Origin of the sequence: [Actinomadura] parvosata subsp. kistnae (genome assembly GCF_900323885.1) — a bacterium.
Taxonomy (GTDB): Bacteria; Actinomycetota; Actinomycetes; order Streptosporangiales; family Streptosporangiaceae; genus Nonomuraea; species Nonomuraea composti.
Genome location: NZ_OOHJ01000008.1, coordinates 227166 through 284229, shown reverse-complemented (window position 1 = coordinate 284229; position 57064 = coordinate 227166). Strand labels below are relative to the sequence as shown.

The 57064-nt window shown below is 72.3% G+C and carries 49 protein-coding genes and 4 pseudogenes (2 of these 53 only partly in view); 26 read left to right on the top strand and 27 right to left on the bottom strand.

All coding sequences use genetic code 11. The features are described from left to right. Positions 1-186, bottom strand: the 5' portion of a protein-coding gene (locus KIS93_RS09530; RefSeq protein WP_080040680.1) for a sensor histidine kinase. 1164 nt of this gene lie to the left of the window's left edge; only the first 186 of its 1350 coding nucleotides appear in the window; it begins with the start codon at positions 184-186; the stop codon falls past the left edge of the window. 63 nt (positions 187-249) lie between these two features. After that, entirely contained in the window at positions 250-1743 is a 1494-nt protein-coding gene (locus KIS93_RS09525) for a glycoside hydrolase family 13 protein (protein WP_080040679.1), read from the bottom strand. Positions 1744-2040: 297 nt separating this feature from the next. Here KIS93_RS09525 and KIS93_RS09520 point away from each other — a divergent pair, with 297 nt between their 5' ends. From KIS93_RS09520 to KIS93_RS09495, 6 genes are read left to right on the top strand one after another with little or no spacing between them, the layout of a single operon-like run. Beyond that, positions 2041-3324, top strand: a complete 1284-nt coding sequence (locus KIS93_RS09520) for a sugar ABC transporter substrate-binding protein (RefSeq protein ID WP_080040678.1) — start codon at positions 2041-2043, stop codon at positions 3322-3324. A 4-nt stretch (positions 3325-3328) separates the two neighbouring features. Next, the gene (locus KIS93_RS09515; RefSeq protein ID WP_080040677.1) at positions 3329-4897 is read left to right on the top strand and encodes an ABC transporter permease subunit; all 1569 of its coding nucleotides are present in this window, start codon (positions 3329-3331) and stop codon (positions 4895-4897) included. Between the two features lie 2 nt (positions 4898-4899). After that, entirely contained in the window at positions 4900-5733 is an 834-nt protein-coding gene (locus KIS93_RS09510) for a sugar ABC transporter permease (protein WP_080046975.1), read from the top strand. A gap of 5 nt (positions 5734-5738) precedes the next feature. Continuing rightward, positions 5739-7517, top strand: a complete 1779-nt coding sequence (locus KIS93_RS09505) for a glycoside hydrolase family 13 protein (RefSeq protein WP_230466370.1) — start codon at positions 5739-5741, stop codon at positions 7515-7517. Positions 7518-7575: 58 nt separating this feature from the next. Next, positions 7576-8832: a right-handed parallel beta-helix repeat-containing protein gene (locus tag KIS93_RS09500; protein ID WP_230466369.1), complete on the top strand. Its 1257-nt coding sequence runs from the start codon at positions 7576-7578 to the stop codon at positions 8830-8832. A 21-nt stretch (positions 8833-8853) separates the two neighbouring features. After that, positions 8854-9156 carry a hypothetical protein gene (locus KIS93_RS09495; protein WP_155128069.1) on the top strand — a complete coding sequence of 101 codons (303 nt, stop codon included), beginning with the start codon at positions 8854-8856 and terminating at the stop codon, positions 9154-9156. Here KIS93_RS09495 and KIS93_RS09490 read toward each other — a convergent pair. Continuing rightward, on the bottom strand, positions 9113-9718 hold the full coding sequence (locus KIS93_RS09490) for a TetR/AcrR family transcriptional regulator (protein ID WP_186404053.1): 606 nt from the start codon (positions 9716-9718) through the stop codon (positions 9113-9115). The genes KIS93_RS09495 and KIS93_RS09490 overlap by 44 nt on opposite strands. A gap of 53 nt (positions 9719-9771) precedes the next feature. Here KIS93_RS09490 and KIS93_RS09485 point away from each other — a divergent pair, with 53 nt between their 5' ends. From KIS93_RS09485 to KIS93_RS09470, 4 genes are all read left to right on the top strand, one after another. After that, positions 9772-12891, top strand: a complete 3120-nt coding sequence (locus KIS93_RS09485; protein ID WP_080040673.1) for a bifunctional cytochrome P450/NADPH--P450 reductase — start codon at positions 9772-9774, stop codon at positions 12889-12891. A gap of 126 nt (positions 12892-13017) precedes the next feature. Then, positions 13018-13623 carry an ACT domain-containing protein gene (locus tag KIS93_RS09480; protein WP_080040672.1) on the top strand — a complete coding sequence of 202 codons (606 nt, stop codon included), beginning with the start codon at positions 13018-13020 and terminating at the stop codon, positions 13621-13623. A gap of 71 nt (positions 13624-13694) precedes the next feature. Continuing rightward, positions 13695-14207: a MaoC family dehydratase gene (locus KIS93_RS09475; protein ID WP_080040671.1), complete on the top strand. Its 513-nt coding sequence runs from the start codon at positions 13695-13697 to the stop codon at positions 14205-14207. Between the two features lie 16 nt (positions 14208-14223). After that, a complete protein-coding gene (locus KIS93_RS09470) occupies positions 14224-15387 on the top strand; it encodes an acyl-CoA dehydrogenase family protein (RefSeq protein ID WP_080040670.1) in 1164 nt (387 codons plus the stop codon). A 9-nt stretch (positions 15388-15396) separates the two neighbouring features. Here KIS93_RS09470 and KIS93_RS09465 read toward each other — a convergent pair whose 3' ends face one another. Then, positions 15397-15741 carry an ArsR/SmtB family transcription factor gene (locus tag KIS93_RS09465; protein WP_080040669.1) on the bottom strand — a complete coding sequence of 115 codons (345 nt, stop codon included), beginning with the start codon at positions 15739-15741 and terminating at the stop codon, positions 15397-15399. Positions 15742-15790: 49 nt separating this feature from the next. Between KIS93_RS09465 and KIS93_RS09460 the strand changes: the two genes are divergently transcribed. The 5 genes and pseudogenes from KIS93_RS09460 (at position 15791) to KIS93_RS09440 (ending at position 20929) form a co-directional block, all read left to right on the top strand. Continuing rightward, complete coding sequence (locus KIS93_RS09460) at positions 15791-16882, top strand: cation diffusion facilitator family transporter (protein ID WP_080040668.1); 1092 nt, start codon at positions 15791-15793, stop codon at positions 16880-16882. A gap of 49 nt (positions 16883-16931) precedes the next feature. Then, positions 16932-18341, top strand: a complete 1410-nt coding sequence (locus KIS93_RS09455; protein ID WP_230466368.1) for an acyltransferase family protein — start codon at positions 16932-16934, stop codon at positions 18339-18341. A gap of 426 nt (positions 18342-18767) precedes the next feature. Beyond that, positions 18768-19742 (top strand): type 1 glutamine amidotransferase family protein, encoded by a 975-nt coding sequence (locus KIS93_RS09450; RefSeq protein WP_186404052.1) that lies wholly within the window; start codon positions 18768-18770, stop codon positions 19740-19742. Continuing rightward, complete coding sequence (locus tag KIS93_RS09445) at positions 19640-19960, top strand: cysteine--tRNA ligase (RefSeq protein ID WP_186404051.1); 321 nt, start codon at positions 19640-19642, stop codon at positions 19958-19960. The genes KIS93_RS09450 and KIS93_RS09445 overlap by 103 nt, the downstream gene beginning before the upstream one ends. Positions 19961-20174: 214 nt before the next feature. After that, positions 20175-20929, top strand: a pseudogene (locus KIS93_RS09440) (MBL fold metallo-hydrolase). Between the two features lie 22 nt (positions 20930-20951). On the opposite strand, the gene KIS93_RS09435 reads toward KIS93_RS09440, so the two are convergent. Continuing rightward, positions 20952-21575, bottom strand: coding sequence for an FMN-dependent NADH-azoreductase (locus tag KIS93_RS09435; protein ID WP_080040664.1), 624 nt, complete (start codon positions 21573-21575; stop codon positions 20952-20954). A gap of 136 nt (positions 21576-21711) precedes the next feature. Next, complete coding sequence (locus KIS93_RS09430) at positions 21712-22998, bottom strand: ABC transporter ATP-binding protein (protein ID WP_080040663.1); 1287 nt, start codon at positions 22996-22998, stop codon at positions 21712-21714. Positions 22999-23221: 223 nt separating this feature from the next. Between KIS93_RS09430 and KIS93_RS09425 the strand changes: the two are divergent. From KIS93_RS09425 to KIS93_RS09415, 3 genes and pseudogenes are all read left to right on the top strand, one after another. Continuing rightward, positions 23222-24699 (top strand): annotated as a pseudogene (locus KIS93_RS09425) (glycoside hydrolase family 13 protein). Between the two features lie 5 nt (positions 24700-24704). After that, positions 24705-25730, top strand: coding sequence for a LacI family DNA-binding transcriptional regulator (locus KIS93_RS09420; protein ID WP_080040661.1), 1026 nt, complete (start codon positions 24705-24707; stop codon positions 25728-25730). 67 nt (positions 25731-25797) lie between these two features. Then, positions 25798-26682, top strand: a complete 885-nt coding sequence (locus KIS93_RS09415; RefSeq protein WP_080046973.1) for a carbohydrate kinase family protein — start codon at positions 25798-25800, stop codon at positions 26680-26682. 95 nt (positions 26683-26777) lie between these two features. On the opposite strand, the gene KIS93_RS09410 is transcribed toward KIS93_RS09415, so the two are convergent. Beyond that, the gene (locus tag KIS93_RS09410; protein ID WP_168005920.1) at positions 26778-27989 is read right to left on the bottom strand and encodes an MFS transporter; all 1212 of its coding nucleotides are present in this window, start codon (positions 27987-27989) and stop codon (positions 26778-26780) included. 133 nt (positions 27990-28122) lie between these two features. On the opposite strand from KIS93_RS09410, the gene KIS93_RS09405 reads away from it, so the two are divergent. After that, a complete protein-coding gene (locus tag KIS93_RS09405; protein ID WP_222107366.1) occupies positions 28123-28764 on the top strand; it encodes a bifunctional 4-hydroxy-2-oxoglutarate aldolase/2-dehydro-3-deoxy-phosphogluconate aldolase in 642 nt (213 codons plus the stop codon). An 82-nt stretch (positions 28765-28846) separates the two neighbouring features. Further along, positions 28847-29566, top strand: coding sequence for a FadR/GntR family transcriptional regulator (locus KIS93_RS09400; protein WP_222107365.1), 720 nt, complete (start codon positions 28847-28849; stop codon positions 29564-29566). Between the two features lie 83 nt (positions 29567-29649). Here the strand turns inward: KIS93_RS09400 and KIS93_RS67375 are convergent, their stop codons facing one another. Then, the gene (locus KIS93_RS67375) at positions 29650-29952 is read right to left on the bottom strand and encodes an alpha/beta fold hydrolase (RefSeq protein ID WP_186404050.1); all 303 of its coding nucleotides are present in this window, start codon (positions 29950-29952) and stop codon (positions 29650-29652) included. 2 nt (positions 29953-29954) lie between these two features. Next, positions 29955-30545, bottom strand: a complete 591-nt coding sequence (locus KIS93_RS67370) for an alpha/beta fold hydrolase (protein ID WP_186404049.1) — start codon at positions 30543-30545, stop codon at positions 29955-29957. A gap of 186 nt (positions 30546-30731) precedes the next feature. On the opposite strand from KIS93_RS67370, the gene KIS93_RS09385 reads away from it, so the two are divergent. Then, positions 30732-31604 (top strand): D-isomer specific 2-hydroxyacid dehydrogenase family protein, encoded by an 873-nt coding sequence (locus tag KIS93_RS09385; RefSeq protein WP_186404048.1) that lies wholly within the window; start codon positions 30732-30734, stop codon positions 31602-31604. Between the two features lie 10 nt (positions 31605-31614). Here KIS93_RS09385 and KIS93_RS09380 read toward each other — a convergent pair whose 3' ends face one another. The 8 genes and pseudogenes from KIS93_RS09380 to KIS93_RS09345 form a co-directional block, all read right to left on the bottom strand. After that, positions 31615-32073 (bottom strand): DUF4352 domain-containing protein, encoded by a 459-nt coding sequence (locus KIS93_RS09380; protein ID WP_186404047.1) that lies wholly within the window; start codon positions 32071-32073, stop codon positions 31615-31617. Beyond that, positions 32055-33683 carry a serine/threonine-protein kinase gene (locus KIS93_RS09375; RefSeq protein ID WP_186404046.1) on the bottom strand — a complete coding sequence of 543 codons (1629 nt, stop codon included), beginning with the start codon at positions 33681-33683 and terminating at the stop codon, positions 32055-32057. Before KIS93_RS09375 ends, KIS93_RS09380 begins: the two co-directional genes overlap by 19 nt. Before the next feature lie 160 nt (positions 33684-33843). After that, entirely contained in the window at positions 33844-34986 is a 1143-nt protein-coding gene (locus KIS93_RS09370; protein WP_080040656.1) for a cytochrome P450, read from the bottom strand. Between the two features lie 223 nt (positions 34987-35209). Continuing rightward, on the bottom strand, positions 35210-36076 hold the full coding sequence (locus KIS93_RS09365; RefSeq protein WP_186404045.1) for an IclR family transcriptional regulator: 867 nt from the start codon (positions 36074-36076) through the stop codon (positions 35210-35212). 52 nt (positions 36077-36128) lie between these two features. Next, positions 36129-36899: an XdhC family protein gene (locus KIS93_RS09360; protein WP_222107364.1), complete on the bottom strand. Its 771-nt coding sequence runs from the start codon at positions 36897-36899 to the stop codon at positions 36129-36131. Continuing rightward, on the bottom strand, positions 36896-39229 hold the full coding sequence (locus KIS93_RS09355; RefSeq protein ID WP_230466366.1) for an aerobic carbon-monoxide dehydrogenase large subunit: 2334 nt from the start codon (positions 39227-39229) through the stop codon (positions 36896-36898). Before KIS93_RS09355 ends, KIS93_RS09360 begins: the two co-directional genes overlap by 4 nt. An 11-nt stretch (positions 39230-39240) precedes the next feature. Beyond that, a pseudogene (locus KIS93_RS09350) lies at positions 39241-39644 on the bottom strand ((2Fe-2S)-binding protein). A gap of 59 nt (positions 39645-39703) precedes the next feature. Beyond that, positions 39704-40567, bottom strand: a complete 864-nt coding sequence (locus KIS93_RS09345) for an FAD binding domain-containing protein (RefSeq protein WP_080040652.1) — start codon at positions 40565-40567, stop codon at positions 39704-39706. An 87-nt stretch (positions 40568-40654) separates the two neighbouring features. Here KIS93_RS09345 and KIS93_RS09340 point away from each other — a divergent pair, with 87 nt between their 5' ends. After that, a complete protein-coding gene (locus KIS93_RS09340; RefSeq protein WP_080040651.1) occupies positions 40655-41563 on the top strand; it encodes a LysR family transcriptional regulator in 909 nt (302 codons plus the stop codon). 4 nt (positions 41564-41567) lie between these two features. Here the strand turns inward: KIS93_RS09340 and KIS93_RS09335 are convergent, their stop codons facing one another. The 6 genes from KIS93_RS09335 to zwf all read right to left on the bottom strand — a co-directional run bounded on the left by KIS93_RS09335 (position 41568) and on the right by zwf (position 49922). Beyond that, positions 41568-42878: an MFS transporter gene (locus KIS93_RS09335; protein WP_080040650.1), complete on the bottom strand. Its 1311-nt coding sequence runs from the start codon at positions 42876-42878 to the stop codon at positions 41568-41570. A 104-nt stretch (positions 42879-42982) separates the two neighbouring features. Continuing rightward, entirely contained in the window at positions 42983-44581 is a 1599-nt protein-coding gene (locus tag KIS93_RS09330) for an ATP-binding protein (protein WP_222107363.1), read from the bottom strand. Between the two features lie 118 nt (positions 44582-44699). Further along, positions 44700-45311 carry a bifunctional 4-hydroxy-2-oxoglutarate aldolase/2-dehydro-3-deoxy-phosphogluconate aldolase gene (gene eda / locus KIS93_RS09325; protein WP_080040649.1) on the bottom strand — a complete coding sequence of 204 codons (612 nt, stop codon included), beginning with the start codon at positions 45309-45311 and terminating at the stop codon, positions 44700-44702. Positions 45312-45390: 79 nt separating this feature from the next. Continuing rightward, a complete protein-coding gene (gene glk / locus KIS93_RS09320; RefSeq protein WP_080046968.1) occupies positions 45391-46356 on the bottom strand; it encodes a glucokinase in 966 nt (321 codons plus the stop codon). 162 nt (positions 46357-46518) lie between these two features. Beyond that, positions 46519-48450 (bottom strand): phosphogluconate dehydratase, encoded by a 1932-nt coding sequence (gene edd, locus KIS93_RS09315; RefSeq protein ID WP_222107362.1) that lies wholly within the window; start codon positions 48448-48450, stop codon positions 46519-46521. Beyond that, the gene (gene zwf / locus KIS93_RS09310) at positions 48447-49922 is read right to left on the bottom strand and encodes a glucose-6-phosphate dehydrogenase (RefSeq protein WP_155128063.1); all 1476 of its coding nucleotides are present in this window, start codon (positions 49920-49922) and stop codon (positions 48447-48449) included. Before zwf ends, edd begins: the two co-directional genes overlap by 4 nt. A gap of 142 nt (positions 49923-50064) precedes the next feature. Here zwf and KIS93_RS09305 point away from each other — a divergent pair, with 142 nt between their 5' ends. After that, entirely contained in the window at positions 50065-51279 is a 1215-nt protein-coding gene (locus tag KIS93_RS09305; RefSeq protein ID WP_080040647.1) for an ROK family transcriptional regulator, read from the top strand. Positions 51280-51405: 126 nt separating this feature from the next. On the opposite strand, the gene KIS93_RS09300 is transcribed toward KIS93_RS09305, so the two are convergent. Beyond that, positions 51406-52980 (bottom strand): ABC-F family ATP-binding cassette domain-containing protein, encoded by a 1575-nt coding sequence (locus tag KIS93_RS09300; protein ID WP_080046966.1) that lies wholly within the window; start codon positions 52978-52980, stop codon positions 51406-51408. A 104-nt stretch (positions 52981-53084) separates the two neighbouring features. Here KIS93_RS09300 and KIS93_RS68915 point away from each other — a divergent pair. Both KIS93_RS68915 and KIS93_RS64860 read left to right on the top strand, forming a co-directional pair. Then, positions 53085-53267 (top strand): annotated as a pseudogene (locus KIS93_RS68915) (TetR/AcrR family transcriptional regulator); the annotation flags it as partial. 645 nt (positions 53268-53912) lie between these two features. After that, a complete protein-coding gene (locus KIS93_RS64860) occupies positions 53913-54320 on the top strand; it encodes a TetR/AcrR family transcriptional regulator C-terminal domain-containing protein (protein ID WP_230466523.1) in 408 nt (135 codons plus the stop codon). Positions 54321-54472: 152 nt separating this feature from the next. Here the strand turns inward: KIS93_RS64860 and KIS93_RS09285 are convergent, their stop codons facing one another. Next, positions 54473-55027: a hypothetical protein gene (locus tag KIS93_RS09285; RefSeq protein ID WP_155128060.1), complete on the bottom strand. Its 555-nt coding sequence runs from the start codon at positions 55025-55027 to the stop codon at positions 54473-54475. Positions 55028-55334: 307 nt separating this feature from the next. Further along, a complete protein-coding gene (locus tag KIS93_RS09280; protein WP_230466365.1) occupies positions 55335-56060 on the bottom strand; it encodes a DUF2470 domain-containing protein in 726 nt (241 codons plus the stop codon). Positions 56061-56137: 77 nt separating this feature from the next. On the opposite strand from KIS93_RS09280, the gene rpsD reads away from it, so the two are divergent. Further along, positions 56138-56752, top strand: coding sequence for a 30S ribosomal protein S4 (rpsD, locus tag KIS93_RS09275; RefSeq protein WP_080046963.1), 615 nt, complete (start codon positions 56138-56140; stop codon positions 56750-56752). A 29-nt stretch (positions 56753-56781) separates the two neighbouring features. On the opposite strand, the gene KIS93_RS09270 is transcribed toward rpsD, so the two are convergent. After that, a protein-coding gene (locus tag KIS93_RS09270) for an ion transporter (protein ID WP_080040645.1) crosses the window boundary here: on the bottom strand, positions 56782-57064 show its final stretch. It continues 584 nt past the right edge of the window; 283 of the gene's 867 nt are visible here — the last part of the coding sequence; its start codon lies beyond the right edge, outside the window — the gene reads right to left on this strand; its stop codon occupies positions 56782-56784.

The window sequence follows — 57064 nt, the reverse complement described above, 5'->3', positions numbered from 1 at the left end:
GCCGCCGCGCATCTCGTAGGCGATCCGCTCGGCGGTGTCCCGGGTGTCGCTGAAGACGCTCGCGGTGACCACGGACCTGGTGACGAGGACGCCGGCGATGCCCACGGGGATGAGCACGAGGGCGGCTACGGCCGTCGCGATGAAGGTGACGCGTCCGCGCAGGGACCTGGCCCACCAGGGTGCCATCTCATGAGGCTACCGACAGTGATCACCGACGATTGCCGCGTAGCGGGAAAGGTTTGCCCAACCTCAGCGCTGGAGCCACACCGTGGTGTCTGGCGGGATCGTGCCGTCGGCCGGCAGCGGGCCGCTGGACAGCAGCACCTCGCCGCCCAGGTCGAGCCGCACCGGCTCCTCGCCCGTGTTGAGCACCACGACGAGCCCGGGGTCGCGCTCGATGACCAGCACGTCCTTGGGGGAGTCGAGCCACGCCAGCGTGCCGCCGCCGAGCGCGGGGTGCTGCTTGCGCAGCTTGAGCGCGGCCCGGTAGAGGTTCAGCGTCGAGCCGGGGTCGTCCTCCTGCGCCTCGGCCGACAGCGCCGCCCACTCGGCCGGGATCGGCAGCCACGGGTCGCGCCAGCCGAGGTCGCCGGACGACGTCCAGGGCAGCGGCACCCGGCAGCCGTCGCGGCTCTCGCCGCGCCGCCGGAACGCCGGGTCCTGGCGCAGCTCGTCGGGCAGGTCGAGCACCTCGGGCAGGCCGAGCTCCTCGCCGTTGTAGAGGTAGGCCGAGCCGGGCAGCGCCAGCATGAGCAGGGTGGCCGCGCGGGCGCGGGCCAGGCTGCCGTGGCGGGTGACGTGGCGCGGCTTGTCGTGGTTGGACAGCACCCACGTGGTGGGCGCGCCGACCAGGTCCGCCTCGCGCAGCGACTTCTCGATGACGGTACGGAACGACTTGGCGTGGAAGTCGGCCATCATGAACTCGAAGTTGAACGCCTGGTGCAGCTCGTCCGGCCCCACGTAACGGGCCAGCCGCTCGGGCGACGACACCCACGCCTCGGCCACGGCCATGCGCCCGCCCGGGTAGGAGTCGAGGATCGGCCGCCACTCGCGGTAGATGTCGTGCACGCCGTCCTGGTCGAAGTACGGCACCTGCTCGTCGCCGAGCATCTCGGCCTGCGGGCCGTCCTTCTGGCCCACGTCCGGCAGCCCCGCGGCCTTGATCATGCCGTGCGCCACGTCCACGCGGAAGCCGTCCACGCCCCGGTCGAGCCAGAAGCGCAGGATGTCGCGGAACTCGGCGCGCACCTCGGGGTTGTCCCAGTTGAGGTCCGGCTGCTCGGGGGCGAACAGGTGCAGGTACCACTGCCCGTCCTCGACCTGGGTCCAGGCGGGCCCGCCGAAGATGGACTCCCAGTCGTTGGGCCGGTCGCGGAAGATGTAGCGGTCGCGCAGCCCGGCCCGGAACCAGGGGTGCTGGTCGGAGGAGTGGTTGGGCACCAGGTCCACGATGACCCTGATGCCCAGCGCGTGCGCGTCGGTGATGAGCGCGTCGAAGTCGGCGAGCGTGCCGAACATGGGGTCCACGTCCCGGTAGTCGGCCACGTCGTAGCCGCCGTCGGCCATGGGGGAGGTGTAGAAGGGGCTCAGCCAGATGGCGTCCACGCCGAGCCTGGACAGGTATCCCAGGCGCTGGCGCACGCCTTCCAGGTCGCCCATGCCGTCGCCGTTGGCGTCGGCGAAGCTTCGCGGGTAGACCTGGTACACGACGGCGTCACGCCACCAGTCGTCGTTGCCGAGCATGGCTGTCCTTCCCCCGGATGACCCGAGATGTCGGGTGATGTTCTGGTCAACGATGTCGCGATCACCAGCGAGCGGTCAAGTGCAAGTTGCGGAAACTTGCGGACCGCCCCCGTCAGCATACGGACCCGCAGTTGCGAGGTCAGACGGGCTGCGGCGGATGTGGATCAGGTAACGCTCTTTCGCAAGTTCTTCCAATTCTTGCAAAGAGCCGCTAACGTCCCGGAAACGTTCGAGCTTTCTCCCCTGGCGGCGGCGCGTGCGGCGCCGCCGTTCCTCCGTGACCTCAGGAGGTCATCCATGCGCATGCGGGCTCTGGGTGTGGCAACACTCGCGACCCTGGCGTTCGCCGCGACAGCGTGCGGTAGCTCCCCGTCGGCCGCCCCGGCGGCCGGGCCGCAGAGCGGGCAGCCGAGCGCGTCCGCCTCGGCACCGGCGGCGGGCGGCGGCACGCTCGTGATCTGGGCCGACCCGCTGCGGGTCAAGCCGCTGCAGCCCTTCGCCCAGCAGTTCGGCACCGAGAACGGCGTGACCGTCGAGGTGAAGGAGATCAGCAAGGACAACCAGATGACCTTCCTGACCGCCTCCCAGCAGGGCAGCGGCCCGGACATCATGATCGGCGCGCACGACTGGATCGGCAACCTGGTGCAGAACGGCGCCATCGACCCGGTCACGCTCACCGAGGAGCAGAAGGCGTCGTTCTCCGACAAGGCGATCCAGGCCGTGACGTTCAACGGCCAGATCTACGGAGCCCCGTACGCGCTGGAGAACATCGCCCTGATCCGCAACACCGACCTCGCCCCCGACGCGCCCGCCACGATCGAGGACATGATCGCCAAGGGCAAGGAGCTCAAGGCGGCCGGCAAGGTCAAGGAGGTGCTCTGCCTGCCCGTCGGCCAGAAGGGCGACGCCTTCCACGTCTACCCGATCTTCGCCTCCGGCGGCGGCGCGCTGTTCGGCACCACCGCCACCGGCGACCCCGACCCCAAGCAGGTGCTGCTCGGCTCGGCGGACTCCGTCAAGGCGTTCGGCAAGCTCAAGGAGCTCGGCGAGAAGGGCGACGGCGCGCTGCGCACCTCGCTGACCAACGAGAACTACATCGTCAACTTCGCCGGCGGCAAGTGCGCCTACCTCGTCTCCGGCCCGTGGGCCATCAGCGAGGTCAAGAAGGGCGGCGTCAAGTACGACATCAGCCCCGTCCCCGCCTTCAAGGACGGCAAGCCCGCCACCCCGTTCGTCGGCGTGCAGAGCTTCTTCGTCGCCTCCAAGGGCAAGAACAAGGCGCTGGCCCAGGAGTTCGTCGCCAACTACGTGACGAACAAGGACGTCGCCAAGGCGCTCTACGACGCCGACCCGCGGCCCCCGGCGCTGACCGCCGCGCTGGAGGAGGTCAAGGCGGGCGACCCCGACGCCGCCAAGTTCCTCGACGCCGGCAAGGACGGCCTGCCGATGCCCGCCATCCCCGAGATGGCCGCCATCTGGGAGCCGTTCGGCATCGCCGAGAACGCCGTCGTCAAGGGCGGCGACGCGGCCAAGGCCGCCGCGGCGGCGCAGAAGGCCATCGACGGCTCGCTCAAGAACTGACGACATGGCTCTCGACGTGCGCCAGGCCGCTCCCGCCCACGCGCGGCAGCGGCCCCGCCGGGAGATCACCACGGCGTTCGTGGTGAGCAGGATCGCGGTGCTCGCCGTGGCGGCCGCGATCCTGCTCTACGCCGCGCCGCCGCTGGCCGCCACCGGGTCGTGGGTCGCGCTCGGGCTGCTGTGCGCGGTGAGCGCGGGCATCGCCTATCTCTACCTGACCCGGCGCTTCATCCCGGCGAAGTACCTCATCCCCGGCACCGTCTTCCTCGTCGCCTTCCAGGTGTTCCCGGTCGTCTACACGCTGACCACCGCGTTCACCAACTTCGGCGACGGGCACCGGGGCGACAAGGCCGCCGCGATCACTGCCATCGAGACCGGCTCCGTCCGGCAGGCGCCCGGCTCGCCCGAGTACACGCTGTCGGCCGCGCTGCGCGGCGACGAGCTGGTGTTCCTGCTGGTGGACCCGGCGACCAAGCGGGTCTCCCTGGGCGCCGCCGACGGGCTGACGCCGCTGGCCGGCGCGCAGGTCGGCGTCACCGGCAAGGTGCTGTCCGCGCCCGGCCTGACCGTGCTCAAGGCGCCCGAGGCCGCCGCGCGCGGCCCGGAGATCACGGCGCTGGCCGTGCCGACCGCCGACGGCGTGATCAAGGCCAACGGGCTCAGCCGCGCCGTCGAGGGCAAGGCCGGGCTGCGTTACGACGCCGCCTGCGACTGCGTCCGCGGCGACGGCGGCACCTGGACGGCCGACGAGAGCCAGGGCTACTTCGTCAACGCCAAGGGCGAGCACCTGGCGCAGGGCTGGCAGGTCAACGTCGGCCTGGACAACTTCGCCCGGGTGCTGACGAACCCCACCATCTCCGGATACTTCGCCGGAGTGCTCGGCTGGAACCTCGTCTTCGCCCTGGCCTCCGTGCTCGGCTGCTTCGCCCTCGGCATGGGCGTCGCGCTCGCGCTGCACCACCCACGCATGCGCGGCACCAAGGTCTACCGGATCGTGCTGATCCTGCCGTACGCGATGCCCGCCTTCGCCATGCTGCTGGTCTGGCGCGACCTGTTCAACCGCGACTTCGGCCTGATCAACCAGCTGCTCGGCGCCGAGATCGACTGGCTCGGCCAGACCGGCACCGCCCGGCTCGGCGTGATCCTCGTCAACATCTGGCTCGGCTTCCCGTACATGTTCCTCGTCACCACCGGCGCGCTGCAGGCGATCCCGCGCGAGCTGACCGAGGCCGCCTCGATCGACGGGGCCACGCCGTTCAAGGCGTTCCGCCGGGTGACGCTGCCGCTGCTGCTCGTCGCGCTCACGCCGCTGCTGATCTCGGCGTTCGCCTTCAACTTCAACAACTACAACGCGATCGCGCTGACCACCGACGGCGGCCCGTTCCCCGCCGACAGCCCGCAGGTGGGCGGCACCGACCTGCTCATCACCTACACCTTCAGGCTGGCCTTCGGCGCGGGCGGCGCGCAGTTCGGCTTCGCCGCGGCGATCTCGGTGTTCATCTTCGCCATCGTGGCCGTCATCTCGGCCGTGGCGTTCCGCCGCACCCGCAAGCAGGAGGAGGTCTACGCGTGAAGATGACGCTGCGGCACGTCTTCGTGCTGCTCGTGTGCGCGTTCGCGGTGTTCCCGATCCTGTTCGTGGTCTCCGCCGCGATCAACCCGATGGGCACGCTGGCCTCCACGGACCTGCTGCCCGCGGGCGCGAGCCTGCACAACTTCGCCAACCTGCTGACCTCCGACACCTACCCGTTCGGCCGGTGGTTCTTCAACTCGGTGTTCATCGCGCTGGCGTCGTCGTTCGCGAGCCTGCTGCTGTCGATGTTCGCCGCGTACGCCTTCAGCCGCATGCGCTTCGCCGGCCGCCGCGTCGGCATGATGGCGCTGCTGCTCATCCAGATGTTCCCGCAGTTCCTGGCCATCGTGACGATCTTCATGATCTTCACGGAGGTGACCGAGCTGTACCCGGCGTTCGGCTTCAACACCGTGTGGGGCCTGCTGCTGCTCTACCTCGGCGGCGCGCTCGGCGTGAACACCTGGCTGATGAAGGGCTTCCTCGACACCGTGCCGAAGGAGCTGGACGAGGCCGCCACCGTGGACGGCGCCACGCACGCCCAGATCTTCTGGCGGGTCATCATGCCGCTGGTCACGCCGATCCTCGCGGTCACCGCGCTGCTGGCGTTCATCGGCACCATGAGCGAGTTCCTCATGGCCAACGTGTTCCTGCGCGACCCGGAGAGCAAGACCCTCGCCGTCGGCATGTTCGGCATGATCGCCGGCGACCACCGCAACGCGAACTTCGGCATGTTCGCCGCCGGCACGCTCATTACCGCCGTTCCCACGGTCGGTGTGTTCCTCTGGTTGCAGAAGTACATCGTCTCCGGCCTGACCGCCGGAGCAGTCAAGGGATAAACACAGTGCTGCGATTTCTGGGGGAGCCGCACCACGACGGCTCGGCTCTGTACGTCTCCGACCAGCGGCCGGAACTCGGCTCGCGGGTCACGCTCTGGCTGCGCGCGCCGCTGGCCGCCGGCGTCACGGCCGTGCACGTGCGCGCCGTGCACGACGGCGAGCCGCGTTACTTCGAGGCCGCGGTGGACCGGGGCAGGCGGGCGAGCGGGTACGGGGAGAGCGACGTCTGGTGGCGGGCCGAGATCACCGCGGTCAACCCCGTCACCCCGTACCGCTTCCTGCTGCACACCACCGGCGGCCAGCGCTGGCTGAGCGCGGCCGGGCTCGCCGCGCACGACCTCACCGACGCCGGCGACTTCCGCCTCGTCTGCCACCAGGCGCCGCCGGAGTGGTTGTCGGACGCGATCGTCTACCAGATCTTCCCCGACCGCTTCGACCGCTCCCGCCCCATGCGGGACGTGCCCGACTGGGCGCTGCCCCGCGACTGGGACCGCGACCCGGTCATCCCGAGCGGCCCCGGCACCTCCCAGCAGTTCTACGGCGGCGACCTCGACGGCGTCACCCGGCGCATCGACCACATCCAGAGTCTCGGCGCCGACACCGTCTACCTGACGCCGATCTTCCCGGCCCGCTCCAACCACCGCTACAACGCCTCCACGTTCGAGCACGTGGACCCGCTGCTCGGCGGCGACGAGGCGCTGCACCGGCTGTCCGGCGCGCTGCACGCGCGCGGCATGCGGCTGCTCGGCGACATCACCACCAACCACACCGGCGACACGCACGAGTGGTTCACCGCGGCCGTCTCCGACGTGAACGCGCCGGAGCGCGAGATGTTCTACTTCGACCCGGTGACGGGCGACTACGAGTCGTGGTGGGGGTTCAAGACGCTGCCCAAGCTCAACTGGGGCAGCGAGCGGGTCCGCGCCGGCATGACGGCGGTGCTGAAGAAGTGGCTCGGCCCGTTCGACGGCTGGCGCGTGGACGTGGCCAACATGACCGGCAGGCGCGCCGCCGACGACTACGCGCACGAGGTCGCCGCCCTGCTGCGCGCCGAGCTCGGCCCGGACGCCGCCTTCATCGCCGAGCACAACCACGACGCCACCGGCGACCTCGACCGCGACGGCTGGCAGGGCACCATGAACTACGGCGGCTTCACCCGCCCCGTCTGGACGTGGCTGCGCGGCCCCGAGTGCGACCTGGAGACCTTCCTCGGCGTGCCGGGCGGCGTGCCGCTGCGCGACGGCACCGCCATGCTGGCCGCCTACCGGTCGTTCGCCGCGCAGATGTCGTGGCGCTCGCTCGTGCACTCCTGGCAGCTCCTCGACTCCCACGACACGCCCCGCGTGCGCACCGTGACGGGCTCGCGCGAGCGCCAGCTCCTCGCCGTCGGGCTGCAGGCCACGCTGCCCGGCACCCCCATGGTGTTCGCCGGCAGCGAGTACGGCCTGACCGGCGTGAACGGCGAGCACTCCCGCACCCCGATGCCGTGGGACCGGCCCGCCGACCAGGACCTGGAAACCCTGGCCGGCTACCGGGAGCTGCTCGGGCTGCGCCGGGCCGAGCCCGCCCTGCGCCACGGCGGCCTGCGCTGGCTGCACGCCGACGCCGACTGCCTGGTGTTCGCGCGCGAGACGTACGAGGAGTCGATCGTCGTGGCGGTGCGGCGCGCGCCCGGCGAGCCGCTCACTCTCGGTACGCACGCCACGGGGCTTCACAACGCGGAGGACGGTGACGTGATCCCGGGGGAAGGACCTTCGCTGCGCATGTGGCGCCTCAAGCGCTGATCACGCTACGGTGTCCTCTGCTGACTCTCCCGACCCAACTAGATAGTGGTGTGCGCGCATGAGGTTGCTGTCCGTAGCCGTCCTGGCCTCGCTCCTTCCCGCCGTCTCCGTCGCGGCCACCGCTCAGGCGAGCGCGGGCACCACTTATTACGTCGACTCCCGGGGCGGCGACGACGGCGCGGCCGGCACCAGCGCCGGCACCGCCTGGAAGTCGCTGGAGAAGCTGGCCGCCGCCGAGCTCAAGCCCGGCGACACCGTCGCCTTCAAGCGCGGCGGCAGCTTCGCCGGGCCGCTCAAGCTGGAGGCCAGCGGCACCGCCGCCCGGCCCATCACGATCACCTCGTACGGCAGCGGCGCGCTGGCCAGGATCAGCGGCGCCGACGACGACTGCGTGGTCGTCAACGGCAGCCACTGGCGCATCAGCGGCCTGCGCGCCTCCAACTGCCGCTGGGCCGGCTTCGAGCTCGGCGGCGACTCCAACGTGCTGAGCGGCGTCGAGGCCGACCACAACATCGCCGGCGTCCTGGTCACGCCCACCGGCTCCCGCAACGTCATCCGCGACAGCGTCCTGACCGACAACAACCGTATGAGCGTCAACGACGAGGGCGGCGACAACGACTCCGGCGCGTTCGGCGTGCTGCTCAACGGCGACGACAACATCGTGACCGGCAACACCATCACCGGCAGCTTCGCCAGGAGCGCCGACTACGGCACCGACGGGGCGGCCGTCGAGATCTTCAACGGCGACCGCAACCGGATCACCCGCAACATCTCCAGGAACAACGAGACGTTCACCGAGCTCGGCGCCCAGAAGGGCAAGACGGCCAGCGGCAACGTCTTCGCCTTCAACGTCGTCACCTCCTCGCGTGGCCGCGGCTCCTTCCTCATCACCCGCGGCCCCCGCCACATCGTCGGCCCGGTCAAGGGCACGATCGCGGTGCACAACTCCGTCTACCTGCCGGCCAAGGACACCATCGGCTGGTCCTGCCACGACGGCTGCTCCCCGTCGATCCTGAAGCTGCGCAACAACGTCATCGCGGTCGGCGGCGAGGCCGGCTGGGAGGACGGCACCGGCGCCGACGAGGACGGCGGCGTCTACCAGGGGCGCACCGACAAGTTCAAGCTGGGCCCGAAGTCGGTCGTGGCCGACCCGAAGTTCCGCTCCCGCACCGACCTGCGGCTGCTGCCGGGCTCCCCGGCGCTGGGGCGCGGCGTGGCGCTCACGCCGAAGTGGTACGGCGGCAAGGCGTTCGGCAAGGACATCGAGGGCAAGGCGCTGGCCGGCTCGCCCGACTCGGGCGCCTACCAGCACTGAGCGGCTGGCTAGAGTAGCGCTGTGGTTCCTGATCTCCGCCAGCCGCTGGTGCGGCAGCTCGCCGAGTCCGACGCCCCCCGCCACTACTGGCACCTCGGCGACGAGGACGGCCGCGCCTGGCTGTTCGAGAGCGTCGAGGGCGACAACGGCGAGCAGTGGGCGATCCGGCAGGTCGAGGTGGGCGCCGATCGGGGCGCCCGCCGCTACTGGTGGCGGCACCTCCAGGACGAGTACGGCTTCCTCACCGACCAGCCGCTGGAGGTCTGGGAGCTGACCGAGATCACCCCTGAGATGTTCGAGGCGGTGTGGGAGGCCGCGGGCTGAGCCCGGTCAGCCCTTCCACGCCTCGCGTGATGAGCCGGATGGCGGTGTCGAAGCCCCGCTCCACCTCCTCCGGATCGTCGGGCAGGTGCCCCTTCGTCTCGGCGATGACGAAGCCCATGACGAACGCGTGCAGCACGTCGCTCGTGCGCCGCAGCTCCGGCTCCGGCACCCCGGCCAGGCGCAGGATGCGGTAGAGCGTGCGCCAGAGGACCAGGTCACGGTCCTGGATGATCTCGGGGTGGTCGTGCAGGTGGCTCCACAGCGCCGGATGCTCCATCGCGTTGCGGTGGTAGGCGACGGCCAGCGCCCGGAGCTGGTCCTGCCAGGGTGAGCCGTCGTCGGGCGGCAGCTCCAAGCGTTGCGCGGCCGTCGAGCAGATCACCCGGAGCAGCGCTTCCTTGTTGTCCACGTGGTGATACAGCGACATCGGGTTGACGTCGAGCTCGGCTGCGAGCTTGCGCATGGACAAACCCGCCACCCCGCCCTCGTCCATCAGGCGCAGGGCGGTGGTGCTGATCTCTTCGAGAGTCAGGGGTGCACCCCTGCGCGCGCTCACGGCCATACACCGTATGGTAGCGTCAGCCATACGGTGTATGGCTATGGAAGGGAGCACTCATGGCTCGGATCCCCGCCCCACAGGGCCTGCCGATTCTGGGCAACACGCTGCAGATCCCCGCGCAGGCGCCGATCGAGCACTTCGTGAAGGTCGCCTCCGGCTACGACGAGGGCATCTTCCAGCTCGAGATCGCCGGCCGGCGGGTCATCCTCGTCTACGACCCCGACCTGGTGGCCGAGGTGTGCGACGAGAGCCGCTTCGTCAAGCGGATCAGGCCGCCGCTGTCGATCGTGCGCGACTTCGGCGGCGACGGCCTGTTCACCGCCGACCCCGACGAGCCCGTGTGGGGGCACGCCCACCGCATCCTGATGCCGGCCTTCAGCCAGCGCTCGATGAAGGCGTACTACCCGCAGTTCCTGGAGGTCGCCGAGCAGCTCGTCGCGTCGTGGACGGCCCGCCAGGGGGAGGACCTGCCCGTCGCCGACGACATGACCAGGCTGACCCTCGACACGATCTCGCTGACCGGCTTCGGCTACCGGTTCAACTCCTTCGACTCGCCCGAGCTGCACCCGTTCCTCCAGGCGATGGGCGGTGCGCTGACCGAGGCCATGCACCGCAACCAGCAGCTCCCGTTCGTCACCAAGCTCAAGAAGAAGAACGAGGAGAGCTACCGGCGCGACGTCGCCACCATGCAGGCGCTCGTCGACGAGGTGATCAAGCAGCGCCGCGCCGACGGCGGCGGGGGCACCAAGGACCTGCTCGGCCTCATGCTGGAGGCGTCCGACCCGCAGACCGGCGCCCGCCTGTCGGATGAGAACATCCGCAACCAGGTGCTCACCTTCCTCATCGCCGGGCACGAGACCACCAGCGGCCTGCTCTCCTTCGCCCTGTACAACCTGCTGCGCGAGCCGCACGTGCTGGCCCGCGCCTACGACGAGGTGGACCGGCTGCTGCCCGGCGACGAGCCGCCCACCTACGAGACGATCATGAAGCTGGACGTCATCCCCCGCATCCTGGAGGAGACGCTGCGCATCTGGTCGCCGATCCCCGCCTTCAGCGTCACCGCCGAGCGCGACACCATGCTCGGCGGCTCCTACCTCATCCCCAAGGGCCAGGGCGTCGCCGTGCTGCTGCCGTCGCTGCACCGCAGCCCCAAGGCGTGGGAGCGGCCGGAGGAGTTCGACATCGACCGCTGGCTGCCGGAGAACAAGAAGGGGCATCACCCCGCCGCCTACAAGCCGTTCGGCAACGGCGAGCGGGCCTGCATCGGCCGCCAGTTCGCGCTCACCGAGGCCCGGCTGGCGCTGGCGCTGATCCTGCGGCGCTTCGCCCTGTCCGACCCGAACGTCTACCGGATGAAGATCAAGCAGACGCTCACGCTCAAGCCGGACGGGTTCACGCTGCGGGTGCGCGAGCGGCGCGCCCACGAGCGGGCCGTCGTGGCCGCGCTGCCCGAGCAGGAGAGCGAGCAGCAGGACATCGCGGTCACCGGCGTGCCGCTCACCGTCGCCTACGGCTCCAACCTCGGCACCAGCTCCGACATCGCCGAGCGGCTGGCCGAGCGGGCCGGGCGGGCCGGCTTCGCCACCACGCTCACCACGCTCGACGACCTCACGCCGCCCGCCGAGGGCCTGCTCATCGTGGTCGCCTCCTCCTACAACGGCAAGGCGCCCGACAACGCTCAGCGCTTCGACGCCCTGGAGACGCTGCCCGACCTGTCCGGGGTGCGGCTGGCCGTGCTGGGCTGCGGGAACACGCAGTGGCCCACGTACCAGGACTTCCCGCGGCGGGCGTACGAGAAGCTGACGGCGGCGGGGGCCGTCCCGCTCATCGAGCGGGGCGAGGCCGACACCGACGGCGACTTCGACGGCGACGTCTCCGCCTGGACGGCGCGCCTGTGGGCGGCGCTGGCCGAGGAGTACAGCGCCGACGCCGGCGCCGCCGGGCCCCGCTACGAGATGGAGGTGCTCAGCGAGGCCGAGATCAGGCCGGCCGTGGTCTCCGAGCGGGCCTTCCCGCTGACCGTGATCTCCAACGAGGAGCTGACCGGCGACCCCGAGGGCCTCTGGGACTTCTCCGTCGAGGCGCCGCGCCCCGGCGTGCGCTCCATCGTCGCCAGGCTGCCCGAGGGCGTGACGTACTCGGCCGGCGACCACGTGGCCGTCTTCGCCAAGAACGACCCCGAGCTGGTGGAGTGGGCGCTGCGCTGCCTGCGCGTCCCCCGCGAGCAGGTCGTCCGGCTGCGCGCGGCCGGCGCCACCCACCTGCCCGTCGACACGCCGGTCACGGCCGGGCTGCTGCTGACCGAGTTCGCCGAGCTGCAGGAGGTGGCCACCCGCGCCGACCTGGAGGCGCTGGCCGCGCACACCGCCTGCCCGTGGACCAAGGGCCAGCTCGCCGAGCTGACCGCGAGCTACGCCGACGAGATCCTGGCCAAGCGCGTCTCGCCACTGGCGCTGCTGGAGCGCTTCCCCGCGATCGAGCTGCCGCTGCCGGTCTTCCTGGAGATGGCCGGGCCGATCAAGCCGCGCTACTACTCCGTCTCCTCCTCGCCGCTGGCCGACCCCGGCACCGTACGGCTCACCGTCGGCCTGGTCGAGGGCCCCGCCTGGTCCGGCACCGGCACCTACCAGGGCATGTGCTCGGCGTACCTGGCCGGGCTGAAGGAGGGCGAGGTCTTCTACGGCTACGTCCGGGTGCCCGCGCCGCCGTTCCGGCTGCCGGACGACCCGGCCACGCCGGTGATCCTCGTCGGGCCCGGCACCGGGTTCGCGCCGCTGCGCGGCTTCCTGGAGGAGCGGGCGCTGCGCGGGGCGAGCGGGCGCGCCGAGGTGTTCACCGGGTGCCGCCACCCCGAGCACGACCTGCTGTACGCCGGCGAGCTGGCCTCCTGGGAGGCGGCCGATGGGGTGCGGGTGCACCGGGCGTACTCGGCCGTGCCGGGGCATCCGTACCGGTTCGTGCAGGACGCGGTCGCGGCGCACGCGGACGAGGTGTGGGAGCTGCTGGAGCAGGGCGCCCACGTGTACGTCTGCGGCGACGGGCTGCGGATGGCGCCGGCCGTCCGGCAGGCGCTGCTCGACATGCACCGCGACCGGACCGGCGGTGAGGAGGACGGCGCGGCGTGGCTGGCCGGGCTGGAGGCGGCGGGCCGCTACCAGCAGGACGTGTTCGCCTGAACCTTTATCGACAATCCGGACTTAACGCTGCATCTTGGGATATAACCGCAGCATGTACGACATATCCGTGGAACATGCTGGAAACCTTTCCACGGCACTGTGAGAGCCTCTGGAAAGGGGGCGGACATGCTGCTGCGACTGAGGGTGTCGTTGCCCGACCGGCCGGGCGGCCTCGGCCAGGTCGCCAAGGCGCTGGGCGCGCTGGGAGCGGACATCCTGCAAGTCACCGTGCTCGAACGCGAGGCCGGAAGGGCCGTGGACGACTTCACCGTCTCCTGGCCGCACCCGGTGACCGCGGCCGAGGCGCGTGAGCGGCTGTCCGCCATGCCCGGCGTACGGGTCGAGGGGGTGTGGGCCACCAAGGACGTCCCCGGCTCCGCCCCCGACTACGACCTGCTCATGCACGTGGCCGCCGAGCCCGCCAGGGGCTTCGCCACCCTCGTGGACGCCCTGCCCGCGCTGTGCGGCGCGGAGTGGTCGGTGGCCGTGGCCGACGGCGCGGTCCGGCACGCCTCGCTGGCCGCGCCCGCCGAGTTCGAGCTGCCGGAGCCGCCGCCGCGGGCCATCTGCGTGGAGGCCGAGGACGTGCGGCTGATGCTGCTGCCCGTGCTCGCGGCCGGAATGCACCTGGTCGTGGCGCGGGCGGAGGGCCCGGTCTTCCACCGCGCCGAGGTGGAGCGGGCCGCCCGCATCGTGGACGTGGTCTCGAAGCTGGCGGCGCGCGCCTCCTGACCGGATGATTGACCGAACAATCATCTGGTCACTAACGTGGGCCTCCTGATCGCGAGCGACAGGAGCAGCACGTGACCGTGCACGAGCCCGCCATCGGCCGCTACTACGAGGACTTCACGGTCGGGGACGTCTATCAGCACCCCATGGGCCGCACGATCAGCGAGGCGGACAACACCTGGTTCACGCTCCTGACCATGAACACGAACCAGAACCACTTCAACGCCCACCTCGCCGCCAGGTCGCCCACCGGCAAGATCATCGTCAACTCCGGGCTCAGCGTCGCCATCGTGCTCGGCCTGTCCGTCATCGACGTCAGCCAGACCGCGATCGTCAACCTGGGCTGGGAGGAGATCAAGCTCACCCACCCCGTCTTCGTCGGCGACACGCTGTACGCCGAGTCGAAGGTGACCGCGAAACGGGAGTCGAAGTCCCGCCCGTACGCCGGCATCGTCACCTGCTTCACCCGCGGGCTCAACCAGGACGGCGACGAGATCATGTCCTGGACGCGGACCGTCATGGTCTACCGGCGCGACGCCCCGCACGACAAGGGTTACTTCCCCCAGGCCAAGACCGGCCCGCTCTGAAGAATCGAGGCGGCACATGGACTTCGAGCTGACCGACGAGCAGAAGGCGTTCCGCGAGACCCTGCGCGCGTTCGTGGACAAGGAGATCGTGCCGGTCGCGACCGAGTGGGAGCACTCGGGGCGCTACCCCGCCGAGATCGTCGACAAGATGAAGCAGATGGGACTGTTCGGGCTGTCCGTGCCCGAGGAGTACGGCGGCATGGCGGCCGACATGGTGTCGTTCGCGCTGGTCTTCGAGGAGATCGCGCGCGGCTGGATGGGCGTGGCCGGCACCATCGGCTCCCACTCCCTGGCCTGCTGGATGATCGCCCGCCACGGCACCGAGGAGCAGAAGCGGCGCCACCTGCCCGACCTCGCCTCCGGCGCCCGCCGCACCGCGATCGCGCTCACCGAGCCCGGCGCCGGCACCGACCTCCAGGGCATCCAGACCCGCGCCGTACGCGACGGCGACCACTACGTCGTCACCGGCACCAAGACGTGGATCACCAACGCCCGCCACGCCGACCCGCTGCCCGTGCTCGTCAAGACCTCGATCGCCGAGCCCGCCCACAAGGGCATGTCGGTGCTGCTCGTGGACCCGGCCACGCCCGGCTTCAGCGTCAGCCGCGACCTGCCCAAGCTCGGCTACAAGGGCACCGAGACCTGCGAGGTCGTGCTCGACGAGGTCCGCGTGCCCGTCTCCGCCCTGCTCGGCGGCGTCGAGGGGCGCGGCATGCAACAGGTGCTCGGCGGGCTGGAGCTGGGCCGGGTCAACATCGCCGCCCGCGCCGTCGGCGTCGCCCAGGCCGCCTACGACGCCGCCCTCGGCTACGCCCGCGAGCGCACCGCGTTCGGGCAGCCCATCGCCGACTTCCAGGCCATCCAGCTCAAGCTCGCCGACATGGCCACCGAGATCCAGGCCGCCCGGCTGCTCACGTACTGGGCCGCCTCCCAGGCCGACGGCGGCCGGCGGGTGGACATGGAGGCGGGCATGGCCAAGTACTTCGCCTCCGAGGTCGCGCTCAAGGCCACGCTGGAGTCGATGCGCATCCACGGCGGGTACGGGTACTCGCAGGAGTACGTGGTCGAGCGGCTCTACCGCGACGCGCCGCTGATGGCGATCGGCGAGGGGACCAACGACGTGCAGCGCATGGTCATCGCCCGCGCGCTCGTCTCCGGTAAGGGCAAGGTCGGCTGGTAGGCCCTCCGTTCAGTCGTGGCGGGGCAGGCCCGAGACCTCGTGGTCGGCGTGGAACAGGGCCTCGGCGATCAGCGCCCGCACGTGCGCGTCGCGGGCGCGGTAGAGCACGCGGCGGCCCTGCCTGCGGGCCTCCACCAGACCGGCCAGCCTGAGCTTGGCGAGGTGCTGGGAGACCGATGGGCGGGGCACGCCGATCGCCTCGGCAAGTGAGTTCACATCGCGCTCCTCCGACGACAGCAGCCACATGAGTCTCAGGCGGGTGCCGTCACTCAGCATGCGGAAGGCGTCCACCGCCGCGTTCACCTGGGCCGGAGTGGGCTCCGGGGCGCCGGAGGTGTTGTCGCGTGCGTACATGACTACATATCATGGTCAAAAGGGACATAGTGCGCAAGTGAGGGATGCCATGTCTGACCAGCGAGATCCCGCTTCGACCCCTTCCCACGGCCACGGTCACGGCCACGACTATGGGCATGGGCACGGGCACGGTGACCACCGGCCCGCGCACGGGATCAAGGCGGCGCTGGGCCGGATCACGCACGCCGTCAAGCCCCACAGCCACGACACCAACGACAAGACGGACAGCGCGCTGGAGGCCAGCAGCCGGGGCATGCGCGTGCTCGCCATCTCCTTCGCCGCCCTCATGGTCACCGCCGCCGTCCAGGCCGTCATCGTCGTCGCCTCCGGCTCCGTCGCGCTGCTCGGCGACACGCTGCACAACCTCGCCGACGCCCTCACCGCCGTGCCGCTGGCCATCGCGTTCTCGCTCGGCCGCCGCGCCGCCACCCGCCGCTTCACCTACGGGTACGGCCGCGCCGAGGACCTGGCCGGCATCGTCATCGTGCTGCTCATCACCGCCTCGGCCGCCCTGGCCGGGTACGAGGCCGTCCAGCGGCTGCTCGACCCCCAGGAGATGCGGGCCGTCGGGTGGGTGGCCGCGGCGGCGGTCGTCGGGTTCGCCGGGAACGAGTGGGTCGCCCGCTACCGGATCAAGGTGGGCAAGGAGATCGGCTCGGCCGCGCTCGTCGCCGACGGCCTGCACGCCAGGACGGACGGCTTCACCTCGCTGGCCGTGCTCCTCGGCGCGGGCGGCGCCGCCCTTGGCTTCCCCCAGGCCGACCCCATCGTCGGGCTGCTGATCACGGTGGCCATCTGCTTCGTGCTGCGCGACGCGGCCCGCGAGATCTACCACCGCCTCATGGACGCCGTGGACCCCGGCCTCGTGGACGACGCCGAGCGCATCCTGGCCACGGTGGAGGGGGTGCGGCGGGTGGGGTCCGTACGGCTGCGGTGGATCGGGCACACGCTGCACGCCGAGGTGGAGATCCTCGTCGATCACGACATGTCTGTCGTGGCGGCTCACAAGGTCGCCGTCGAGGCCGAGCACCGCCTCATCCACGACCTGCCCCGCCTGCGCGCCGCCACCGTCCACACGGACCCGGACGGCCCGGACGGCGCCGACCACCACGCCACCCTCACCGCCCACCGCACCTCCTGACCCCCTTCGCGCAGGCATCACCACGGCCGGAAAGGGTAGGTTGAGGCGAGTGTCCGCAGCCGCCCTTCCCGCCGTGCCGCCCACCGGGCCCTCCGCCGCATCATCCGCCGCATCATCCGCCGCATCATCCGCCGGGTCACCCACCGCGTCACCCACCGCGTCACCCACTGGGCCGCCCGCCGTCCCGGCCGCCGCGCGGCTCGCCTGGCTGGACGCCCTGCGCGGCATCGGCGCGCTCGCCGTCGTGGCCGAGCACCTCCTGCCGTGGTTCCTGCCCGCCCTGCGGCCCTACTGGTTCAGCCTGGGCGTCTACGGCATCCTCGTCTTCTTCCTGGTCAGCGGCTACATCATCCCGACGTCCCTGGAGCGGCACGGCGACGTCAGAGCGTTCTGGATCAGCCGCTTCTTCCGCCTCTACCCCCTCTACCTCGGCGTCATCGCCCTCGTCCTGGCCCTGGCCTGGTGGGTGCCGGTGCGCGGGGAGGTGCCGCGCGACGGCAGCGCGGTGGCGGCGCACGCGACCATGCTGCTCGACGTCGTCAGCGTCGGCGGCGTCGCCGACACCATGTGGACGCTGTCGTACGAGATGGTGTTCTACCTGCTGGTCACGGCGCTGTTCCTGACGCGCGGGCACGGCCGCAGCGGGCTGCTGTCGATGGCGTTCGCGGCCGGGGCCGTGGTGGTGGGGCTGGTGGCGTCGGGCGCGGCGGTCAAGGGCGGCTGGCCGGCGTACGCGTCGTGCGCGGTGTTCGTCGTGGGCCTCGCCGGGGTGCTGCTGGGCCGGCTCCGCACGGTCGCGGCCTGCGTGCTCGGCCTCATGGCGGTCACGTTGCTGGTGCTGAGCAGCCGGGTGCCGTGGCTCGGGGTGGCGGTGCTGGCGGTGATGTTCGCGGGCACGGCGATCCACCGGTGGGAGCGCGGCACCGGCGGCCTGTGGCCGGTCGCGGTCACCGCGGCGCTGGTCGCGATCGCGCCCCTGTGGGCCGTCGAGAGCGGCTGGTGGTGGGTGGAGGCCGACGTGTGGATCACCACGATCGCGCTGGCGGCGGCCACGTTCGCGGGCGGGATGGCGCTGCGCGGGCGGCGGCTGCCCCGGGCGCTGGTGTGGTTCGGGCTGATCAGCTACTCGCTCTACCTGGTGCACCACCCGCTGCTGAAGTACTTCGTGCAGCTCTCAGGCGACCTGCGGCGGGCCGACCTGCCGGTCCAGCTCGGCATGGCGGCGCTGGCCGTGGCCGCCGTCGTCGGCGTCAGCGCATTGACCTACCGCTACGTCGAGCGGCCCATGCAGGCGCTGGGCCGGCGCGTGTCACGCCGATGCCGTCGCGGGCTCCAGGGCGGCGGCGACCAGCGGGTGGCGGGCCAGCACCCCCGACACGACCGGGTCCTCGGCCATCAGGAACGCCAGGTGCCTGACCGCGTGCGCGACCACGTTGGCCAGGGCGATCCGCTCGGGTGACGGCGTCGCCGGGGCATCGCCCCGGGCGATCTCCAGCACCGGCACCTCCACGGCGGCCCGCCAGGGCTCGGGGTCGGGGCAGATCGCGTACGTCAGCACGATCCTCCCGTCCGGCTCGTGCCGCCAGCTCGTGGAGTGCACCACGACACCAGGATCGCCGGCCGCGACGCCGGCCAGCCTGCGGGCGGCCGCGTCGGGGCTCTCCCCGCGTAGTGGCTGGGTAATGGCATGGCGGTACGCCCACCGGCGGCCGGTGCTCACCCGTAGCATGAGCGTCTCAACCGAGACCACGTGTCTCCCCGTCACCGACGACAACTTACTGCCAATCATATGCAACTGCATCTGTGGGGCATGTCTGTCCTGCTCTTGAAAGTTCATGGCGGGCCGGGGTGTAGTCGAGGGCGTGCGAGAGAGAGGCTCACACTCATGCCCGGTTTGCTGGTGCTGATGGGGTCGGGCGAGACGAGCCCGACCATGGTCGAGATCCACCGCGCCGCCGCGCGGACGCTGCGCGCGGGGGCGCGAGCCGTGCTGCTCGACACGCCCTACGCCTTCCAGGAGAACCGGGCCGACATCTCCGCCCGCGCCCGCGGGTACTTCGCCCAGAGCGTCGGCCTGGATGTCGAGGTGGGCTCCGCGATCGCGGGCGCCGACTGGGTGTTCTCCGGGCCTGGCAGCCCCACGTACGCGCTCGACCGGTGGGCCGCCTCCGGCCTGGCCGGCGACCTGCGCGCCAGGATCCGCGCCCGCGAGGGCGTCACCGTGCTGGCCTCGGCCGCCGCCTGCACCGCCGGCCTGGCCACCGTGCCGGTCTACGAGATCTACAAGGTCGGCGCCGAGCCCCACTGGCGCGAGGGCATCGACCTGCTGGAGCCGCTCGGCCTGCGGGCGGTCCTCATCCCGCACTTCGACAACGCCGAGGGCGGCACCCACGACACCCGCTACTGCTACCTCGGCGAGCGCCGGCTGTCCCGCATGGAGCGCGAGCTGCCGCCCGGCACGGCGGTGCTCGGGCTCGACGAGCACACCGCCCTGGTCATCGACCTGGAGAGCGAGTCCGTACGGGTCGCCGGGCGTGGCGGCCTGACCGTCCGCCTGCCCGGCTCGCACACCGTCCTGCCCACCGGCACCCGCACCAGCCTCGACGAGCTGCGCCGCCTCGCCGAGGGCCGCGCCGGCACCCCCGTCCCGCCCCACCCGCCGACCCCGAGCCCGGCGCGCCCGCCGAGGTCACGCTGGAGGAGTCCATCCGCTCGTGCGAGGAGCTCTTCAAGACCGCCGCCGACCGCCCCGACCTGGTGGCCGCCGCGCAGGCCGTCCTCGACCTGGAGGCCGAGATCGTCAAGTGGGCCGCCGACACCGAAGAGGACGCGGGCGGGGTCGAGCAGGCCAGGGAGCTGATGCGGCTGCTCATCGCCCGCCTCGGCGAGCTCGCCCAGACCGCCGCCCGCCGCTCCGCGGGCCTGCCCGCCCTGGTGGAGCCGCTGGTGGAGCTGCGGGCCGAGCTGCGCGGCAAGGGCTGCTACGACGTGGCGGACGCCCTGCGGGAGGCGATGGCGCGCGGCGGGGTCTCGGTGGAGGACACCCCGACGGGCCCCCGCTGGTCGGTGCTCTCCTGACCGTCGGCCGGTGTCCGACGTACAAGGGCGGCCGGATCGTGCTCCCGCCGGCTCGGCGCTTGGCAGAGCGAACCGCTCAGCACTCGGGTGAGTGCGGCGCGGGTGTCGTCCGCCAGGGTGTGCGGGCGCTCAGCTTGTCGCCGAACCGCGCGGGCCGAACCGCGATCGAGCCGCCCGCCTCACCATCCATCGCCCGTCCGACGAGGAGCACCCCATGACCGAGCCGCTCGTCATCACCCGGATCACCCACAGCTGCCACCTGATCCAGATCGGCGGCCTGACCGTGCTGACCGACCCCTGGTTCTCCCAGCGCCCCTTCTACCACCCGGGCGAACCGATCGCCCTGCGGCCCGAGGCGCTGCCGCACCTCGACGCGGTCGTGATCAGCCACGAGCACTACGACCACTGCGACCTCGACGCCTTCCGCCGCTACCCCGCAAGGACGTGCCGCTGCTGGTCGCCGGACCGGTCGTCGAGAAGGCTCGCAAGGCGGGATTCAGCCACGTCCGCGCGCTCGAGCCGTGGCAGTCCGCGCGGGTCGGCGACCTGACCATCTCCGCGGCACCCGGCGAACACGGCGTCTACGAGGTCACCTACGTGATCAGCGGCGGCGGGCGCAGCGTGTACTTCGCCGGAGACACCCTGCTCATCCCGGAACTGCACACCCTCACCGACCGCTACGGCCCGCTCGACGTCGCCCTGCTTCCCGTCAACGGCCTGCGCATCCGGATGCCGCGCAGCAGGCAAGTCGTCATGAACGCCGAGGAGGCCGCCGAGCTCACCGCCACCCTTCGCCCCAAACTCGCCATCCCCCAGCACTACGCCTTCACCGGCGGCACGATAGGCGACACGCTCTTCCTCAAGAGCGACAAGGACCCCGCCCTCTTCGTCGACGCCGTCCACCGCCTCGTCCCCGACGTCCCGGTCAAAGTCATCAATCCGGGCGAGCCACTGACCGTCACCCCGTGACCCCGCCCGGCGGCGGGTGTCGCTAGAACGTCCTGGCGATCTCGCGGGCGCGCTCGTCCGCCTGCTTGCGCTCATGCTCGTACGAGCCCGTCAGCGTCGGGTGATGGCGGACGGCCTGGACGTCGGCGATGCCCGCCCACTTCAGCCACTCCTCGAAGAACGTGGACTGGAAGTCGAGCCCGAACTCCGGCCCCAGCCCCGGCCCCCACACGGCGCTGGTGTAGACGACGGCGGCGCGCTTGCCCGTGACGAGACCGCGGTAGCCGGTCTCGGGGTGCACGTCGAAGACCATCGCGGGCTGGCTGACGACGTCGATGAACTGCTTCAGCTTGTACGGCACGCCCGAGTTCCACATGGGCACGCTGAACAGGTAGCGGTCGTAGGAGTCGAAGCGCTCGAAGGTGCGTACCGCCGCCGCCCACGCCTGCGCCTGCTCGCCCTGCGGGGTGCCGCCGCCGAACACGGTCATCTTGGCGTGCGCGGCGGCCGGGCCGAACTCGGGGAGGGTGCCGTCCCACAGGTCGAAGTGGTCGACGGTGGAGCCGGGGTGGGTGGCGAGGTACTCGTCGGTGAACGTGCGGGCGATGGCCAGGGAGATGGACTCCGCTCCGCGCGGCGAGGCGGAGATGTGCAGCAGGCGGCTCATGGTGCCGGGTTCCTTTCGCATCACGTGCGGACTGCGGTCCGTATACGTGAGAGACGATACGGACTGCGGTCCGATTTTGCAAGCGAAAGAAGGGCCGGGCACCGTCGAGGATGCCCGGCCCGAAGGGATCAGGGGGTCAGCGGCGGGGCGGGTCGATGCGCGCGCCGTCCAGAGTGAAGATCATGATGCGGGAGAGGTCCACCCCGACCTTGGCCGCGTCGCCGGTCCGCCAGATGGGCCGGTTGCCGAGCCGGACGATCAGGTCGGAGCGGCGGTGGATGCCGCTGCCGGCGTGCGCCCCCACCTGCTCCTGGTCCTGCCACTCCTGGTCGTGGCGCGGGAACAGCCGCCGCACCAGGCCCGACAGCTTGCCCGAGCCGTTCTTGTCGCCGCCCGCGCGCCGGGCGCGCGGGTCCGGCGGCTCGGGTACGGGCACGGCCGGCATCCCGCACTCCAGGTACGCCAGCCACTCGTGCCCGTGGTACTCCAGCGCCCGCACCCGCCCGAAGAACGACGGCCCCTCGTACGACTCCGGCACCGGGGCGAGCCCGTCCGGCCGCATGCCCACGAGGACCTGGCCGCCGGTGTGCTGGGAGATGGCGTACGCCCTGGGATCGCTCCACGGCATCGTGAGCCGGTGCGGGCCGAAGTCGAGCATGACGTACTGGTTCTGGGGCGTCCTGACATGGGCCGCCAACAGGTTCAACTGCTGGGAGTTGAGGAAGGCCGCGACGAAGGCCGTCGCTGGATCGTTGTAAATCTGGGCCGGAGTTCCGACGTCCTGGAGGACGCCGCGGTTGAGTATCGCGATCCGGTCGGCCAGGGTCAGCGCCTCGACCTGGTCGTGCGTGACGTAGATGGTGGTGACGCCGAGCGACCTGACCAGCGCGGAGATCTCCATCCGCAGCTCGGTGCGCATGCCGGCGTCGAGGTTGGACAGCGGCTCGTCCATGAGGAACAGCTTGGGCTGGCGCACGATCGCCCGTCCCATCGCCACCCGCTGCCGCTGCCCGCCGGACAGCGTGCCGGGGCGGCGGTCGAGGGTCTCGTCGATGTGCAGCACCTTCGACAGCTCGGTGACGCGCTCGCGCACCAGCGCCGGGTCGGACTTGGCGATCTCCAGCGGGAAGGCGATGTTCCCGCGCACCGTCCGGTGCGGGTAGAGGGCGCCGTTCTGGAAGACCATGGCCACGTCGCGGTCGCGTGGCGCCAGGTGGTTGGCCAGCTCGCCGTCTAACCAGAGCTCGCCTTCGGTGATCTCCTCCAGCCCTGCGATCATGCGCAGCAACGTCGACTTGCCGCATCCGGAAGGGCCGAGGAGGACGAGGAACTCGCCGTCTTCCGCCCGCAGGCTCAGCCGGTCGACTGCGAGGTAGTCGCCCGGATACACCTTGGTCACTTTATCGAGAACGACCGAGCTCATGGGCCCACACCTTGCGCGCGTGTCACCTGTGACGAGGCTGATTGAAGAGGTAGTACATCGCGCCTTAACGCCGCATGTCCACCCTTGACATAAAGAATCTCCTTCATGGGTGTTTCGGCTGGGGGTTTTGGGCATCCGAACGCCTAAATTTCCGGATCTGAGTGGCGTGGAAGGACTTGCGTAAAGTTGCGGAAAGGGCTTTCATAGTCGAGACCTACGGGGGATGAACACGGGGGAGACCATGACCGCTTGGTGGCGGAACGCCGCGATCTACCAGGTCTACGTGCGCAGTTTCGCCGACGGCAACGGCGACGGGATCGGTGACCTGATCGGCGTTCGCGATCGCCTGCCGTACCTGGCCGGCCTGGGGGTGGACGCGATCTGGCTGACGCCCTTCTACCCCTCGCCCATGGCGGACTTCGGCTACGACGTGGCCGACCACCGGGACGTCGACCCGCTGTTCGGCACGCTCGCCGACGCCAAGGCGCTCATCGACGAGGCCCACGAGCACGGCCTGCGGATCATCGTGGACATCGTGCCCAACCACACCTCCTCCGCCCACCCCTGGTTCCAGCAGGCGCTGCGCGGCGAGCGACGCGATCGGTACATCTTCCGCGACCGGCCGAACGACTGGGAGTCCATCTTCGGCGGGCCCGCCTGGACGCAGGTCGAGGACGGGCAGTGGTACCTGCACCTGTTCGACCCCGCCCAGCCCGACCTCAACTGGGACAGCGAGGAGGTGCGCGGCGAGTTCCTGTCGATCCTGCGCTTCTGGCTCGACCTGGGCGTGGACGGCTTCCGCGTGGACGTCGCGCACGGCATGGTCAAGCCGGCCGGCCTGCCCCACATCGGCCGCGGCAACCAGGCCAGGATGGTCGGCAGGGAGCCGGTGCCGTTCTTCGACAACGACGGCGTGCACGAGATCCACCGCGCCTGGCGGCGCGTGCTCGACTCCTACCCCGGCGAGCGGATCGGCGTGGCCGAGGCGTGGGCGCCGACACCGGAGCGGCTGGCCAGGTACGTCCGCCCCGACGAGCTGCACCAGGCGTTCAACTTCCACTACCTGTTCGCCCCCTGGGATGCCGCCGAGCTGCGGACCGTCATCGACTCCTCGCTCGCCACGGCCGGCTCGGTGGGCGCGCCGACCACCTGGGTCCTGTCGAACCACGACGTCAAGCGGCACGTCACCCGCTACGGCAGCCTGGCGCGCGCCCGCGCCGCCGCGCTGCTCACGCTCGCCCTGCCCGGCTCCGTGTACGTCTACAACGGCGAGGAGCTCGGCCTGCCCGAGGTGCTCGACCTGCCGGAAGAGCTGTGCCAGGACCCGCAGCGGCTGCGCGACCCCGACAGCGGCCGCGACGGCTGCCGCGTGCCCATGCCGTGGACGCGCGACGGCGGCTGGACCGACCGTGGCTGCCCATCCCGGACTCCTGGGCCGAGCTGAGCGTGCAGGCCCAGCAGGGCGTGCCCGGCTCGACGCTGGAGCTGTACCGCGCGGCGCTGCGGCTGCGCCGCGCGCTCGACGGCGACCTGACGTGGCGCGACTCGCCGGAGGGCACGCTCGTCTTCTCCCGCGGCCCGTTCGTCTGTACGGTCAACCTGACCGGCGAGCCCGTGGACTTCGGCGTCGCCGGAGAGCTCCTGATCGCCTCCGATGTCCCTGGAGCAGCGGATTCGGCGGCCTGGTGGAAAGTAAAGTAAGTGCCATGAACGGTCACGCTCGCCTAGCCGACATCGCCGCCCAGGCCGGGGTGAGCGAGGCCACGGTCAGCCGGGTTCTCAACGGGAAACCCGGTGTCTCGGCCGCCACCCGCCAAGCGGTCATGACCGCGCTCGACCTCATGGGCTACGAACGCCCGCCCCGCCTGCGGCAACGCAGCAACGGCCTGGTCGGCCTGGTCACGCCCGAGCTCGACAACCCGATCTTCCCCGCGTTCGCACAGGCCATCGAGAAGGCGCTGACCCAGCACGGCTACACGCCCGTGCTGTGCACCCAGCTCCCCGGCGGCGCGCCCGAGGACGAGTTCACCGAGCTGCTCGTCGATCGCGGCGTCAGCGGCATCGTGTTCGTCTCCGGTCTGCACGCCGACACCACCGCCCGGATGGACCGCTACACCCGCCTGACCGACCGCGGCCTGCCGATCGTGCTGGTCGACGGCTACAGCGAGCACATCGACGCGCCCTTCATCTCGCCCGACGACCGCATGGCCGCGCGGCTGGCCGTGCAGCACCTCGTCGACCTCGGCCACGAGCGCATCGGGCTCGCGCTGGGGCCGCGCCGGTTCGTCCCCGTGATCAGGAAGATCGAGGGCTACCGGCAGACGATGGCCCAGCTCCTCGGCGCGACCGACGTCGACGACCTCGTCGCCCACTCGCTGTTCTCCGTGGAAGGCGGGCAGGCCGCCGCCGCGCAACTGCTCGCCCGCGGCTGCACCGGCATCGTGTGCGCCAGCGACCTCATGGCACTCGGCGCGATCCGCGCCTGCCGGGAGAAAGGGCTCGCCGTGCCCGCGGAGGTGTCGGTGGTCGGGTTCGACGACTCGCCGCTGATCGCGTTCACCGACCCGCCGCTGACCACGGTGCGCAAGCCGATAGGAGCGATGGCGTCGGCCGCCGTGCAGACCCTGCTCGAAGAGGTCAACGGCGCGCCCGCCAAGCACGTCGAGCTGATCTTCCAGCCGGAGCTCGTCGTCCGCGGCTCCACCGGCTCCGGCCCCCTGGTCAACCGGTGAGCGCCCGCCTGCTCGCGCTCGGAAGATCCGGCTCGCGGGCCGGTCGGTGCGCCTCGTGGGGTGGCCGGTGAGCGCCGACGTTCTCGTGCTCGGCGGGTCCGGGGTCGACACCACCGTGTACGTGCCCGAGCTGCCCCTGCCGTATCGCGACACCTACCACGTGCCGCCGGTCGTCGACCGGATCGGCAACACCGGCTCCGGCGTCGCCCTCGGCTGCCACGCGCTCGGCCTCGGCGTCGTCTTCGCCGACCTCATCGGCGACGACCCGCAGGGCGCGCTGATCCGCCACGCGCTGCGCGACCTCGACTGCCGCTGGGGCCCCGCCGCGGCCGGCACCACGCGCAGCGTCCTGCTCGTCGGCCCCGACGGGCGCCGGCTGTCGCTGCACGACCCGAAGGCCACGCCCGGCGAGCGCCTGCCCAGGCACCTGTACGCCGACGTCGACGCTGCCCACGTGCACGTGTCGATCAGCGACCGCTGCCGCGACGCCTACCCCGACCTGGAGGGCAGGTCCGTCTCCACCGACCTGCACGACTGGGACGGCGTCAACGACTACCACCACGACTTCGCCTACCGCTCCGACCTGGTGTTCCTGTCGTCCACCGCCCTGCCCGCCCCGGCCGCGACGATGCGCGACATCATCGCGCGCGGGCGCGCCCGCACGGTCGTGTGCATGCGCGGCGCCGACGGCTGCCTCGTCCTGACCCGCGACGGCGGCGACGTGCGCGCCTTCCCGGCCGAGCCACTGCCCGGCCCGGTGGCCGACAGCAACGGCGCGGGCGACGCGTTCGTCTCGGGCTTCCTGTACGGGATGCTGCGCGGCCGGCCGCTGGAGGAGTCGGTACGGCTGGGCGCGATCGCGGGGGCGCACGCGTGCACGGTCGCCGGCACGCACGAGTCACCGATCACCGAGCCGCTGCTCCTGGCCAGAGCCGGGACGCCGGCGGGGTGAGGGCTCAGGCGCAGGCCGGGTGACGGGGCCTCAGACGTCCGCCCGGGGGCCTCAGGCGTCCGCCCGCGGGGCCTGGGGCGTCCGCCCGCGGGGCTTCAGGCGTCGGCTCGCTGGGACCGGTCCAGCTCGCGCCAGGCCCGGCCGACGAAGGGCGGCAGCGAGATCAGCAGGTAGACGCAGGTGAAGGCGAACAGGGTGGGGCCCAGGCCGACGACCTCGGTGAGCGCCCCGGCCGCCAGCCCGCCGAGCGGCATCCCCGCGTACGCGGCGGCCGTCATCGCGCCGATCACCCGGGCCCGCAGCGGCGCGGGGATCCGGCCGTACTGGAGGATGGCCAGGATCGGGTTGATGGCCCCGGCGGCGAAGCCGGACACCGCCGTGACGGCGAGCGCCACGGGGAACGGCGCGCCCATGGCCAGCACCAGCACGCGCGGCACCCCGGCCATGAGGAAGGCCCACCCGTAGGTCAGGCGCATCGGCAACCGGCCGCCGGCCGTCCCGTACACGATGGTCCCGGCCACCGCGCCGGCGCCGAGCGCGCCGGTGAGCAGCCCGAACGCGCGGGGATCGCCGGCCACCTCGCGCGCGTACAGCGCCAGCAGCACCTGGGTGACGCCGGTGTCGAGCAGGTTGACCACCACGATCATGGTGGTGGCGCTGAGCTGCAGCCGGTCGCCCCACAGGAAGGTCAGCCCGGCCCGCAGCCCGTCCAGGTACCCGCCGGGCTCGCGCCGTCCCCGCCGCACGCGCGGCACCCCGGCGGCGATCAGCGTCGCCGACAGCAGGAAGGTCACCCCGTCCACGAGCAGCAGCATGCTCGGCCCGAGCCACAGGATCAGCACCCCGGCCAGCGGCGCCCCCACCATCGCGGCGCCCCGGTAGACGCCGTCGTAGGCGGAGGTGGCCCGCTCGATCCGCACGCCGGCCGCCGTGGACAGGTCGGGCAGCATGGCCTTGCGCGCGGTCTCGCCGGGGGTGGCCGCCAGCCAGCGCAGGAACAGCAGCACGAGCAGCAGCGGGTAGCTCAGCCCGGTCGTCAGGAACAGCACCGGCACGGCCAGCACGATCAGCCCGCTGGCCAGGTCCGACAGCACGCTCGCCGCGCGGAACCCGAGCCGGTCCACGATCGAGCCGCCGAACGCGGCGGAGATGACGGTGGGGAACGTCGTGGCGAACGAGGCCACCCCCGTGAGCACGGCGCTGCCGGTGGTCTCCAGGACGAACCAGGGGACGGCGAGGATGGACAGGATGTTCCCGGTGACGGAAAGGGCGTTGGCGGCCAGCAAGGTGATGAATGGACGCCTCACGCGTAATGCCCCCGGGGCCACGATCTCCAATTGTCAGCGTTCCTCATGGGCGGCTTGTGGTCAAGAGAGCCCATTTGATGGCCGTTCTAACAGCATGTCGTAAATAAGGTGATTTAATAGTACGATTCCGGACGTGAAGAGTCCTCTGTACCGGTGGGAGCTCGTCCAGGCCGTCACCGGGCAACGGGTGTTCGGGATCGTCAGGAGCGCCGGCCCGCAAGAGGCGGTGGCCGCCGCCGAGGCCATGCTGGACGCCGGCCTCAATGCCGTCGAGGTGGCGCTCACCACGCCCCGCGCCCTCACCGCCGTCGCGCGGCTGGCCGAGCAGCGGCCCGACGCCCTCGTCGGCGCCGGCACCGTGCTCGACGAGGCCGCCGCCCGCGCCGCCGTCGAGGCCGGGGCGTGTTTCCTGGTCTCACCCCACCTCAACCCCGGCGTGATCCGCACCGGCCACCGTTACGGCGTGCCCGTCTTCCCCGGCGCCGCCACGCCGACGGAGATCGTACGGGCCCTGGAGGAGGGGGCCGACGCCGTGAAGCTCTTCCCCGCCTCGGCCGTGACGCCGTCCTGGCTGCAAGCCGTGCGAGCCGCGATCCCGCAGCTGCCCGCCATCCCGACGGGCGGCGTCACCATCGACGACGCCCCCGGCTGGATCGCCGCCGGCGCCATCGCCTGCGGCATGGGCTCCGCCCTGACCTCCGGCGGCGCCCAGGCCGCCGAGCGACGCGTCACGACCCTGCTCACCCGCCTCGCACAGGCGGGCTCCCCGGTATGAAGCCCCAGAGCTCGCACGCGGAGGTACCGGGCGTGAGGCTGCCGGGCATGACGCTCCGGAGTTCGCGCAGGCAGGTGGCGGGGTGAAGCTCCAGGGCCTGCACGGGCAGGTGGTGGACGGGCTCGGTCGCTCGCTGGCCGCCGGTGAGCTGCGCGCGGGGGAGGTGCTGCGGCTGGAGGACGTCCAGGAGCGGTTCGGCGTCTCCCGCACGGTCGCCCGCGAGGCCGTACGCGTGCTGGAGTCCAAGCGGCTGGTCAGCAGCCGCCCCCGGGTCGGCGTCACCGTGCGCCCGATGACCGCCTGGAATCTCTACGACCCCCAGGTGATCCGCTGGCGCCTCACCTCGCCGGGACGCGAGACGCAGCTGCGCGAGCTGGCCGAGCTGCGGGCCGCCGTCGAGCCCGCCGCCGCCGCGCTGGCCGCCCGGCACGCCGACCCCGCCGCGCGACAGGAGCTGCTGGCCGCCGCGCGCGCCCTGATCGCCGCCGCGCGGGCCGGCGACAGGCACGGCTTCGTGACCGCCGACGCAGCCTTCCACCGGGTGCTGCTGGGCGCGTCGGGCAACGGCATGTTCGCCCAGCTCGCCTCGGTCACCGAGGAGCTGCTGGTGGCCCGCCGCGACCTGCTCCTCCTGCCGGAACGCCTGGACAACCCGGCCGTCCGCCGCCACCTCGACGTCGCCGCCGCCGTCACCGAGGGCCGCGCCGACGACGCCGCCCTGGCGACCGCCTCGATCGTGGCGGCGGCCCACGACGAGGTCAAAAGCCTCCTGGAGGGTACGGCCTGCCCGCTCGTGATGTGAGCCGGCGAGCGCCCGGCCTGGCCACGGAGGCCGACGTGAGCCGGCGAGCGTCCGGCCCGGCCTGGCCCCGGGGGGGGCACGGGTCAGAGTCCGGTTCCCGCCGTGGTCGCGCGTCCGGCCAGGGCCGCCAGCTCGTCCGCGATCGACGGCCAGAGCCCCGGCGGCAGGTCGTGGCCCATGCCCGGATACACGACCAGGCGCGCGTCCGGGATGGCGGCGGCCAGCTCCCGGGCAGAGCGGAGGCGCACCATGGGGTCCGCCTCGCCGTGCAGGACGAGCGCCGGGGCCGTGACGCCGCCCAGCCTGGGGAGCAGGTCGCCGGTCGCGTTCAGGGCGGCGGCCTGCCGCATCGTGCCCGGCCCCGGCTCCGGGCACCGGTCGAACATCGTCAGGGCGATCCGCCGCCACAGCTCCTCGTCCAGCGGGTACTCGGCGGTGGTGAGCGGCCGGACCGCCTCGACGAACCCCGCGCGTAACCGTCCCGGCCGGGCGCGGGGCGCCGCAGTCCCTTGGCGAGCATGCGCAGGAGCGCGCCCGGCCGCATCCGGCTCAGGCGCCAGCCCGCGTACGAGGCGGCCAGGCCGAGCGTGCGGACCCGGTGCGGCTGGCGCAGCGCGGTGACCTGGGCGATGACCCCGCCGGCCGCCGCGCCGAAGAGGTGCGCGCTGTCCCAGCCGAGCGCGTCCATGACCGCGACAGCGTCGTCGGCCAGGTCGTCCAGCGTGTACGCCGGCTTCCTCCGCCTCCCGAACCGGCCCGGGGCCTCCGCCTGCCCGATCTGCGACGAAAGCCCCGAGTCGCGGTTGTCGTACCTGACCACGGCGAACCCCCTGGCCCCCAGCTCGGCGCAGAGCCCGTCCGCCCAGGCGACCATCTGCAGGCCCGTGCCGACGACGAGCAGCAGCGGCTCCCCGTCCGGTGCGCCCATTCGCTCGTAGGCGAGGCGCACCCCGCCGTTGTGCGCGAACTCGATCCGCATGCCACCCCCTCCGTTTTTAATGCACTTGCATTGTAAAGGAGAAAGGGCGTTTCTCAATGTGGTCGCATGAAAAAACATGTCTCGTGCTATCCGGACATCAATGCCGATATATGCTCACTCGTGATCAACGTGCTATGACCGGGAGGCTGCCCCGATGACCGTCGCCGTCCACGTCGGCCCGAGCCCGTGCCCGCGCTCATCGACGCCGTCCGCCGCGCCGGCGCCCGCGCCGTGCCCCTGGCGGAGGCCGAGGCGATCGTCTACTACGGCAACGACGACCCCGGCGAGGTGCGCTCCATGCTCCACGAAGGCATCCGCTGGGTGCAGCTCCCGCACGCCGGCGTCGAGCGGTGGGCCGACGCGGGCGTCATCACCGGGCATCCCGTCTTCACCGCCGCCACCGGCTCGTACGGCCGGCCCGTCGCCGAGCACGCGCTGGCCCTCATGCTCGCCGCCGCCCGCAACCTGCACCGGCTGGCCAGGGCCACCACGTGGCTGCCCAACACGTCCAGGGAGCTGACCGGCTCGACCGTCGCGATCGTGGGCTGCGGCGGCATCGGCCGGGCGCTGATCGGGCTGCTGGAGCCGTTCGGCTGCCGGATCGTCGCCGTCAGCGACCGCGGCGCGGTGCCGGGCGCGGACGTCGTGCTGCCGCGCGCCCGCTACCGCGACGCGCTGCCCGAGGCGAACTACGTGGTCGTCGCCGCGCCCGCCACGCCCGGCACCAGGGGGATGTTCGGCACGCACGAGTTCGGGCTCATGCGGCAGGACGCGTGGCTGGTGAACGTCGCCCGAGGCGGCCTCGTCGTCACCGCCGACCTGGTCGAGGCGCTGCGCTCGGGCCGCATCGGCGGGGCGGCGCTCGACGTCACCGACCCGGAGCCGCTGCCCGACGGCCACCCGCTCTGGACGCTGGAGAACGTGCTCATCACCCCGCACTCCGCCAACCCGCGCCCCGCCTACTGGCGCGGCCTGGCCGAACGCGTCACCGAGAACGTGCGCCGCTTCCGCGCCGGCGAACCCCTGGAAGGCGTGGTCTCCCCGGCACAGGGCTTCTGACCCCTCAAAGCTACGGGAGGTTGAGCCGGGCCCCGGTGCTCAGCCCCGAGTCGTGCACCTCGAGCCCGACCGGGTCGAGCCCCTTCGGCAGCTCGAACACCAGCGCGCCCACGAACGACGCGCCCGCCTCGATCCGGATCGGCGTGATCTCCTTGCCGCCCTTGTCGAGCAGCTTGGTGCCGCCGTGCAGCTCGTCGTCCTCGTCGATGAGCTTCTGCTGGCCGGGGTAGAGCACCCTGGCCTCCGCGCCGACGTTCCTGACCTGCACGCCGATCTGGCACGTGCGCTCGTCCGCGTCCTTGGCCGGCTTGGCGCACTTGGCGCTGGTCACGTCGAAGCGCAGCTTGCCGTCCTGGACCGGGCCGTCCTCGCCGACGGCGGGGGAGCGGAACACCCACGCCAGCACCGCGAGCAGCACCACCATGAGCACGACGGCGATCACCAGCGCCGTCAGGCAGCCGGCGAGCACGCCCCGCTTGGGCCGGGCGGCGCCGTAGCCGGGCAGCGGCGCCTGGCCGGTGGCCGTGTGGTCGGGCAGCGGCCCCTGACCGGTGGTCGAGTGGTGCGGCAGCGGCGGCTGTCCCGCCGGGGGTTGCAGCGGGAACTGGCCGGTCTGGTGCGGTAACGGCATCCGGCCACCACCGGGCTGCCGCCCCCGCGACGAGCCGGGCGTCGGCCCGGTGCGCTCGGCGGGCGGCGGCTGCGGCGCCACGTGCCCGGTTCCCGGCACGCCCTGCGGCCCCCGCGAGGACCCCGGCGTGGGGCCGGTGCGCTCGGCAGGCGAGGGCGCCCGGCTCGCCCCGGGCGTCGGACCCGTGCGCTCGGCCGGATGCGGCTGCTGCGCCATGCCGTGCGGAGGCCCCGTGCGCTCCGCCGGATGCGGCTGCGCGACCCCGGCCGGAGGCCCGGTGCGCTCGGCCGGGTGCGGCTGCGCGACCCCGGCCGGGGCCCGGTGCGCTCGGCCGGAGGCACCGGCTGGGGCCCGCGCGACGAGCCGGGCGTGGGCCCGGTGCGTTCGGCGGGCGGCGGCTGCGGGGCGCGGGAGGAGCCCGGCGTCGGGCCCGTGCGCTCGGCCGGAGGCGGCTGAGGCGGCCGGTGTTGCTCCCCGTGCCGGTGCTGCTCCCCATGCCGAGGCGGCATCGGAACGTGGCCGGTGCGGTCGGGCGGCGGCATCAGGGGGCCGAACTCCGACGGGTTCCACGCGTTCGTCAGATGCTTGGTGGCGGCGAGCTGCGCGGCCGGCTCGTCGGACGCCTCCACGAGCTCCAGCAGGAGCTGACGGGCCGTGGGCCGGCGCGCCGGGTCGGGGTGGATGGCGGCGGCGACCAGCCGGTCGAGCGGCGTGGGCAGCCCGCGCAGGTCGGGCGGCGCCTGCCGGGCCCTGGCCGCCATGACGTACGCGTCGCCTTCGCCGAACGGATGCCCGCCGAGCCCCGCGTACGCGATCAGCGACCCCCACGCGAACACGTCGCCCGCCGGGCTGGAGACGCCTTCGAAGACCTGCTCGGGAGCGATCCAGCCGGGGGTGCCCATGACCATGCCGGCGTTGGTGTGCCGGGAGTGCACGTGCGTCGAGCGCGCCAGCCCGAAGTCGATCACGCGGGGCCCGGCGAGGGTCAGCATGACGTTGGCGGGCTTGAGGTCGCGGTGCACGAGCCCGGCGGCGTGGATGGCGGTGAGCGCGGCGGCGACGCCGACGGCGGCGGCGTGCAGCACGGACGGCGACAGCGCCCCGTGCTCGATGAGGTGGTCCTCTAGGGAGATGCCGTCGATGTACTCGGTGACGAGGTAGAGGACGCCCCGGTCTTCGCCGTGGTCGAGCACGCGCGCGGTGCAGAACGAGGCGACCTTGCGCGCGTTGGACACCTCTTCGTGGAAGCGGGCCCGGTAGACGGGGTCGGCGGTGTAGTCGCGCCGGATCGCCTTGAGCGCCACCCGTGAGCCGTCGGCGGCCTTGTCGATGGGCACGGCGAGGTAGACGACGCCCATGCCGCCGGAGCCGAGACGGCCGATCAGCTCGTAGGGGCCGATCGCCGGCGGATCTTCCGGCTGCAGAGGAGTGCCTGTGGAGCGCCCCAACGTCGCCGTCCTCTCGCCGTCGTCATCCCGTCTCAATCCGAACCGATCCTCCCGCCGGTTCGTCCTCTGGCAACCCCGAATGGCAACCCGAACCGTTCCGCCGCCCGGCATCCCGTTTGTACCCCAGACTCTAACGGAGGAAGGGCCTGCCCGTTGGCCACTAGCCCCCAGGAGGGTCGCGCCGCAGCGGCCTCATGGTGACCCGCAGCCGCGACAGGTCGATGGCGTGGGGGAGCGGCCGGTGCTGGGAGATGAGCCGCCCGACGGGCTTGGGACGGGCCGCGCCGAGCACGGCCGCGAGGAAGGCGGTGCCGACGGCGAGCGTCAGGTGCACGCCGCCGCAGCCGGGCCGCGCCCACCACTCGTCGGCGGCGGTGCCGTCGAGCCAGATCTCTGGGGCGAACGTGTTCGCGTACGGCAGGCGCGGGCTGCGCTGGTGCGCCGCGATCGGCACGAGCACGGTGGTGCCGGCGGGCAGCGGGCTGCCGTACCACTCGGTCTCGGTCGTGGTGATGCGGGCCAGGGCGGGCACGGGCGGCCACAGGCGCAGTCCTTCGCGCAGGCAGGCGCGCAGGTGGTCGGGGTTCTTGCGGGCCGCCTTGCGGTGGGCGGGGTGGGCGGCGAGCAGGGCCAGGGTCTGCGTCAGGCCGGCCGCGCTGGCGCCCAGCCCCATCATCCAGAACGCGGCCTGCATCAGCGCCCGCGACTCGCTCTCCGGCGTCTCGGCGATCAGCCCGGCCAGGCTGCCGGGCTCGGCGCGGCGCAGGTGGTCGATGATGCGGGCGTCGTAGCGGCCGGACAGGATCTCCTGGCGCCGCCTGGCCCGCCACCGGCCGGCCCGGGTGACGCCTTCGAGCAGCCGGGTGAGCTCCTCGTCGTCGGCCGCGCCGTCGCCGTAGACGCAGCGCCTGGCCACGCGCTGCCAGCAGGCGTTGAGGCGGGCGTGGTCGACCACGCCCTCGGTGAGCGCGGCGGCCTCCTCCCTGGCGATCTCGATGAAGCGCGGGCGCAGCACGTCCGTGGGCAGGCCGAAGGGGCGCTCGTCGAGGGTGGGGGCGTAGGCGTCGTCGTCCTCGGTCAGCACGCGCACGGCGTCCCGCTTGGACAGGATCAGCAGGACGCGGCCGCGCAGGCCGCGCACGAGCACGGGCCGGCCGCCGTAGCGGGTCTCCAGGGTGGCCAGCAGCGCGCGGGCCCGCAGCGGGTCGCGCCCGCGCGTCACGTGCGGCGTGCCCGGGGGGACGAGCGTGGCCGCCAGGCGCAGGCTCTCCAGCAGGGTGGCCCTGGGCAGTCCCCTAGGCACGTGTGACCTTCCGCGCTCTCATGCGTCGATGTGATCGCTCGCGGGGGCGCGTTCGCAATGCGGGGTTTCGGTCAGTGGAACACTTCCGGCCACAAGATCGGTACGCGTTCCGTTGACCGGAACGGAGTCACGCGCCGAGCGGCGCGGCCGCGCACGGAGTCACGCGCCGAGCCGTCCGGGGGAGAACGGGATCACGCGCCGAGCAGGGCGGCGGGGAACGGGATCACGCGCCGAGCAGGGCGGCCGAGATCGCCTGGGCGGCGCCGCGTACCGAGATGCCCAGCTTGGCCAGCGGCGCCAGGTGCGCGGGCGCCGCCACCCCGACCGCCATGCAGATCCGCCCGCCGGGGCCGAACACCGGGGCCGCCACGCACGCCACCCCCTCGGTGAACTCCTCCTGCGAGTAGGCGATGCCGTGCCGGCGGACCTGCGCCAGCTCCCGTTCGAGCCCGGCCAGGCTGGTGATCGTGCGGCGGGTCAGCCGCTCGAACGTGCCCCGCGCCAGCAGCTCCTGGCGCAGCCTCGGATCGAAGGCCAGCAGCGCCTTGCCGGTCGCCGTGCAGTGCAGCGGCGCCCGGTCGAGGCCGTCGGAGCGCGAGCCGACCCGGTTGTGGCCGTACAGGCGCTCGACGTAGCGGATCTCCAGGCCGGACGGCACGGCCAGGTTCACCGTCTGCCTGGTGGTCTCGAACAGGTACAGCAGGTACGGCAGGACGACCCGGCGCGTGCCGGGCACGCGCGCCCGGGTGATGCCGGCCATCGACTCCAGCAGCTCGCCGGGCAGGTACGCGTTGCCCACCCGGCGGGCCAGCTCGCGCGAGCACAGCACGCCCAGGATCCGGTGCGCGGTCGACTTGGGCAGGCCCGTGCTGCGGCACAACTGCGACAGCGTGACGGGGCGGGAGGCGGCGCTGAGCGCGAGCAGGAGGTCGATCCCGCGCTCCAGGCTGCCGGGCTGCGACGCCGGACGCTCATCCGTCGCGTTCGCCGGCGCCTGGCTGACCGTCGTCCTCGCCTGCTCGTGGCTGACCGTTTCCGTGCTGACCGTTTCCGTGCTGACCGTTTCCGTGCTGACCGTTTCCGTCGGCATTGACATCCCTCTCGCTCGCCGGACAGCGGAAGGGGCTCCCGGGGCTGCGGCTTTACATGTCCTGGCCTACCCGGTCGCCGCTCGCCGATACCTCCGTCCGGCGCAGCCCGACGATCTCCGCGTACACGGATACGGCCACTTCACCGGGCGTTCTGGCCCCGATGTCCAGACCTGCGGGCACGTGGACGCGTTCGCCTCCCTCCACCCGCGCCAGCACCGCCGCGCCCCGCCTGCGGCTGGCGATCAGCCCGACGTACGGGACGCCGGCCGCCAGCGCCTCGCGCAGCACCGGCTCCTCGCCCACGCCGTGCGAGGCCACCAGCACGGCGGTCGTGTCGGCGGCGATGGGGCCGGGGCCGGGCTCGACCGCGTACCCCATCGCCTGCCCGACGGCGGTGAAGGCGCGGGCGATGGGGCTGTCGCCGTGCACCCGCACCAGCGCCGGCGGCGAGACGGCCTCCAGGAAGATCTCCAGCGTGCCGCCCGACAGGCACGGCTGGCCCACGGCGACCAGCCCCTCCTCCTCGCGCGGCGCGTCCTCCTGCGGGGTGATCCGCAGCAGCGTGGCCCCGCCGGTGCCCAGCAGGCGCAGGCCCTGCGCGCGTACGGTGTCGGTGGCGCACACGCCGCCCACGAACCCCTCGATCGTCCCGTCGGCCAGCACCAGCGCGCGATCGCCCGCCTTGGCGCTGGTCGGGCGCTGCGCCCGCACGACGGTGGCCAGCACGTACGGCTCCCGCCCCGACCGCAGCCGCGCCACCCTCGTGTCGAGGTCGGCGGCCGGCCGGGGCCGGGAGGCGGGCATGCCCAGGAACTCGGTCATGGCACGGCCAGGTCCGTGCGGAACGGGTTTCCGTTGACGACCCGCCACACGTTCGCGGGGGTCAGCGGCATGTCGGCGTGCCGCACCCCGTACGGCGCGAGCGCGTCCACGACGGCGTTGACCACGGCGGCGGGGGAGCCGACCGTGGCCGACTCGCCGACGCCCTTGGCCCCGATCGGGTGCGTCGGCGAGGGCGTGACGGTCTCGCCCAGCTCCCACGACGGGCACTCCATCGAGGTGGGCAGCAGGTAGTCCATGAACGAGGCCCCGAGGTGGTTGCCGTCCTCGTCGAACGCCATCACCTGCATGAGCGCCATGCCGACGCCGTCGGCCAGCCCGCCGTGGATCTGTCCCTCGACGATCATCGGGTTGATCCGCACGCCGCAGTCGTCCACGGCCACGAACCTGCGCACCTTCACCTGCCCGGTGCCGGGGTCGACGTCCACGACGCAGATGTAGGCGCCGAACGGGTAGGTGAGGTTCGGCGGGTTGTAGACGGTGACCGCGTCGAGGTGGCCCTCGACGCCCTCGGGCAGCTCCAGGTTCGAGTGGGCGGCCAGCGCGATCTCCGCCAGCGACTTGCCGGTGGACGGGTCGCCCACCACCGACCACCTGCCGTCGGCCCACTCCAGGTCGTCCGGGGAGGCCTCCAGCATGGCCGCGGCGACGATCTTGGCCCGGTCCCGTACCTTCCTGGCCACGATGGCCGTGGCGGCGCCCGAGACGGGCGTGGAGCGCGAGCCGTACGTGCCGAGGCCGAACGGCGTCTGGTCCGTGTCGCCGTGCACCACCTCCACGTCGTCGGCCGGGATGCCCAGCTCCTGCCCGACGATCTGCGCGAACGTCGTCTCGTGCCCCTGCCCCTGCGACTGGCACGACACCCGCAGCACCGCCTTGCCCGTCGGGTGCACGCGCAGCTCGGCGCCGTCGGCCATGCCGAGGCCGAGGATGTCCATGTGCTTGCGCGGGCCCGCGCCGACCGCCTCGGTGAAGAAGCTGACGCCGATGCCCATCAGCTCGCCCCTGGCCCGCTTGTCGGCCTGCTCGGCGCGCAGCTTGTCGTAGCCGGCCAGGTCCATGGCCAGCCGCAGCGCCTTCGGGTAGTCGCCCGAGTCGTACTCCCAGCCGGTGGGGGAGGTGTAGGGGAACTGCTCGGGTTTGAGCAGGTTGCGCAGGCGCAGCTCGGCCGGGTCCATGCCGAGCTCGGCGGCCAGCACGTCCACCATGCGCTCCACCAGGTAGACGGCCTCGGTGACGCGGAAGGAGCAGGCGTAGGCGACGCCGCCGGGCGCCTTGTTCGTGTAGACGCCGGTGACCTCGCAGTGGGCGGTCTCGATGTCGTACGAGCCGGAGAAGACGTGGAAGAACCCGGCGGGGAACTTGGTCGGCTGGGCGGTGCCGTTGAAGGCCCCGTGGTCGGCCAGCACCTTGACGCGGATGCCCTGGATTCTGCCGTCGCGGGTCGCGGCGATCTCGCCGCGCATGTGGTAGTCGCGGGCGAAGGCGGTGCTCATCAGGTTCTCGGAGCGGTCCTCCATCCACTTGACGGGCTTGCCGGTGACGATCGAGCCGACGATCGCACACACATATCCTGGATATATCCCGACCTTGCCGCCGAAGCCGCCGCCGATGTCCGGCGAGATCACCCGGATCTTGTGCTCGGGCAGCCCGGCCACCATCGCGTACAGCGTCCGGTGGGCGTGCGGCGCCTGCGTCGGGCACCAGACGGTCAGCTTGCCCGTGACCTTGTCGAAGTCCGCCACCGCCCCGCACGTCTCCAGCGGCGCCGGATGCACGCGCGGGTACAGCATGTCCTGCGCGACCGTCACCTCGGCCCGCTCGAACACGGCGTCCGTGCGCGCCCTGTCGCCGGCCTCCCAGTCGAAGATGTGGTTGCCGGTACGCCCCTCCAGGTCGTCCCTGATCACCGGGGCGCCGGGGTCGAGCGCCTTCCGCGCGTCGATGACCGCGTCCAGCGGCTCGTAGTCGACGTCGATCAGCTCCAGCGCGTCCCGCGCCGAGTACGGGTCCTCCGCCACCACGAACGCCACTTCCTGCCCCTGGAAGCGCACCTTGTCCGTGGCCAGCACCGCCTGGATGTCGTTGGACAGCGTGGGCATCCAGGCCAGGTTCAGCCCGGCCAGCGTCTGCCCGGTGATGACCGCCCTGACCTTCGGATGCGCCTCGGCCGCGCTGGTGTCGACGGAGACGATCCGCGCGTGGGCGTGCGGGCTGCGCAGGATCGCGCCGTACAGCATGCCGGGCAGGCGCACGTCGTCGGTGTAGGTGCCGCGCCCGCGGATGAACCGGGCGTCCTCCTTGCGATGCATCCGGCCGAAACTCATCTGCTCGCCTCCGCGGCCCATCTGATCGAACGCACGATGTTCTCGTAGCCGGTGCACCGGCACAGCTGCCCCGAGATCGCCTCCCGGATCCGCGCCTCGTCGGGGTCGGGGTCGCGGTCGAGCAGGGCGCGGGCGGTCAGCAGCATGCCCGGCGTGCAGAAGCCGCACTGCAGCCCGTGGCACTCCACGAACCCCTTCTGCACCACGTCCAGCTCGCCGTCCCGCTCCAGCCCCTCCACGGTGGTGACCTCGTGCCCGTCGGCCATGACGGCCAGCACCGTGCACGACTTGACCGGCACGCCGTCCAGCCGCACCGTGCACACCCCGCAGTTGGAGGTGTCGCAGCCCAGTGGGTGCCCGTCAGGCCCAGCTCGTCGCGCAGGAAGTGCACGAGCAGCAACCTCGGCTCGACGTCCCTGGTGTACGCCTGCCCGTTCACGGAGACCGTGATCCGCATCCTCAGCTCCTCCCCGCCGCCCTGACCAGCGCGCGCCGGGTCAGCTCGGCGGCCAGGTGACGCTTGTAGTCGGCCGGGCCGCGCTGGTCGGCGTGCGGCGCGCAGCCCTCGGCCGCGATCCGGCCGGCCTCGGCGAACGCCTCCTCGCCCGGCTCCCGTCCCTCCAGGTAGGTCTCGGCCTCGGGCGCGCAGAAGTGCGGCGCGCCGACCGCCGTCAGGCCGATGCCGGCCTGGACGATCGTGCCGCCCTCGATCCGCAGCACCGCCCCGGCCGCCGCCACCGGCCAGTCGCCGGCGCGCCGCTCGACCTTCTCGTACGCGCTGCCCGTGCCGGCCGCGACGGGCACGCGGAGCTGGATCAGCAGCTCGTTCGGCGCGACCGCCGTCTCGTACGGCCCCTGGTGGAACCGCCTGACCGGCACCGTACGGACCCCGCCCGGCCCCTGGACGACCGCGGTGGCGCGCAGGGCGGCGAACACCGCGGCCAAATCCTCGGAAGGATCCCCCTGGCACAGAGAACCGCCAACGGTCCCCCGATTTCGCACAATTGGGTCGGCAATAACACGCTCCGCATCACGAAATATCGGGAAAAGGTCGGTGGCGGTAACACTCTCCAACAGCTCCGTGTGTCGCACCATCGCCCCGATCGCCAGCTCGTCGCCCTCCACGGCGATCCGCCCCAGCTCGCCGGCCAGGCCGTTGATGTCGATCAGGGCCTCGGGCTGGGCCAGCCGGAGCTTCATCATCGGGATGAGGCTGTGCCCGCCGGCGACGACCCTCGCCTCGGGCCCGTAGCGCTCCAGCAGCTCGAGCGCGTGCGGAACGCTGTCCGCTCTCTCGTATGCGAACGTCGCGGGAACTTGCATGAGAGCACATAAGCGGTTACCGATTTGTCGCGACAATCCGCAAATAAGACTTTCCTTAACACCGGGCGGACAACTAAAAAGAGGGGTGTGACTCTCAGCCAGCTCGGCGCGTTCGTCTTCGTCGCCCGCCTCGGCTCGGTCAAGGCCGCCGCGAAGGCACTCGGCGTCAGCGAGCCCGCCGTCTCCCAGTCACTCGCCCAGCTCCGCCGCCACCTCGGCGACGCCCTGCTGACCCGCTGCGGCGACCGCATGGTGCTCACCGAAGGCGGCCGGCGCCTGCTCGGCATCGCCTCCCAGATGGTCGCCCTCGGCGCCCAGGCCGTCGCCGCCGTCCAGCCCGGCCGCCCCTCCCGGCTGCACGTCGTCATGGACGCGGGCCTGGCCGAGTACGTCGCCGGCCCGCTGCTCTGCCTGTTCACCCAGCGCAAGCCCGCCGACGCCACCACCGGCGTGGCCGCCACCGCCGAGACCCCGCTGCTGCTCACCAGCCGCCTGGCCGACGTCGCGCTCGGCGCCCAGCTCACCGGCGAGGGCCTGGTCAGCCGCCCCGTGCTGCGTTGCCGCCTCATCGTCGTCGGCTCCCCCCGTGGCCGCCGCGACCACTGGCTCGTCGGCCCGTCCGGCACCGACCCTGCCAGCGACACCAGCCGCCTGCTCAGCCTCCTGCGCGTCCAGGAGTCCCAGGTCCGCGTCTTCGCCAACCAGACCGCCGCCTGGAAGGCCGCCGCCGAAGGCGCCGGCGTCGCCCCCGCCACCGCCCACCTGGTGTCCTCGCAGCTGCGCCGGGGCGAGCTCGTCCCCATCGAGACGCCCGCCACCCCGCTGCCCGCCTACTGGTACGCCACCACCCTGGAGCCCGCCATCCGCCCCGCCGCCGCCGGCACCTTCCTCGACTTCCTCACCACCCCCGCCGCCACCCAGGTCATGCGCACCCCCGACGAGGGCATCCCGCGCAGCCGCTTCCGCCCCCCGGTGCACGTGTCGATCTGGAGCTGACAGCTCACGGACGCCCGTAGGCGGCGTGCTCCGAGATGTCGATCTTCGACCGGTCCGGCAACGCCAGCGTGGCCGCGAACCCCACCACCGCCCCCGCCACCATGAAGACCGCGATGGCCTGCCAGCCGTAGTCGTGCAGCAGCCACGTCGCGATCAACGGCGCGGGCCCGCCCGCCACGACCGAGGCCAGCTGGTAGCCGAGCCCCGCGCCCCCGTACCGCAGGCTGGTGGGGAAGCTCTCCGCGATGAGCGAGGCCTGCGGGCCGTACTCCATCGAGTGCTGGATCTGCGTGACGATGACGGTGGCGAAGACGACGGCGACGATGCCGGTGTTGAGCAGCAGGAAGTACGGGAACGCCACCACCGCCAGCAGCGCCGCCCCCGCCGCGTACACCAGGCGGCGGCCGACCCGGTCGCTGAGATGCCCGAAGAACGGGATGGCCACCAGCTCCACCGCCGCCGCGCAGGTCACAGCGGCCAGCGCGACCGTGCGCGGCAGGTGGAGCTGCTGCGTCAGGTACGCGATGGCGAACGTCGTGAACAGGTAGAACGGCATCTGCTCCGACATCCGCAGCAACGCGCTCAGCACGACCTCCTTGGGATGCCGCCGGATCACCTCGAACACCGGCAGCCGCACCACGTCGCCGCGCTCCACCACCCGCGCGAACATCGGCGTCTCCAGCACCTTGAGCCGCACCCACAGCCCCACCGCGACCAGCACCAGGCTCGCCAGGAACGGCACCCGCCACCCCCAGTCCCTGAACGCGTCGCCGGCGGTCGCGGCCAGCAGCGACATCGCGCCCGTGCCCAGAATGAGGCCGATCGGCACGCCCACCTGCGGCCAGCTCGCCATCAGCCCCCGCCGGCGCTGATCACCCCACTCCATCGACAACAGCACCGACCCGCTCCACTCACCGCCCACCGCGATGCCCTGCACGATGCGCAGCACCACGAGGATGATCGGCGCCGCCACCCCGATCGACGCCGTGCCCGGCAGCACGCCGATCAGCGCGCTGGCCACCCCCATCAGCAGCAGGGTGACGATGAGCGTCGCCTTGCGCCCGATGCGGTCACCCCAGTGCCCGAAGATCGCCGCACCGACCGGGCGGGCGGCGAAACCCACGAAGTTCGTCGCGAACGCCGCCAGCGTGCCCGCGTACGGGGTCGACTCCGGGAAGAACACCTCGGCGAAGACGACCGCGGCGGCGGTGTTGTAGAGGAAGAAGTCGTACCACTCGATGGCGGTGCCCACCACGCTGGCGGTCGCCGCCTTACGGACCTGAGCTTTGTGCTGCGCCGACGTCGGCTCGCTCATTCGCGCCTCCCGGGAGTGCGGCCCCGGCCTCGTGGATCGTCCCTACGACTGCTCTACTCCGATCCCCGGCCGTTGACCAGCCCCGCGCCTCAGCGAGCCGCCGCTCACGCCCGCAGGACGGTGACCTGGCGGCCGGACGGCGTGGTCGCCTGCCCGAAGCTCCCGCGGTCCTTCCAGACCGGGGCTTCGGGGCGGCGATCGAAGATCACCAGCACGCCGGTGGGCAGGGTGAGCCGGTCCAGGTAGCGGTCGAGCTGCGCCAGGCCCTCCGGTTCCGGGTCCTCCGCGCCGGGCCGCCACACCTTCAGCTCCATGGCCTCGCGCTGCACCTGACGGTCCCCGTCGGGACCGGTGTAGGGCCAGCGGACCAGCACGTCCAGGCGCTTGGTGCCGGCCGCGTACTCGCGGTCGAGCTGGCCGCCACCGTTGACCAGGCGGTGCAGGAAGGCCATGAGGATGATCTGGCAGGCGGCCTCGTGGTAGCCCTCCTGCCGGATGAGCACCTCACCGTGCTCGCGCCAGAACACCACGAACTCCTCCAGCAGGCGCGGCAGGTCGAACCGGCCGTCCGGCAGCACGAGACTCCGTGGTGAGACCGTGACGTAATTCTCCGAAGCGGCGCCGAGCACGCGCAGGATGACCTCGCGGTAGATCGGGTTCGCGACCTCCAGCGGGGGTTTCTCCTTGATCAGGCCCAGGTCGCGTGCGTAACACAGGTCGTCGGAGAAGGTGAAGTCGATGTCGGGGAAGGTGCCGGCCAGCACGGGCTCCAGCACCCGCTTGACCCGGGGCTCGTGGAGCCGCTCCATCAGGGAGTCCAGGTGGGTGGCTCGCGCCCGGATCAGCCGTTCCTCGGCCTCTTCCACCTGGCCGACGGTGATGGTGCCGGTCACCTTCATATTGAAGGTGATCTCATGGGCGAGGGCGTTGACCAGCCAGGGTTGGCCCTGGGTCAGCTCGAAGACCCGCTCCACCGCGTCCTTGGTGAAGTCCTGGCCGGTCGCCTCGGTGTGCTGGCCGTACAGCTCGGCGATCTCGTCGGCGGTGAAGTCACCCAGGCGCAGAGACTCGGCGACGATGTTGAACGGGCTGGCCGGGTTCGACCCCTCGGAGGCACTGCCCGAGGCGACCTTGTAGTCACGCAGGTCGCGCAGCCCGCACAGCACCACGGATGCGGGGAACGGAAGCCCGAACGGCCGCGCGTTGCGGCCATCACGGAGCTGGCTGAGGATGCTGACCATGCTGTTGCCTCGCAGGGCGTCGATCTCGTCGAGGAACAGCACCACCCGGCGCGGGCTGCGCTGGCACCACTCGGACAGCGCCGAACTGAACCGGGTGCCGGCCGGGGCCTCGGGCCAGGGATCCGGCGGCAGCAGCTCCGCCGGCCATTGCGACCGACCGGCGGCCTGGCGCAGCGACTTCAGCAGGATCTCCTCCGCGGCTGCGTAGTCGTCACCGGCCGACTTGGCGCGTTCGCAGGAGAACATCAGGGCGGCGACGTCGCCCTCTGCGGTGAGTTCGGAGGCCAGGGTGCCGAGCGCGGTCGTCTTGCCGGTCTGCCGCGGAGCGTGCAGCACGAAGTAACGGTCCATCTCGATCAGCACGCGTGCCTCGGGGAGCCGTTGCGTAGGAGACAGCATGTAGTGCTGCTTCCGGTCGCACGGCCCGGTGGTGTTGAAGTATCTCGCCCCGGGTGCACGCATGATGGCATTGTGTCATCAACCGGCTACGGAGACACACCGTTCCCGTCGCTCACACGCCCGATGCGACATCTGCCCCGAAGCCGGGGCGTGATCGCCGCCCCGGCTCATGCCACATGAGTTACCTGAGCGCCGCCGCCTCCGCAGCGAGCTTCTCCACGCGCCCCCAGTCCCCGGCCGCGATCGCGTCGGCCGGGGTCAGCCAGGTGCCGCCGACGCAGCCCACGTTCGGCAGGGCCAGGTAGTCGGGTGCGGTGGTGACGCGGATGCCGCCCGTCGGGCAGAAGCGGACGTCGGGCAGCGGGCCGGACAGCGACTTCAGGTACGGGATGCCGCCGGCCGCCTCGGCCGGGAAGAACTTGAGCTCCTTGATGCCGCGCTCCGCCAGCGCCATGATCTCCGAGACGGTGGCCGCGCCCGGCAGGTACGGCACGCCGCTGGAGTCGAGGGCCTCGACCAGCGACAGGGTCGTGCCGGGGGAGACGAGGAACTTGGCGCCCGCGGCCACCGACGCCGCGATGTCGTCGGTCGTGCGGATGGTGCCCGCGCCGACGGTGGCCTCCGGGACCTCCTCGGCGATCCTGGCGATGGCGTCGCGGGCGGCGGGCGTGCGCAGGGTCACCTCGATGACCGGCAGGCCCCCGGCCACGAGGGCGCGGGCCAGGGGGACGGCGGTGGCGGCGTCCTCGATCACCACGACCGGGATCACTGGGGCGAGATCGAGCAGGCTCATGGGGTCACTTTCTCCTCGTCGGCCGTCGCGACGGCCGTCGTCTTGTCTCGTACAACGTGCTCACCTGCCCAGGGCGGGCTCAGCTCACCAGCTCGGTGCGGGCGTGCTGGCTCAGCCAGGCGGCCGCGCCGGTCATGCCGGGCTGGGCGGCGACGATCAACACGGTGCCGATGCCGGCCAGGTAGGCGGCCATGTCGGGGTTGTCCTCGAAGCGGGTGCGGAAGGCGCTGGCCCGTACCCGCTCCACGATGCGCGGCAGCACCCCGCCGGCCAGGTAGACCCCGCCGCGGGCGCCGAGCGTGAGCGCGACGTTGCCGGCGAAGGTGCCGAGCATGCCGCAGAAGACGTCGACCGTCTCCGCGCACAGCGAGTCGTCGACCCTGGCGACGATGTCGGAGGCGGTCAGCTCCGGGGCGGTGACGCCGTTGACCAGGGCGAGCGCGCGGTGCAGGCGGACCAGCCCAGGGCCGGACAGCAGGTGCTCGGCCACGACGTGCGGCAGGCCGTGCGCCTGCAGGGCCTTGACGACCTCGATCTCGCGCGGCTCGAACACCGGCACGGTGGCGTGCCCGCCCTCGCCGGGGACGGCCGTCCAGCCGCGCTCGGTCGGGACGAGGCCGCCCACGCCGAGCCCGGTGCCGGGGCCGAGCACGGCCTTGACGCCGTGGCCGGGCACGGGGCCGCCCAGGGACACCAGCTCGTCGCCCTCCAGGTGCGGCAGCGACACGGCCAGCGCCTCGAAGTCGTTGAGCAGCCGGGCGTAGGGGACGTCGAGGTCGCGGATGGAGCCGGACCAGTGCGAGTTGGTGAGCTTGTAGTGCTCGCCGTCGATCGGGCCCGCCAGCGCCAGACAGGCCGCCCCCGGTCGCACTCCGCCCGCGTGCTCCGCGAGATAGGCGGCTACGGCTTCGGGGAGGGTGGGGTAGTCGGCACCGGGCAGGACCGCGACGTTCGACGGGCGCGCGCCCAGCGAGGTGACCAGGCCGAACCGGGCGTTGGTCCCCCCGATGTCGGCGACGAGCCACGGAAGGTCAAAGGCACTCACGGATACCTCCGGCATTCGGGGCGGCGTCAAGATCGCTCGCCATACACCGAAGGATCCCACGGTCGTTCACTTTTCCCCAGGCGGGGTGGTGCGGACGTACGGGCTCTGGAGCGTTCAGCGACCGCCAAACGGACATAAAGCACCGTACCGGCAAATAGCCCGTCACCGGACCAGCGCACCGACCGGTGCGCCCGTCTCAAGGTGGGAGTTGCCCGCCTCCGCGGGGAAACCCAGGCCCGGGCCGTGGTGCGGCGACTCGGCGCCGCTCACCCCGAAGATGCCCGCGCCCTGCTCCGCGTGCCCCGCCATCCGGCGGAAGGCGGCGAACAGCTCGCGCCCCGTGCCGACCCACTGCGCGTCGCTCAGCGGCCGGCCCTCCGGCGTGCGCCGGGCCAGCTCCTCGGCCGGCACCAGCAGCTCCAGCGTGCCCGCCGCCGAGTCCAGCCTGATCACGTCCCCCTCGCGCACCAGCGCGATCGGCCCGCCGTCGGCCGCCTCCGGCGACAGGTGGATGGCCGCCGGCACCTTGCCCGACGCGCCCGACATGCGGCCGTCGGTGACGATCGCCACCCGCTGCCCCCGGTCGAGCAGCACCGCCAGCGGCGAGGTCAGCTTGTGCAGCTCCGGCATGCCGTTCGCGCTCGGGCCCTGGTAGCGGATGACCGCCACGAAGTCCTGCCCGTCCAGCTCGCCCGCCTCGAACGCCTTCAGCAGGTCGAGCTGGTCGTGGAAGACCTTGGCCGGCGCCTCGATCACCAGGTGCTCCGGCTTGACGGCCGAGACCTTGCTGACCGCGCGGCCCAGGTTGCCCTCCACCATGTGGATGCCGCCGTCGGCCGAGAACGGGTCGGCGGCCGGGCGCAGCACGTCCAGGTCCTTGCTGCCGCCGGTGACCGGCGACCAGACCAGCTCGCCGTCCACCAGCTCCGGCGCCTCCCGGTAGCGGTCGAGGCCGGGGCCGGCCACGGTCAGCACGTCCGCGTGCAGCAGGCCCTCGTCCAGCAGGTCGCCGATGAGCACCTGCATGCCGCCGGCGTCGCGGAAGTGGTTCACGTCCGCCTGGCCGTTCGGGTAGATCTTGGTCAGGGACGGCACCACCCGCGACAGGCGGGCCAGGTCGTCCCAGGTCAGCACGATGCCCGCGGCGGCGGCCATGGCGACCAGGTGCAGCGTGTGGTTCGTGGAGCCGCCGGTCGCCAGCAGCGCGACGCACGCGTTCACGATGGACTTCTCGTCGACCAGCTCGCCGATCGGCGTGTACTCGGCGCCGTGCGCGGTGATCTCCACCGCCCTGCGCCCCGCCGCCTGCGTCAGCGCGTGGCGCAGCTCGGTGTGCGGGTTGACGAACGTCGAGCCCGGCAGGTGCAGGCCCATGACCTCCATCAGCGCCTGGTTGGAGTTCGCGGTGCCGTAGAAGGTGCAGGTGCCGGGCGAGTGGTACGACTTGGCCTCGGCGTCGAGCAGCTCCTCGCGGCCGACCTTGCCCTCGGCGAAGAGCTGCCGGGTGCGGGCCTTGACCTTGTTCGGCAGGCCCGACGCCATCGGGCCGGCCGGCACGAAGATCGCGGGCAGGTGCCCGAAGTGCAGCGCCCCGATGAACAGGCCCGGCACGATCTTGTCGCACACGCCCAGCAGCAGCGTCGAGTCGAACATGTCGTGCGACAGCGCGATCGCGGTCGCCATCGCGATCACGTCCCGGCTGTAGAGCGACAGCTCCATGCCCGCCCGGCCCTGCGTGATGCCGTCGCACATGGCCGGCACGCCGCCCGCCACCTGCGCCACGCCGCCCGCCTTGCGCACCGCCTGCTTCAGCTCCGGCGGGTACGTCTCGTACGGCTGGTGCGCGGACAGCATGTCGTTGTAGCTGGTCACGATGGCCACGCCGGGCTTGGCGGAGCCGCGCAGCGCCGGCTTGTCCTCGGCCGGGGCGCCCGCGAAGCCGTGCGCGAGGTTCGCGCAGCCCAGGTGCGCCCGCGCCGGGCCCTTCTCCCTGGCGGCCGCGCCGTCGCGGCGGATCCGCTCCAGGTACGCGGCGCGGCTGGCGGCGCTGCGCTCGGCGATGCGGTCGGTGATCTCCTGGATGATCCTGTTCACATGTCCTCCTCGTGCCAGGCGCGACCGCTGCGGCCGAGCAGTTCGTGGGCTCCGGCGGGGCCGGTGGTTCCTGCGGGGTAGGGCTCGGGCAGCGCCGGGTCGGCCGCCCAGGCGTCGAGGATCGGGTCGATCCACCGCCAGGCCGCCTCGACCTCGTCGCGGCGCATGAACAGCGTCGGGTTGCCGGCCAGCACGTCCATGAGCAGCCGCTCGTACGCCTCCGGCACCCGCGCGCTGAACGTCTTGCCGAAGCTCAGCGACAGCGGCACCGGCTTCAGCGTCGTCTCACCCGCGCCCGGCTCCTTCGCCATGATGTGCAGCTCGATGCCCTCCTCCGGCTGCAGCCGCAGCACGAGCCGGTTCGGGGCGCCGCCGGGGAAGATGGAGTGCGGCACGTCCTTGAACTGCACCACGATCTCCGAGCGCCGGTACGGCATGCGCTTGCCGGTACGCAGGTAGAACGGCACGCCCGCCCATCGCCAGTTCTTGATCTCGGCGCGGATCGCGGTGAACGTCTCCACCCGGCGCGAGGCCTCGTTCGGCGGCGTGGAGGCGGGCTCGTCGAGGTAGCCCACCATGCCGCCGGCCTCGGTGTACTGGCCGCGCACGGTGAAACGGTCCACCTCGCTGCCCGCGATCGGCCGCAGCGCCTGCAGCACCTTGACCTTCTCGTCGCGGATGGCCTCGCGGTCGTTGCGGGCCGGCGGCTCCATCGCGGTCAGCGTCAGCAGTTGCAGCAGGTGGTTCTGCACCATGTCGCGCAGCGCGCCCGCGTGGTCGTAGTAGCCGCGCCGGCCCGGCGTGCCGACCGTCTCGGCGGCGGTGATCTGGACGTGGTCGATCCAGAGCGAGTTCCAGATCGGCTCCAGGAACGCGTTGGCGAAGCGCAGGACCAGCAGGTTCTGCACCGTCTCCTTGCCCAGGTAGTGGTCGATGCGGAAGATCTGGCGCTCGTCGAAGATGGCGCCGACCTCGTCGTTGATGCGCTGCGCGCTGGCCAGGTCGTGGCCGAGCGGCTTCTCCAGCACCACGCGCGAGCGCGGCGTCACCAGCCCGGCCTGCTCCAGCTCCCGGCAGAACGGGCCGAACGTCCTCGGCGGGCTGGCCAGGTAGAAGACGCGGTCGCGCTCCTCGTACCCGGTCAGCAGCTCGGCCAGCGCGCCCCACCCGGAGGAGTCGGCCCGGCCGACGTCCACCGACACGTGGTGCAGGCGGGACAGGAAGCGCTGCCACTGGCCCTCGTCGTCCACGGGGAGCTGGTCGCGTACCTCGGCGTCCACCTTGCCGCGGAAGTCCGCGTCGGTCAGCCCGCCCCGGGACATGGCGATGACGCGGGTCTCCGGGGAGAGCCTGCCCTCCCTGTCGCTGTGGTACAGCGCCGGGATCAGCTTGCGCATGGACAGGTCGCCGGTGCCGCCGAACACGACGAGGTCAGCGGTGTGTGCAGTGGGGGCCGGGGTGGAGGTGGACACGGTAAGAGGCTCCGATGATCTACCAAGCAGGGACAGAACGGACACTAACGAGAGTTTGGGTCGTACACAAGCGGAGTTTTGGCATTTGAGATGAAAAAGTCGTGACTTTTCATGACACAACCGCATGTGGTTCACTTAACCGATGCCTCGACGTACCGCTGCCGCCCTCGCCACCAGTGGCGAGGTGCTCCGCCTCATCCGCACCGGTGAGGCCGTGACGCGGGCCGACCTCGGCCGGGTGACCGGCCTGTCGCGCCCCGCGGTGCAGCTGCGCGTCGGCGAGCTGCTCGAACGCGGCCTCGTCGTCGAACGCACCGACGCCCCCTCCACCGGCGGCCGGCCACCCGTCCGGCTGGAGTTCAACGCCGCCGGCGGCGTCGTGCTCGTCGCCGCGCTCGGCGCCTCACGCACCCGGGTCGCCGTCTGCGACCTCGCCGGGGCCGAGCTGGCCGGGCGCGAGTTCGCCATGGACGTGGAGCAGGGCCCCGACATCGTGCTGCCCCTGCTCATGGACACCTGGGACGACCTGCTCGGCGACCGCCCGCGCGCCATGATCCGGGGCGTCGGCATGGGCGTGCCCGCCACGGTCGAGTTCGCCCAGGGCCGCACCGAGAGCGCCCGCGTCATGGCGTCCTGGACCGGCGTCGTGATCCCGCCCATCATCCGCGAGCGCTTCCCCGTCCCCGTCCTCGTCGACAACGACGTCAACGTGCTGGCCATCGGCGAGCACCGCGGCGCCTACCCCGACCTCGACGACCTGATGTTCGTCAAGATCTCCACCCGCATCGGCGCCGGCGTCATCGCCGGCGGCGGCATTCTGCGCGGCGCGCTCGGCGCCGCCGGCGAGATCGGCCACATCCCCGTCCTGGACGGCGGCGGCGTCCTGTGCCGCTGCGGCAACTACGACTGCGTCGACTCCGTCGCCAGCGGCACCGCCCTCCTGCGCGACCTGCGCGCCCGCGGCAAGGACGTCAAGACCATCGCCGACGTCACCGCCCTCGTCCGGGCCGGCGACGCCGAGACCATGGCCACCGTCCGCGAGGCCGGCCGCCGCATCGGCGAAGTGCTGGCCGGCGCCGTCAACATCCTCAACCCGTCGGTCGTCGTGCTCGGCGGGGACGTCGCGGAGGCGTTCGGGCCGCTGGTGTCCAGCATCCGCGAGGTCGTCTACCGCCGCTCCACCGCCCTGGCCACCCGCCGCCTCCGCATCGAGCCGAGCCGGCTGGGGGCGGGGGCCGGGATCAGCGGATGCGCGGTGATGGTGCTGGACCACGTGCTGTCGCCGGAGGCCGTGGACGAGACCATGACCCTCACCACGCTCCGCCGCGACCGCCTGCCCGCCACCGAAGCCAGCTGAACCGGTCGGATCAGGGGCCCCAGCCCCCGGCAGAGACCCCAAGCTCCGGCGAGGCGGGCTGCGTCAGAGACCAGGCCCCGGCGAGGCGGGTTGCGTAAGGGACCAGGCCCCGGCGGCGCCTGCCGGTCAGAGATCCCAGCGGGGTGTGTCGCTCTCGCGTACCAGCCCATCGGCCCCGAAGATCAGGTACCGGTCGAGGTCGTCGGCGAACCACCGGTCATGGGTCACCGCCAGCACCGTGCCCTCGAACCCCGCCAGCCCCGCCTGCAACGCCTCCGCGCTGGCCAGATCCAGGTTGTCCGTCGGCTCGTCGAGCAGCAGCAGCGTCGCGCCCGACAGCTCCAGCAGCAGGATCTGCAGCCGCGCCTGCTGCCCGCCCGACAACGTCTCGAACGGCTGTCCGCCCGCCGGCGCCAGCTCATAACGCGCCAAAGCCGCCATCGCCTCGTTGCGGGTCATGGCATGCTCCCGCATCACCACCTCGGCGGTGGGCCGTCCGTGCAGGTCCGGGCGCAGGTGGGTCTGGGCGAAGTGGCCGGGTGAGACGCGGGCGCCGAGCCGGACGGCGCCGGTGTGCGCGATCGGCTCGCCCGCCAGCAGGCGCAGGAAGTGGGACTTGCCGGTGCCGTTCATGCCGAGCACGCCGACGCGCTCGCCGTACCAGATCTCCGTCGAGAACGGCCGCAGCAGCCCGCTCAGCTCCAGCTCCTCGCACACGACCGCCCGCTTGCCGGTACGGCCGCCGCGCAGCCGCATGCGCACGTTCTGCTCCTTGGGGGCGCGCTGCGGCGGCCCCGCCCGCTCGAACCGCTCCAGCCGCGTCACCGCCGCCTGGTACGCGCCCGCGAGCGCGTCGTTGTTCGCCGAGCGCTGCCGCAGCAGGTGCACCAGCCGCCGCAGCCTCGCCCGCTCCTCCTCCCAGCGCTGCCGCAGCTCCTCCAGCCGCTCCTTGCGCCGCCTGCGCGCCTCCGCGTACCCAGCGAACCCGCCGCCGTGCACCCACACCGAACGCCCCTCCACCGTGATGATCCGGTCGGCGGCCTCCGCCAGCAGCCGCCGGTCGTGCGAGACGAGCAGCACCGTCTTGGCCGAGCTCCTGATCGCCCGCTCCAGCCACTGCTTGCCGCGCACGTCGAGGAAGTTGTCGGGCTCGTCGAGCAGCAGCACCTCGTCGGGGCCGCGCAGCAGCGCCTCCAGCATCAGCCGCTTCTGCTCCCCGCCCGACAGCGTGGCCAGGCTCCGGTCCTTGATCTCCTCGTACGGCAGGCCGAGCGCCTCGGTGGCGCACACGTCCCACACCACCTCCAGCTCGTAGCCGCCGGCGTCGGCGTAGTCGGCGATCGCCTGCGCGTAGGCGAGCTGCCGCTCCTCGTCGTCGCGCGCCGCGATCGCCGCCTCCGCCCGCTCCAGCGCCGCCCACGCCTCCCGGACCGGGCGCGGCGCCACACCCAGCAGCAGATCCCGTACGGTGCCCGCGCCCAGGAACTGCCGCATCACCCCGACCCCGCCCGTGGCCGCTACCCGCCCCTCGTCCGGCGCCAGCTCGCCCGCGACGAGCCGCAGCAACGTGCTCTTGCCCGCCCCGTTCGGCCCGACCAGCGCGGCCTTCGCGCCGTCACCCACCTTGAACGACACCTCCAACAGGAGAGGACGCCCGTCGGGCAGCAGGTACGTCACTCCGCTCACCTCGACATGCCCCACCGAGCCCTCCTCGCGCACGCCGCTCGACCACCGATCGAGCCACCGGACCAACGTTCCACCCAATAGACCATCGATCCGGTCCCCGTACAACGTATTATCCCGGGGTGGACAACGTGTGGTCGCGAACCCAGAAACCCCCAAGGCAGACCCTCACGCTGGAGCGGATCGTGTCGGAAGCGGTGGCCCTGCTGGACGAGGAGGGCGTCGGCCGCCTGACGATGCGCCGCCTCGCCGAACGCCTCGACACCGGCTCGACCACCCTGTACTGGCACGTCAAAACCAAGGACGACGTGCTCGACCTGGCCCTCGACGAAATCTTCCGCGAGGTCCGCCTGGACGACCTCACCCCGGCCGGAGGGGGTCAAGGCGTGGGACGCGCCCCCGGTGACGGTGTAAGCGGCGGGCGCGACCAGGGTGAGGGTTCGAGCGACGGTCGCGCTGGCGACGGGCCCCAAGGCGAGGGCGTGGGGCGCGGAGGCGCCGTGGGCGAAAGTCGAGGCCCGGGTGCGAGCGATGGTCGCGGCGGCGAGGGCGCTTACGGCGAAGGCGCGGGGCGAGGAGGCGCGGGGCGTCGAGGGGCGGTCCGTGAAGGCGCGTCAAGCGGAGGCCAAGGCGCGGGGGCGAGTGGCCGTCGCGGCGGCGAGGGTGCCCACGGTGAGGGCATGTGGCATGGAGGTGCGTTCGGCGGCGGTCACGGTGGCGAGGGAACTCACGGCGGCCAGAGCGCTTACGACGGCCAAGGGGCTCACGGAGAAGGCGTGGAGCCCGGAGGTGCGTTGGGTAGGAGTCGAGGCGCGGGGGTGAGCGGCGCGCGCGGTGGCGTGAGCGTCCACGGGGGAGGCGTGAGCAGCGGTCGCGGTGGCGAAGCCGTCTACGGCGAGGGCGCTTACGGCGAGGGCGTTTACGGCGAAGGTGTGGGGCGTGGGCGTCGTGTGAGCGAGGGGCTGGTGGGTGAGGGGTGGCGGGGGCCGGTGCGGGGGTTGATGCGGCGGTGGCGGGGGGCCCTGCTGCGGCATCCCTGGTCGGCGACGCTCCTCGATCGCCCGCTCATGGGCCCGCACGCGCTCGAGCGCACCGAGTTCCTGTACGAGACCCTGACCGCCGCCGGGTTCACCGCGCCGAAGACGGCCGCCTACAGCCTCTCGAACTACGTGATGGGGTCGGTCATCATGCAGGTGACGTGGGAGCGGAGCGGCGGCACCGACACGGGCCACTTCCTGCGGGAGCGGGCCGACCGCTATCCAGCGCTGGCCGAGCACGGACTGGAGCACGACTGGGACGCCACGTTCGACGAGGGCCTCGGCTACCTCCTGGAGGGCATGGCCCGCTCACGCCAGTAGGCCGGCCGCCCCGCTCGAAGGTGGGTCACTCCGTTCCTGGGCTGGCCGCCTCGCTCGGAGGTGGGTCACTCCGTTCCTGGGCTGGCCGCCCGCTGAGGTGGGGTCGGCGCGTGCGGCTCGGGCGTCGGGCCGGAGTCGGGTGCCGGTGCGGGTCACCGCTTGGGGCCGTGGGTCTTGTCCTGGCCGCCTCTCTGGGGCTCCTTCGTCTGGCCGGGGGGCCTGTGGTCGGTCTCGTTCGCGGTCGGTGATGTGGTCGGCGCGACGGGCGTCGTGCTCGGTGCCGGCGTCGGGGAGGGTCTCGTGGCGGGTCTCGTTGTGGGGGTCGTGGCGGGTCTTGAGGGGCGGATCGTGCCGGAGGGGGTGATGGCGCCGGCCGGCCTGGTTCTGGTGCGGACGGGTGTCGGCGTGGCGGGGGCCGAGCGGCGTGTCTTTGGTGTGGTCGTGCGGAGGAGGCGGGCGGTCGGCGGGCGGGTCGTCGGGTCCTGGGAGGAGGGTGGGGCTGTGGCGGACGCCGAGGGGGCGTCGTCGCCGCCCGGCCGGTTGACGGCGTCGAGTCGGGTGCCGTTGAACGTGCCGCCGATCAGGACCGCCGCGCAGGCCAGCGTCAAGGTGCCGCCCAGGGCAGCGACGATCATCAGTACCCGCCTGCGGCGGCCGTTCTGGTCGGCGAGCACGGCAGTGCCGCTCGTCCGATGCGCTCCACTCACGGGTCAGCATCGTAGGGACAGCGGCTCGCCCACCTGGCCGATGTGGCGATTTGTCCGAACAACTGTGATCAACTCGGATTGTCACCAGCCCGGACATCGCGAGGTCAGCACGTGCGCGGCGGCCCGGGCATCGCGGGGGTCAGCACGTGCGCGGCGGCCCGGACATGGCGGGGTCAGCACGTGCGTGGCAGTCCGGGTGTGATGGCGTCGGCACGTGCGGGGCGGCGCGGGCGTGACGATGTCAGCACGTGCGCGGCGGCCCGAGCGTGATGGCGTCGGCGCGTGTGCGGGAGCGGACATGACAGCGTCAGCACGTGCACAGCAGTCCGCGTAGTGCCGTCTCCAGGCACAGCTCCGAGCGGGCCGGGGTGGGCCAGGGGAAGCGGACCAGCGACTCGTCCACGCGCACCGTGGCCCCGTACCGGTCCAGCTCCCACAGCCACACATCCCCGGCCGGCTCGCCGAGCTGGCGGGCGACGCCGGCGGCGAGTTGGGCGCGGTGGGAGGAGTTGACGTGGGCGAGCACCCGCTCCGCCGTCTCGGTGAGCGGATCGGGTGCCGCCCCCAGGTAGTCGTCGGCGTCGAGGACGCCGGACTCCTGCCCGGTCAGGTACACCACCTGCCCCACGTCGAGCCGCAGCAGGCGGGGCGCGTGCGGGTGGCCGAAGCGTTCCAGGGCGTCGAACAGGCTCTCGTCGGCGAGGTGCGCGGCCACTGCCACGGCGGCGGAGCGGGCCTCGGCCTCCGGTACGGCCTCCGCCCAGCCCTGCACCTCGATCAGCCCGCGCGGGTGGGTGGCGGCGCCGAGCTGGCGCATCGCGGTGAGGTTCACGGCCACGACGGCGTCGGCGCGCAGGCCGTGCAGGCTCTCGCCGGGGTGGACGAGCAGGACGGGGCGGCCGCGCTCGTCCACCCCGCCGCGCGCGGGGGAGGGGGCGCCGTCGACGGAGAGCTTGGCGACGTCGGCCGTGGCGGCGAGGGTGCGGACCCTCTCCGGGATCGGCAGCATGGCGCGTTCGGGGATCGGCAGCATGGCGCCTCCTTGAGAGCAGCAGGAGTGGTAGGTTAGGCTTACCTAAGTAAGGATTACCTAATCACATTGAGGTGAACGTGCGCTACACCGGCCCGAAGGTGCGACTGTCGCGTCGCGCGGGCGTCCCGCTGACCAGGAAAGCCGTCCGCTACTTCGAGCAGCGCCCCTACCCGCCGGGCGAGCACGGACGCAAGACGAACCGGCGCAACACCGGCGACTACGGCCTGCGCCTGATGGAGAAGCAGAAGCTGCGCTGGTACTACGACGTGTCGGAGCGGCAGCTGCGCCGCTACTGGGACCTCGCCGTGCGCAAGTCCGGCGCCTCGGGCGCCGAGCTGGTCACGATCCTGGAGAGCCGCCTGGCCTCGCTCGTGCTGCGCGCCGGCCTGGCGCCGTCGATCTACGCGGCCCGGCAGTACATCAGCCACGGGCACATCGCCGTGGACGGCCGCAAGGTGGACATCCCGAGCTACCTGGTCAAGCCGGGGCAGGTCATCTCCGTGCGGGAGCGTTCGCGCAGGATGCAGCCGTTCGTGGCCGCCGCCGAGGGCGTGTACGCCGACGACCGCACCGCCGCGTACCTGTCGGTGGAGCTGCCGGAGCTGCGGTTCACGCTGGTCCACCGGCCCGAGCGCGAGCAGATCGCGATCCCGGTGGACGAGCAGCTCGTGGTGGAGTTCTACTCCCGCTGACGGGAGTCACCAAGGCCCGGGGGCAGCGGTCATGCGGACCGTGATCGCTTCCCCCGGGCCTTCTTCACGCCAGGGGCCGGGGACGGGGACGGTTCGCGCAGCGCGCGGAGCTCCGCGACCTCCTTGCGCAGCTCCGCCAGCTCGTTCAGGATCTGCTGCGTGTGGGACCTGGTGTCCTCCATGATGTGCGCGGTGCTGTCCTCCAGCGCCGCCCGCTCCTCGGCGTTCTCCTCATCCATCGCGCTCACGACCACCGCGAGGAAGAGGTTGAGCACGACGAACGTGCACACGAGGATGAAGATGGTGAAGAAG

Excerpts from the sequence above, each read along its gene's own strand:
- KIS93_RS09345 (WP_080040652.1), bottom strand. The coding sequence starts at position 40,567 with ATGCAAGTTCCCGCGACGTTCGCATACGAGAGAGCGGACAGCGTTCCG.
- KIS93_RS09335 (WP_080040650.1), bottom strand. The coding sequence starts at position 42,878 with ATGAGCGAGCCGACGTCGGCGCAGCACAAAGCTCAGGTCCGTAAGGCG.
- KIS93_RS67375 (WP_186404050.1), bottom strand. The coding sequence starts at position 29,952 with ATGTTCGACCGGTGCCCGGAGCCGGGGCCGGGCACGATGCGGCAGGCC.
- KIS93_RS09420 (WP_080040661.1), top strand. The coding sequence starts at position 24,705 with ATGAACGGTCACGCTCGCCTAGCCGACATCGCCGCCCAGGCCGGGGTG.
- KIS93_RS09330 (WP_222107363.1), bottom strand. The coding sequence starts at position 44,581 with ATGCGTGCACCCGGGGCGAGATACTTCAACACCACCGGGCCGTGCGAC.
- KIS93_RS09280 (WP_230466365.1), bottom strand. The coding sequence starts at position 56,060 with ATGCTGCCGATCCCCGAACGCGCCATGCTGCCGATCCCGGAGAGGGTC.
- KIS93_RS09355 (WP_230466366.1), bottom strand. The coding sequence starts at position 39,229 with ATGCATCGCAAGGAGGACGCCCGGTTCATCCGCGGGCGCGGCACCTAC.
- KIS93_RS09480 (WP_080040672.1), top strand. The coding sequence starts at position 13,018 with ATGCTGCTGCGACTGAGGGTGTCGTTGCCCGACCGGCCGGGCGGCCTC.
- KIS93_RS09305 (WP_080040647.1), top strand. The coding sequence starts at position 50,065 with ATGCCTCGACGTACCGCTGCCGCCCTCGCCACCAGTGGCGAGGTGCTC.
- KIS93_RS09360 (WP_222107364.1), bottom strand. The coding sequence starts at position 36,899 with ATGACCGAGTTCCTGGGCATGCCCGCCTCCCGGCCCCGGCCGGCCGCC.
- KIS93_RS09435 (WP_080040664.1), bottom strand. The coding sequence starts at position 21,575 with ATGAGCCGCCTGCTGCACATCTCCGCCTCGCCGCGCGGAGCGGAGTCC.
- KIS93_RS09485 (WP_080040673.1), top strand. The coding sequence starts at position 9,772 with ATGGCTCGGATCCCCGCCCCACAGGGCCTGCCGATTCTGGGCAACACG.
- KIS93_RS09470 (WP_080040670.1), top strand. The coding sequence starts at position 14,224 with ATGGACTTCGAGCTGACCGACGAGCAGAAGGCGTTCCGCGAGACCCTG.
- KIS93_RS09510 (WP_080046975.1), top strand. The coding sequence starts at position 4,900 with ATGACGCTGCGGCACGTCTTCGTGCTGCTCGTGTGCGCGTTCGCGGTG.
- eda (WP_080040649.1), bottom strand. The coding sequence starts at position 45,311 with ATGAGCCTGCTCGATCTCGCCCCAGTGATCCCGGTCGTGGTGATCGAG.
- KIS93_RS09465 (WP_080040669.1), bottom strand. The coding sequence starts at position 15,741 with ATGTACGCACGCGACAACACCTCCGGCGCCCCGGAGCCCACTCCGGCC.
- KIS93_RS09515 (WP_080040677.1), top strand. The coding sequence starts at position 3,329 with ATGGCTCTCGACGTGCGCCAGGCCGCTCCCGCCCACGCGCGGCAGCGG.
- KIS93_RS09460 (WP_080040668.1), top strand. The coding sequence starts at position 15,791 with ATGTCTGACCAGCGAGATCCCGCTTCGACCCCTTCCCACGGCCACGGT.
- KIS93_RS67370 (WP_186404049.1), bottom strand. The coding sequence starts at position 30,545 with ATGCGGATCGAGTTCGCGCACAACGGCGGGGTGCGCCTCGCCTACGAG.
- KIS93_RS09500 (WP_230466369.1), top strand. The coding sequence starts at position 7,576 with ATGAGGTTGCTGTCCGTAGCCGTCCTGGCCTCGCTCCTTCCCGCCGTC.
- KIS93_RS09430 (WP_080040663.1), bottom strand. The coding sequence starts at position 22,998 with ATGAGCTCGGTCGTTCTCGATAAAGTGACCAAGGTGTATCCGGGCGAC.
- KIS93_RS09520 (WP_080040678.1), top strand. The coding sequence starts at position 2,041 with ATGCGCATGCGGGCTCTGGGTGTGGCAACACTCGCGACCCTGGCGTTC.
- KIS93_RS09490 (WP_186404053.1), bottom strand. The coding sequence starts at position 9,718 with ATGGCCGTGAGCGCGCGCAGGGGTGCACCCCTGACTCTCGAAGAGATC.
- KIS93_RS09365 (WP_186404045.1), bottom strand. The coding sequence starts at position 36,076 with ATGCCGACGGAAACGGTCAGCACGGAAACGGTCAGCACGGAAACGGTC.
- KIS93_RS09525 (WP_080040679.1), bottom strand. The coding sequence starts at position 1,743 with ATGCTCGGCAACGACGACTGGTGGCGTGACGCCGTCGTGTACCAGGTC.
- KIS93_RS09450 (WP_186404052.1), top strand. The coding sequence starts at position 18,768 with ATGCCCGGTTTGCTGGTGCTGATGGGGTCGGGCGAGACGAGCCCGACC.